This window comes from Sorangium sp. So ce363, assembly GCF_051520435.1.
Classification (GTDB): domain Bacteria; phylum Myxococcota_A; class Polyangia; order Polyangiales; family Polyangiaceae; genus Sorangium; species Sorangium cellulosum_B.
The window spans coordinates 7,337,816-7,395,486 of sequence record NZ_CP150333.1 but is presented as its reverse complement, the minus strand read 5'-3'; the positions used below and the strand labels follow the sequence as shown (position 1 = coordinate 7,395,486).

The following is a 57,671-nucleotide window of genomic DNA, read 5'->3' as shown; positions in this document are numbered from 1 at the left end:
AACCGTCCCATAGGATTCGCTCCGGATCTGTGGGCCTGATGAACGACAGGCCATGTCATGCCAGCGCGCGGCGCCGAGGCGCTCCGCCGCGCGTCGAGGAGGGCAGCGCCCGAGTCGAAACGCAGCGGATCGCCTGCGAACGCGACGTCCGTCAGCTTCGCGCGCAAGTGGGTCGAGGATGAGCCGAGGATGACGAGACCCGCGACCTCGGGACGGAGGATGTCCACCCTCCGCCGGCGCGGCTTGGGCGAAATTGACGAGACCCGCGCAGCGTGCGATCCACGGAAATGGGCCTGGCGCAGTGCGCGCTGGCTCACTAGGATCCGGAGCATGCCGAGCGCTTTGCCAGCCGGCGACCCGGACGATCCGCTGCGTATCGAGATCGTGCGACCGAAGGCGCTTTCCGGCGTGACCGTGGCCCGCTGCCGCAGCGATGCTCGGCGCCACCGTTCCGTGAAGGACCGCTTCGCCTCGGTCTCCTTCACGGCCGGCCAATGCGCGTGGTGGGCGCGCGGGCGCGCTTGGACGGCGACGCCGGGCGCGCTCGCGCTCATGCTCCCGGGTGAGGTGCATCGCGAGGAGAGCCGCGATGGGTCGGCGCGCTTCCAGGTGGTGCTCTTCGACGACGCGCTGGTCGACGAAGCGCGCCTCTCGCTCGGAGGCCGGCCCTTCGCGCCCCCGCCAGGCCTGTTTCTCGAACGCGGAGAGCCCGAGGGCGCGCCGCTCCTCACCCTGCACGCGCTCGTCCGCGAGGGCGACGCCGAGCCCCTCGCGCTCCAGACCGCGCTCGCCGAGTCGCTGCGCTCCGTCGTCGCGCTCACCCGTCCGGGTCACGCCGGGCGCGGGCGCCCGTACGCCTGGGGCGCCCCCCTGCGCCGCGCATTCGAGCTCATCCGCGAGCGCTTCGTCACCGCGATCTCTCTCGACGAGATCGCTCTGCACGTGGGGCTCGACAAGTTCCAGCTCATCCGCGCGTTTCGCGACCAGCTCGGCGTGACGCCGTATGCCTATGTGACGCAACTGCGAATCGGTCGCGCCCGAGCGCTCCTCACGCGGGGCGTGCCGCCGTCCGAGATCGCCGCGCGCGTCGGCCTCTACGACCAGAGCCAGCTCAACCGGCATTTCAAGCGCATCGTCGGCATCACGCCGGGACAGTTCGCGCGCGCCGTGCTGTGAGCGCGCCTCCGCCCGCGGGGAGAGGGACGTCAGCGCAGCTCAGTAGAATTCGCTGCGGCAGGAATCAACGGACGATCACGCGCACCGGAGCGCCGGGCATACCCTGCAGCCCCACCCGCACCGGCTTCTTGGACACGAGCTCGAAGCTGTAGCGCCGCAGCAGCGTGCCCAGGACCAGCTTCATCTCGTACAGCGCGAAGGCGGCCCCGATGCAGCGCCGATTCCCGCCGCCGAACGGCAGGAATTCGAAGGGAGAATAGGTTCGCTCCAGGAATCGCTCGGGACGAAACACCGCCGACTCCGGAAATACCGCGGGATCGTGGTGGGCCCAGATGATTTGCGCGAACACGCCTGCTCCGGCCGGCAACTCGTAGCCCGCGATCTGCATCGGCGCATTCAGCTTGCGTCCCACCCCCGGGCTGGGCGGGCGCAGGCGCAGCGTCTCGTTACATACCGCTTCCAGATACGGCGCCTTGGCCAGCGCCTCGGGCTCCGGATCCGCGCCCAGCGCCGACAGCTCGTCCTGCAGCCGGCGCAACACGGCTGGCGCGTGTCCGAGAAAGTAGAGCACCCAGGTGAGCGCGCCCGCGGTCGTGGTGTGCCCCGCGAAGAGCAGCGTGTGCAGCTGCTCGAAGATCTGAAGGTCGTTGAGCGCCGTCCCGTCTTCCTGGCGGGCTTCCAGGAGCAGACTCAGGACATCGGTGCGCTCGGCGGGGTCGGCGCGGCGGCGGGCGAGCTCCGGATCGAGGAAGCTGCGCAGGTTCCGGGTCGCGTGTTGCCTGCGCGCCCACGGGCCGAAGCCCCGGAACTCCCGGCGCAGCCACGGAATCATGAGGGTGACGGTCAGGCCGAGGGAGAAGCTCTTGCGCAGATCCTCGAGCAGCTTCTCGAGGCGCGCCGCTTCCGCAGGCGCAGTGACCCCGAACACGAGGTGGATGATCGTCTGCAGCGAGATCGTCTGCATGAGGTCCTGCGCCACCAGCTCCAGACCCGGCTTGAGGTCCCGGGAGTGCCGCAGGGCCAGGTCGCAGATCTGCTTCCCATACAGGCGCATGCGCTGCCCGTGAAACGGCGGCATGAGCAGCTTGCGCATGGCCGTGTGCCGCGCGCCCGAGAGCGCGAACAGCGACGACTCTCCCATCGCCGCGGTGAAGCTCTTGCCCAGCAGCTGGTCCAAGTTCTCCGGCGGCACCGCGAACAGGGCGCGCAGACCCTCCACGCTGCCGGTGGCCAGCACCGGTTTGCCGTCCATCTTCGGGAGCGACATCGGATCGCCGTAGCGCTCCCGCATGCGCAGCGTGTAGCCGATCGGGTCGAGGATCCCCTGTATGTTCATCAGGATGGGGTTGGTGGGGCCTTTGGGCAAAGTGGTCATGGGGCGCGTTCCTTCGATTCTACTGCCAGCTCAGGCTCTCTAAATTGGCATAGTTGTGTGGGGATAGGACATCCAAACGGCTTCGCAGCTGCCAAGTCTCTTGTGCCCCGTCCACTTCGAGTCGACGTGATCGGCGCGCCACGCAGGCGCAGGTGGCCGAGCGGCCAGGCGAGGATAACCCGCGCAAGGCCATTCGGACCTGTCAGGAATTTCCCGGCAACGACCGGCGGTTGACGTGACGTACAGAGTCCCTGTCCGGTTGCCGTCGCCGACGGTTGGCATCGCCGGTCTCCAGGACCGTATCTCGAGCCTCGCGGGCTGGCTGCAGGCGGGCCGTACGCTACAGAATGCCGCTTTACGCCGCGAGGAGCAATCTCACCTGATCCTCGGTCTGCCCGTTGCTCCACCTCTACCGGGGCACGTTGCTCAAGTTTGAGCACCACCGCGCCTTGTCCACCGGGAGATGGGGCGACCCATGTCCCGCGTGGACGAGCCAGCCCACCCGGATGGGTTCGCGGCGTCCCGCTCGCCCCTGCGCGGGGGCGAGCCAAACGACGCGGATCACGCTCACGCCGCGCGACGCGGAGCACAGCCGCGACGCACAAAATGGAGGACCGCCCCAGGCGAAGCTTCCACGAGCCACGATCGGCTGTATGCTCTCGGGCATGAAGGACCCGAAGCACCTGCCCCGACCCGAGGGCCAGGCTCATGGCTGGTGAATCCTGCGGCATCTGCGGCGGCGACGGCCGCATCGCCAACTCGTTCTCCGGCACCACCGCCACCTGTCCGGGCTGCCACGGCACCGGCCGGCGCTCGGACGACACCGGCTTCCGCGACGTCACCAAGACGAAGCCTTCCCACTTCCGGCAGCCGAACAAGCAGGCGGCTGTCGAGAAGCCGGAGGGACCTGCGTCGCTGGAAGGCATCCAACTCGCCAGGGAGGTGAACGCGGCTGCACATCTCTCCAGCGGGACGAAGGCCAAGCTCACGCTCGAGATCATGGAGCATGAGGCCACCCACGGAAAGTGCACCCAGACCTTCATCAAGAAGGTCCGCAAGCAGCTCCGTCCGCCCGGATCGTGATCGGCGAAGGGCAGCCGCGAGCGCCATGTCATGCATCTGGTGCCGCGATCATTCGGTAGGAGTTTTCCTTCTCGGGTGGTGGCTACGTCACGAAAACTCAAGGCGCCGGCGATAGAGAAGATTTCAGCCCTGCCGCCTTGAGGTACCCTCAGAAAATGCGTGGTTCCAGCTGGCCGATCTGGATCGCGCTCCTTGGCGTCTCCTTCGCTTTTCCCACGGCGTGCGGCAGGGCCGAGTACGTCGACGGCTCGGTTGCGAGCGGCGGGACATCGGGCGGCGGGACGTCGAACGGTGGGGTATCGGGCGGCGGGACATTTTCGCCGCTCGCCCTCGGACACCGACGGCCTCGCAGGCGCCGACGAGCACTGTCGTTCGCTTGCCGCCGCCGCGGTGCCCGCCTCGGGCTCCCGGCCGTGGCGCGCATACCTCAGCACCGACACCGTCAATGCCCGCGATCGGATCGGCGCCGGCCCGTGGTTCAATCGCAACGGCGTCATGATCGCCACCTCGGTCGAGGCGCTGCACGATCCGGCGCAGAACCTGATCAACAAGACCAACGGTCTCGACGAAAACGGCGCTCAGGTCCCCGGCCGCGGTGACATGCCGAACCAGCACGACATCCTCACCGGCTCCGACGTCAACGGCACGTCGATGGGGCTGCACTGCAACAACTGGACAAGCTCCACCGAGACCGGCGTGACCGCTCGGGTCGGCCACCACGACCGCATGGGCGGCGGCGAGATGCCGACCTCGTGGGTCTCGGCCCACACCACCAGCGGTTGCTCGGCCGAACGCCTCGTCCAGACCGGCGGCGCCGGCCGGATCTACTGCTTCGTGGCGCACTGAGCGCTCAGCAGCGAGTCCGTCGGCAAGCACCGCGCTGCTCGTCGTGCACGATCACGACGAGCCCGCAGGCTACGCTCAGAGGTCGAACAACGTCCCCTGCCGGCTCGGCCGCCTGAACGTCGACTCGCCCTCTCGCTCGATGTACTCGCCGCTGCCGCGCGCCACGTTGAGCCCGAGCCGCTGGCAGTGGACCTCGAAGAGCCGCTGGATCGCCGCCCAGCGCGGGCCCGCGCCCTGGAAGCGCGCCCCGAAGGCGGCCTCGTTCATCTTGCCGCCGCGCATCTCCTGGATGCCGCGGCGGACCTTGGCGGCGCGGTCCGGGAAGGCCTCCTCGAGGCGCTCGTCGAAGACCGGGAGCACCTCGCGCGGCAGGCGCAGCGGCATCATGAACGCGCTCTCCGCGCCAGCGGCCCGGGCGCGCTCCAGGAGCTCCGGGACATCGCTGTCGTTCAGGCCGGGGATCATCGGCGACAGCGAGATCCCCGTCGGCACCCCCGCGTCGGAGAGCGCCCGCATCGCCTCGAAGCGCAGCGACGAGCGGCTCGCATACGGCTCCATCTTGCGCGCCACCGCGTCGTCGGCGAACGGGATGCTGAAGTGGACCCGGGCGCGGGCCCGGCGCGCCAGCTCGCCGAGCAACGCGGCGTCGCGCCGCACGAGCGCGCCCTTCGTGATGAGTCCGACCGGGTTCCTGAACGCGAGGCACACCTCGAGGCAGCGGCGGGTGAGCTCATAGCTCGCCTCGAGCGGCTGGTAGCAATCGACATTGCCCGAGAACACGATCGTGTCTCCTTGCCAGCTCGGCTTGTTGAGCTCCTTCTCGAGCAGCTCGGGCGCATTCGACTTGACCACGATCTTGCGGTCGAAATCCGTCCCGGCGCCCCACCCGAGGTACTGGTGCGACGGCCGGGCATAGCAGTACGCGCACGCGTGGAGGCAGCCCCGGTACGGGTTGACGCTGAACCGGAATGGAAGATCGGGGCTGTCGTTCGCGGTCACGATGGAGCGGGCCTGCTCCTCGAAGATCTGCAGCGTCGCCGGGGGCGCCTCTTCGAGGTACTCGACCTGCGTCGACGACCATGGGTTCGGAGGGTTGTTCACGGGGCGCGGCATGGTGCGGAGTACTCCGGGCGAAGAGGCGAGCGCTGCGAGCGCTGCGAGCGCAGTCTAGCGCGTCCCGGTCAGGATGGGAGCGTTTGTTCAGTAGAGCCCGGCGGGCTCAGTCGGGCGCCTGGGACGCACCGGTCGTGCCGGCGGAGAGGCCCCGGCGGGAAGAGCGGATTGACGCGGTAGGGGAGCCCTGCTCGCATGGACGCCCTCAGTCGGGAGGGAAAGATGGCCGAGCCGAGACAGCCTGGGTTCGATCTCCGCAGCACCTACCTGCACCTCGCGGACGGGGGGGATGCCCGGCAGATCGATGTGACGCCGACGTTCTGGCAAGAGCTCATGTCCGACGAGCCGGCGGGCGCCGACATCCGGCGGGTCAAGCGCGTGGACGGCTGGCTCGTGGCGCGGTTTCACATGGCCGAGGACACGCCCCGGTGGGAGATGCACCCGGCCGGGGACGAGATCCTGTACCTCCTCTCGGGCGCGATCGACGTGGTGCTGCAGGACCAGGGCGGCGAGCGGGTCGTCGCGCTGCGCGCAGGGACGGCGTGCACGGTGCCGCAAGGGGTGTGGCACCGGATGATCGTCCACGAGCCGGGGGATTTCTTGGCGATCACGTTCGGCAAGGGGACGCAGCACCGAGCGGTGTAGTCGCCCCGCGGCGAGCCCGCCGTCCGACGCCTCAGCCCCGCCCTGCGTGGCGGCGGTGCTCCACCATCAGGCAGCGGTCCTGCACGACCAGGATGCCTGCCTCGACCAGCCGCTCGGCCACCTGGTCGTTCCGGATGCCGCTCTGCAGCCAGACGGCGCGCGGCCGGGCGGCGAGCAGGTCGTCGAGGTGCCCGGCGACGTCCTGGCCCCGCCGGAAGACATCGACGATGTCGATGCGGCCCGGGACGTCGGCCACCCGGCGATAGACCTGCTGCCCGAGGATGGTCTTCACGTCAGGGTAGTAGACAGGGACCGGGATCACCTCCACACCCGCGCCCTGCAGATAGCTGGCCACGTAGAACGCTGGCTGATCCGACTGCGCCTCGGTCTTGATGCCGAGCACGGCCACCCGCCGCGCCGAGCGCACCAGCTCCGCCACCCGGGCCTCGTCGTCGCTTATATCGCGAATGTCGTCCATGGAAGGAGTCTACGCCCCCGGGCGCGGCTCGGCGACGGATCCCCGCGCTCGGGCCGTGGCAGAGTTGTGGCAGACTCGGCCGCGTGAACCTCGACCGGCTCCTCGCGCTCTGGGCCGACCTCATCCGCTCTCCCGCCTCGCTGCCCGTCGCGCTGGCGCTCTCGGCCTCCGTCCTCGCGCTCGGCTTCTTCGCCTACCGCCTGGTCTTCGCCTCGCTCTCGCGCCTCGCGGGCGCCACGCAGACGTCGCTGGACGACCTCCTGGTCCGCCGCATGCGGCTGCCGGCGCGCATGCTCGTCGCGCTGCTCGCGCTGCACGCGTTCATCTCCCTTCGCGGGGGAGAGCTGCCCACGCTCCACAAGGGCGTGCTCCTCCTGGAGCTCACGCTCGCCGCGTACCTCGCCATCGAGATCGCCGAGACCCTGGTCATCGACTACTGGCTCGCCGAGCGCAGGAAGGTGCTGCTCCCGGCGCTGGTGCGGCACCTCCTGCTCACGATCCTCTACCTCGTCGCCGGCCTCTCGATCGTCGGCGCGGTCACCGGGGTCGACCTCGTGCCGCTGCTCGCGACCTCGACCGTCATCACGGTGGTCCTCGGCCTCGCGCTGCAGGACACCCTGGGCAACCTGTTCGCCGGGCTCGCCCTGCACTCCGAGCGCTCGTTCGGCGTCGGGGACTGGATCCTCGTCGACGGGGTCGAGGGGCAGGTGATCTACGTGGGATGGCGCTCCACGCGCCTCCGGACGTTCTCCGGGGACGTCGTGATCCTGCCGAACTCGATCATCGCCAAGGCGCGCGTCCAGAACTTCTGCGCGCCGGACCGGAACTGCGCGCGCAACATCGAGATGCTCGTCGCGCTCGCCGCCCCGCCCGAGGCGGTGGAGCGCGCCGCTCAGCGCGCCTGCAGCGAGGTGCCCGAGGTGCTGCGCGAGCCCGCGCCCAGGCTATGGCTCGCCGCCGTCACGCCGCTCTTCCAGCGCTACGTCATCAAGTTCTGGATCGCCGACTTCGAGCGCCACGATCTGCTGGAGTCCGAGGTCATGAAGGCGTTCTTCCGCGCGTGCCGCGACGAGGGCGTGGCGCTCAGCCCCGCGGTGGCGCAGCCGGCCCTCGCCGTCGAGATACGGCCTCCAGCTGGCGCCGCAGGGCCCGCCGAGGGTGCTGCAGGACCCGCCGGCGCCGCAGCACCCGCCGCCGACCCGAGGGCGGCGCCGGCGGTCCTGGCGGCGATCGTCGTGGCGCCGGCCGCCCCGCCGCCGGGCGGCCACGGCTGACCCCGCGCGGGCTCAGCGGCCCGATTTGCCTTGGTGCAGCCGTCCCGTCGCGGTACCCCGGCGGTATGCCTGATCACCAGACCATCTCTTCCAGCAAGGTCGCGATCGTGGGTGCTGGCAGCGTCGGCGCGACGATCGCCTATGCGAGCCTGCTCCGCGGCGTGGCGAAGCAGATCGCCCTGTTCGACACGAACCGGGCCAAGGTCGACGCCGAGGTGCTCGACCTCAACCATGGGCTGCAGTTCGTCCCGGTGGCCACGCTCGATGGCAGCGATGACGTCGAGGTCTGCCGCGGGGCGGACGTTGTCGTGATCACCGCCGGTGCGAAGCAGAAGCCCGGGCAGAGCAGGATGGACCTCGCCACCGCGAACGTCGCGATATGCCGCGAGCTCCTGCCGAGGCTCCAGGCCGTCGCGCCGGACGCGCTCTACCTGCTCGTCACCAACCCGGTCGACGTGATCACGTATGTCACGCTCAAGCTGACAGGCCTCCCGCCCGCCCGCGTGATCGGCAGCGGCACGGTGCTCGACAGCAGCCGGTTCAGGTTCCTCATCGCAAGGCGGCTCGACGTGGCCGTGCAGAACGTCCACGCGTACATCGCGGGAGAGCACGGGGACAGCGAGGTGCCGCTATGGAGCAGCGCGAACGTGGCGAACATCCCGCTCGACGCGTGGTCCGTGCCCGGCCACGGCGCGCTCGGCGCGAGCGACCGGGCGGCGATCTTCTCCAACGTGAAGAACGCCGCCGCCCAGGTGATCTCCGGCAAGGGCGCGACGAACTACGCTATCGGCCTCGCGACCGCCAAGATCCTGGAAGCCCTGCTTCGCGACGAGAGCCGCGTGCTGCCCGTCAGCAGCCTGCTGAGCGGCTATCGCGGGATCGACGATGTCTGCCTGAGCGTGCCGTGCATCGTGAACCGGTCGGGCGTCGAGTCACAGCTGCCCATACCGATGAGCCCCGAGGAGGAGGCCGGCGTCCGGGCCAGCGCGGACACGATCCGCAAGGCGATCCGATCGCTCGGATTCTGAGGCGATCCCGTGCGGCCGTTGCGAGCTTGCCGGAGGCGCCGCCGACGGAGGGGGCAGCAAGCCCGTCGGCGCAGGGCCGGGGGCCGCAACGGGCGCCGACGAGATGGGGACGACCCAGAACGCGGCCGACGTCGGTCTTCGAGACCCCGCCCATCTTCAAATAGGCCTTCCTCTGGGTGTGCTGCGTGGCGGCGGCCGCGGTTCACGGCGCGCAGCGTGTCCCTGTCTTGAAGCTCCAGCAGGCGGCGCTGATGCCGGCGTGGCCTGCGTTGGATGAAGACTCGAGTCCTCCCAGACCGCCTTCACCCGGCTCTCCAGGGATGAACTCCTTCAACGACGGCACGACAGCAGGGGCGGCGTCGTAGGCGATGCCGATCGCATGTCCGCCGCGCCCGCCGCCTCCGGGGCCGCCATCGCCGCCACGACCGCCCATCCCCCCAGCCCCGTTGTCGGGCGCATTCGCATCGTTCCGGGTCGTGCCGCCCGGTGCACCTCGCCCCCCTTCTCCGCCGCTCTGTCCTGCGGCGCCGATTCCTCCATGGCCGCCATGACCCACCGTGACGGTCACATCGGCCAGGCCCAGCTTCGTCCCGATGCTCACGATTCCGAGGCTGGACCCGCCGGCTCTCCCGCCTGCGCCGCCCTTGCCGCCGCATCCGCCTGCGCCTCCACCCCCACCTCCCGGGGCAGCGCCGTCTGCCGGACGTCCGTCGATGAAGGTACAAACGATGCCCAGCACGCGTGCGCCAGCTCCCCCTCCGCCTCCCTGGCCCGGCTTGCCGGGCTGGCCGGGGGCGCCGTCGCCGTCCGTGATGCCGGCGAGGGTCAGTCTCCCGTCATGGCCGCCTTCGCCAGGCGTCCCGCTGGCGCCAGTGGCACCGGCGATGCCGGCTTGGCGGGTTCCCGAGGCGTCGACCGTGCCTCCAAATCCGTCCGGGGGCGTGCTCGCGAGCGGCTTGCCGCCCTCACCGGGTTGCGCGGGCGTGGAGGGCAGACTCACGGAAAGGGGCGACGTCTCCCCGGTCCCGCCCGGGCCACCATCGGTGACCACGTCACCGCACGTCATCCGTCCGGACTCACCACCGCGCGCGGGAACTACGCAGGCATTCGTCGGTGCGTGCGCGCCCTCTGTCGGAGCGTCCCCCCCAGCGTCTGCCGCGGTCGCCTCCGGCTCACCGTCGGCGCCGGGCATGCCGTCGCCGGCCCGCACCTCGAGGTGGCTCAGCTCGGCCGCGATGTCCGCCACGACGACCGCGATGGACGACCCGCCAGGCTCCGTCGCGCTCGCCGCGGAGATCACGAATCCATGCACCTTCGCCCCGTCCGCGTCGCCCGTCAGGGTCAGCGCGACCTGCCCCGCCGGCCCCGCGATCGTGCTCTTCGCATCCGGGCTCTGCTTCCACTCTCCATTGCACGTGAAGTCGCCGCGCACCTCGATCCCCGCGGGCAGCGTCACGGCCTCGGCGAACGGCTGACCGGCGCATGCGCAAACCGTCCCGCCCTTCGCGTCGTCGATCGCCTCTTGCAGGCGCGCGTAGGGAGCGTCGCGCGTCCCGGCGCCTCCAGGCGCAGCGCTCGCGCTCGCGAACACGTCGCACCCGACGACCGGCCTCGGTCCTACAGGCTCCTCGTACATTCGCGCCCGCTGGCACGCGGTCGCGCACAATGCCGCAGCGAGCACAGCGGCGCACCGGAATCGATGAGCCTTCTCCAACGGATTGCATCGCATGAAGTCACTCCTCCGTGTCACTGTCCTATGCTCAGCGAACGACGTGCGCCGGGCTCATGTACAGCGGAGACCCGACCGCCCCGCCTGGCATGGTGTGGAGTCCGCCGTTGATCGAGAGGTTCCTGGCGACGCCGAAGTCGAGCACCTTGACGACCCACCCGTCCTGTTCAGCCTCGACATGCGCCCCTCTCGCGGCGGAGCCAGCGCGCCGTGAACGGACCGCATCGGGTAGGCCGCGCCGGACGCAGCTCGACGTCCAGCGGTGTCGCTCCCCTGCAGGTGTCTCGCGATCGATGGTGGTCCGGTGTCACGCTCGCCGCGGTGCAAACATGGCGCGTGCCACGAACGGCCGTGCATGGACATCGCACCTTCGTGAACGTCGAGGGCGTCTATCGTCCGTCGGCTGACCAGACCCAGCTCGTCTGCTCATCCGTGGCAACCAGCGCGTTCGCCCTCATTGGCAAGGCCGTAGGCCCGAGGCGAGGCAGCTCGTCGCGCGGTGTGGGGGACGGGCCGATGTTCGAGCCCAATAACCATCTTTCATCCGGCGAAGCCGGATGAAAGATGGCTCAGGCGAGTTCGGCGGGGCCCCCACACCGCGCGACGAGCTGCCTCGCCTCGGGCCGGTCAGTTCAGCAAAGCCCCCACACGCGCAACGAGCCGCCCCGCCTCTTCGTCAGCCCGGCAAAGCTCACCCGCCAGCCGTCCCCTGGTCCGACTCCCCCCACGCCACCATGACCGCGCTCGTGTTGTAGAACCCCTCGACGCTCCCCCCGAACTTCGCGATCTGCCCGTAACACGCCATCCCGAACATTGGATTCGACGCCGCGTTCGGCGAGAGGAACGCCCGCACCTCCTCGCGGTACCGCTCGCCCAGCATCCGGAACCGCGCAGCGCAGTCGAACACCAGCGAGCCGGCCACCCCGGGCAGCGGCCCCAGCACCTTCGTCGACAGGCTCTTCGCCGCCTGAAGCACCGCGTCGGTCGCCGCGTTCACGACGCGCACCACCTGCCCGCGCGCCAGCCCCCCGGTCAGCACCACCGCGCCGTCGCCGCGGATCGCGATCGGCGACCTGATCTTCAGCGACTCGCCGAACGGCGTCTTCGCCCCGAGCGCGTGCTTCGCCATCGTCTGGAGGAGCCCCTCGCCGCTCGACCGGAAGCCGAGCCGCGAGAGCTCCTCCTCGTACACACGCGCCGCAGGCTGCCCGTCCAGCGTCCTGAGCACGTTCCGCTCGATGTCCGTGATCGTGAAATCCCGCCCGCCCTCGGCGGCGCGGAACCCGTGCACCACGTCGATGTTCACCCGCTGCCGGTGCGTCAACCGCACGAGGACCGCCGCGTCCGTCAGCACCTTGCGGCCGAGGAAGACCCGCGCCCCCTCGAACGTCCACCCGTCGCCCGCCGTCCCGCCGAAGACGCGCGTGTGCGGCGGCACGCCCTGGCGGAGCGCGGCCACCAGATCGTCGCCGTCGCACGCGAACGCGTCCGCCAGCACCAGGATCGAGCTCGTCGCCCCGCTCCGCCCGCTGCCGCTCGAGACGGCCTCGTCCATGTCGCTCAGCGCCGCCCTGATGCTCTTGCCGTGATCCGAGCGCAGCTCGCGCGCCGCGGTGCACGCCACCTCGACGTTCGCTCCCCCGAGGAAGGCGCACGTCACCCCGCTCCTGCTGAAGCCGCGCTCCGTGAACGACACCCCGCCGGTGGTGGCTCCGACCACCGGAACGCCCGTCGCGTCCTCGACCGCGGCGAGGTACTCCTCGTGCTTCGTCCCGCTCGGCATGGCCACGATCGCGAGCCGCGCGGGCTCCTTCCACTCCGCGACCGTCCGCTCGATCTTCCGGCCGAGCAGCCACGCGTTCCCGTCAAAGGGTCCGAGGGTCATCATCTTCATGCGCTGAAGCTCCTGAGTGCCCGGCGCCGGAGCGCGGGCTTCGGATCCAGGCCATCGCCGACGAACCGCGTCATGACGGTGATATCACGCACGAGGGAGGCCGCTCTACTCCTCATGGAGGGGCGCGCGATAGAGGGGTGCGCGCGGCCGCTCGCTCGGGTGACGAGCATCGGGCAGCCTCGGCTCAGCTCGGATGCTGTGTTCGGGCCGCATACCTCCGCGCCGGAGCACCGCGCGATGCTCCGCCCTGCGCGCAAGCGCGGCGTCGCGCGGCGTCGACAGCAGAGCGCACGAGCGCCGTCTCTGCGGGCGCGCTCACATGCCGAGCAGCATCGGCTCCCGCTGCCGCACGAACCCCTCCACGAGCTCCCGCTGCTCGCCCGAGAGCCGCACGAAGCGCGCCCCGAACCCAGGCGGGCCCTCCTCCTCTGCCTCGCGCGTCCATTCGACCACCCCCACCGCGTCGATCTCGCCGCCCTCCGCGAACGGGATCTTGAGCGCCACCGTCGTCCCGCGCGCCGGCGGCGGCCGGAAGGTCGGCACGAAGATGCCGCCGTGGTCGACGACGTCGGCCGCGGGCGCCGTCCGGTAGAAGTTCGCCGGCGACGCCGCCCCGACCCGCGCCTCGAAGCGCGGCGGCGGCGGCTGGCTCTGCGGGCGCGCCGCCGCGCGGACCTTCTCCTCGAGCGACCGGAGCCCCTGTGCGAGCTCCGAGATCTGGGCCTCGATCGCCCGGATGCCGAACGCGCTCTGCGTCGTCGCCTTCGCGAGCGGCGCCACGATCCGCTCCACCAGCGACAGGTGGTGCCCCACGAACTCCGACACCGAGCGATCCGTCTCGACCTTCACGTCGACCCGCGGCTGCGCCACCCCCTTGAGCGCCGTGGAGAGCCGCTCCATCTCGGGCGCGAGCCACTGCTTCATCTCCCGCGCCCGCGCGTCCCCCGCCTGCGCCACCGCGGCCGCCTTCCCGATCGCCCCGCGGATGCCCTCCAGCTGCTCGCCCAGCATCGACAGCGTGCCGGTCACGCGCACGACCGGGTCGTCCTCCTTGCCGCCCATGCGCTTGATGCGCACGAAGCCCTTCTTGATCTCGTCCCACCGCGCCGCCTGCTCCGGCGTCATCCGGCCGCGCAGCTCGGCGAGCTTGAGGAGGTTCTGCTCGGCGCCCGTCGTCAGCGTCTGCGACTCGCTCACGTAGTGATCGTCGATGAGCCGGTCGACCTCCTCGGGCGTGTGCGCCGCCACGACCTTCTCGGCCAGCTTGTTCATGTTCCGGTAGCTGCCCTGCAGCTTGAACGGCGGCTCCGTCCGGAAGGCGTCGTCCTGCGACGCGCTCCGGATGTACTCGAGGTTCACGGACAGGAGCACCTTCTGCACCCGGAAGAGCCGCTCGAACACGGCGACCATCTCCGAGACCTCCGCGGCGGAGTAGGCGTGCTCGAGCTCCGTCGAGGCGATGGCCTCGCCCTGCGCCATCCGGATGAGCTTGTGCGTGTCGCCCGGCGCCCGCCCGGAGAGCGGCGCGAGCGTCGGGTTCGACGTGAGCGCGTTCTCCAGGTAGCTCAGCGCGAACAGCGCCTCCTTGCCGTCGAGGACGTCGCCGAGGTTGTACGTGTCGGCCCGGTTCGACAGCATGTCGGGGATCTGGAACCGCGCGCCCGACTCCGTGTACGGGTTGCCCGCCATCACCACGCAGAACTTCTTGCCGCGCAGGTCGTACGTCCTCGTCCGGCCCCGCCACACGCCCTCGATCCGGCGCTGCCCGTCGCAGAGCGAGATGAACTTCTGGAGCAGCTCCGTGTTCGTGTGCTGGATGTCGTCCAGGTACAGCATCACGTTGTTGCCCATCTCGAACGCCAGGTTGATCTTCTCGACCTCCTGGCGCGCCGTCGCGTTCGGCGCCTCGGCCGGGTCGAGCGACGTCACCTCGTGGCCGAGCGACGGCCCGTTCACCTTCATGAACACGAGGCCGAGCTTGCTCGCGACGTACTCCATGAGCGTCGTCTTGCCGTAGCCCGGCGGCGAGATGAGCAGCAGCATGCCCATCAGGTCGGTGCGCTTCACGTCGCCCGCGGCGCCGAGCTGCTTCGCCAGGTTCGCGCCGACGAGGGGCAGGTACACCTCGTCGATGAGCCGGTTGCGCACGAACGACGTGAGCACCCGCGGCGCGAACTCCTCGAGGCGCAGCCGCTTCCGCTCCCGCTCCGCGATCTCGCTCCTCACCTTCCTGTAGGCGCGGTAGCGCGGCGCCCTCTCGTGCAGGAAGTCCTCGATCCTGCTCAGGAATTCGTCGAGCCGGAGCGCTATCGCGCGCTCCTTGATGCGCGGGTGCTGCCCGAGCAGCCCCTCGACGCGGGCCTCGGTGACGGCCCCGCTCGGCTCCCGCTCGATGTGCCGCTCCGTCACGACGACGACCGCCGCCTCGAGGGCGAGGTGCCTGAGCGCAGGGTTGCTCGCGGCGAACCCCCTTAGCCACGCGAGCGCGAGCTCCAGCCGCTCGGCCGGGTGCTTCTCGAGCTGCCGCAGGTCCTCCTCGAACGCCGCGCGGCCCCCCGCGAGGTCGAGGCGCGCGAGCAGCGCGTCGCGCAGCGCGAGCGCCGCGTCGCTCGTCACGAACCGGGGGCGCTCCGCCGCCAGCTCCTCCACGAGGTACCGCGCCGCCACGCGCACGTCCGCCGCGCTCGCCTCGAGCCGATGCGCCGCCGCCGCCGCGGCCACGCCCTGCGCGAGCTCGGCCGCGAGCGCCGCCCGCGCCTCGCTCTCGCCGAGCTGCGCCGCGAGCCGGCCGAGGCTCCGCGACCGCCGGTGCGCGAGGTCCCGGGCGCGCGCGTCGAGCCCCGCCCAGGTCAGGCAGGCGAGGGCCCGCGGCGCGCTCCCGAAGCGCAGGAGCCCCGCCGTGGACCGCAGCGCGAGCACCTTCTCCAGGATCAGCGCCGCGTCCGTGTCGTGGACGCCGCGCTCGTAGCCCTCGTCGTGCCGGCCCTCCGCGTACGCGCGCACCGCGCCGAGCAGCCCGCCCGGGCCAAGGGACGCCTCGCGCAGCCGCTCGATCGACAGCCCGCCCCGCCCCGCCTCCGCGTCCGCGAGCATCGAGCCCGCGAGGAGCTCGCCCCGGTAGACCTCGGGGGTCTCGCTCGCGAGCTCCTGGCCCCAGAGATCGCGCGCGCTCTCGAGCGCCGGATCCTCGATCGGCTCGAAGAAATCGGTCCCGGTGAGGTGCAGCGCGAGCCCCTCGCCGCGCGGGACCAGCGTGAGCTCCAGGGCCTGCGTGCTCACGTTGAAGCGGTGGCGGCCCAGCTTGATGACGTCGCCGCCGCCCTCGAACAGGTCCTCGCGGTCGCGCAGCGCCCGGAGCGCGTCCTGCCGCGCCGACTTGAGCCGCGCCTCGACCTCGTCCCCCTTCACGCTGTCGCCGAGCGCGTGGAGATCGGCCGCGAGATCGCGGAGCTTCGCGACCATGGCGTCGGACGCGAAGTACGTGTTGAGCTCGTCCACGCCCGCGAAGGTGCGCGCCCGCCGCGCTACCCCCTGGACGATCCGGTCCGCCGCGGCGACGAGGTTCGAGACGCGCCGCTGCCGCTCGTCGAGCAGCGCCTGTCTGCGCGCCGCGATCGCGTCGTTCACCTCCTCGCGCTTGGCCGCGAGCTCGCCCAGAAACTCGTCGAACTCGCCGAACTTCCCCTCGAGCTCCTCGAGCTGGACGAGCAGCTTCGACAGCTCGGCGTCGCAGCGCTCGGGCGTGTCGCACACCGCGATCGCGCTCGAGACGCTCTGGCCGAACACCTTGAACTGCGCGCCGAACTCCGCGCGCCCCTCCGCGCCCCGCAGGTCCTTGCCGCGGGCGCTCAGCGTCGCGCGCGCGCGGTTCAGCTGCGCGTAGACCTCGCTGATCCCCTCCAGGATCCGGGTCCGCGCCGTGGGGTCGTCGACCTTGAGGCTCGCCACGATCTCGGCGAGGACCGAGAGCCCCTCGTTCACGGCGTCGAGATCCGCGGCGAACGGCGCGAGCTCGGGCGACTTCGCGACGGCCTCGATCTTCGCGATGAGGCCCGCGAGCCGGTCGGCCAGCGGGCGGAACGCCTGCTCGCCGAGGAGGAACGTCACGCACGCCTGGCTCACCTCGTCGGCGCGCGCGACGATCTCGGCCTCGAGCGCGTCGACGCGGCCGAGGTCCATGTACTTGAGCTCGCGGAGCGTGATGAGGTGCCCCCGCTGCCGCCGCAGCGCGGTCAGGGCCTTCAGGAACGCGTCGACGCTCGCCGCGTCCTCGGGCCGCACCCCGGAGAGCAGCTGCCGCTGCGCCGCCTCGGCCTCGGCCAGCGCGGCGGCGGCGCGCGCCTTGATGCCCTCGACCTTCTCGAACTCGTCGACGATGCTCTCGGAGACGCCCCGGAGCTCGTTCACGACGGACAGGAGATCGCCCGCCTCGGCGTGGCCGAGCCAGTAGTAGGCGTCGGCCATCCGCTCGGCGGTCTTGATGAGATCCTCGTACGTCTGCCGGGTCGGCGACCCGTCCAGCGCCGCGCGCCGCATGCTGAGCGCGTCGGAGATCCCCCGGACGAGGTCGGCGTTGCCCACCTTCGCGAGGTACGAGCCGTCGGTCGGCGCCGACGCCGCGAACTCCGCGGTCATGAACGGCGTCTGCCAGATCTGCATCGGGTGGACGCGGGTCGCCTCGTCGCTCGACGCCCGGAAGATCACCATCTTGCCGTCGTCGAAGAGGCTGTACCCGTGGCACTGGATCGGCGTCGCGATCTCCTTGCGGATCAGGTTGTACGGGAAGAGCACGTACCGCCCGTCCACGACCTGGTGGAACACGTAGAGCACGTCTTCCCCGTTCGGAGAGCGGATGACCCGCTCGAAGACGAGGCTCTCGGTGCTGCCCTCGAAGCGCTTCGTCTCGCCGGTGATGAGGTAGTAGCCGTTCGGGAAGACGATGCCCTGGTCCTCGGGGAGGCTCAGGCAGGCGAGGCCGATCGCGTCGATGCGCGTGACCTTCCGGGTGCGGCCGTTGTAGACGAGGTAGCGGTACGAGGGCTCCCGGAACGGCTTGATCTTGAGCAGGATGAGCGGCCCGAGCCGGGCGTACTGGATGTCGGCGTCGTCGAGCGCCTGACCCGCGTCGTCGACCGGCTCGCGGTAGATGCCGAGCCCCGTGGTCGTGTTGTTCTCGACCTTGACCGTGAGATCGCCGCCGACCGTCTCGACGAAGATCTCGCCGAGGATCGCGACGTGCGGGTGCTTGCCCTGCACGTGGTCGTCGCGGGTGGCCTGGGTCCAGGCGAAGTCGTGGGCGCGCGGCCGGACGTTGTCCTCGTCGCCGCGCGCGTCGAGGTACCGGATGCGCCCGGTCGCGTCGATGCTCCACCGGAACACCTTGGTGTCGCGCTCGGTCGCGCCGACCTGGAAGATGGCGAGCAGCCGCGTGTCGCCGCTGCGCCGCAGCTGGAGCAGCCGGGGCTCCTTGACGTAGCGGTGGAGGTCCTTGAACTCCTTGACGAAGTTGGGGTCGCCGAGGAACGCCTCGCCCTCGTCGAGCGGCACGTGGGACAGGTCGAACGCGCCGCCGTCCTTCGCGAAGCGGTGGAGGCTGAAGACGTCGCCGACGTTGACCTCCTTCAGCCCCATGAACACGAGGTAGCCGACGAGCAGCTTGCCCCGGATGCTCACGATGTCGCGCGGCACGCAGTTGTTCTCGGTCCTGACGCGGGCGTTCTCGAGGAGCGCGAGGTCCGTGCCGCCGAACACCTGTTTTCGCCGCGCGTTGAGCGCCTCGGCGCGGCGGGCGAGCTCCTCGGCGCGCTCGACGAGCCGCCTCCGGATGACCTCGTAATTGCCCCCATCCAGCGGCTCCGCCGCCTGCGGCGGGGACGCCCCCGCCGCTCGGGCCGCGCCGTCCAAGGCCCCTGTCGACACCATGCATGCTCCGTGTGGTCAGCCGAAAGGCCCGCCCCCGCGTCGAATCCGCGCGGGCCTCGGCCTGCCCGCGGCCAGGTTACAGCCGTTCGCCGCGTCCGGGGGGCGAGATGGCGACCGCGCGGCGGGCGGCGTGGCGGCGCGGCGGCGCGGCGCGGCGGCGCGGCGCGCGAGGCGGCGCCAGGACGTCTTCCAGGGATGTCAAGCCCGAGCGCCGCCGCCGTCGCGCCGCCATGCCGCCGCGCCGCCCGCGGATTCCGTCGCGTCCCGGCGGGCGGCGCGTCGGGAACCCGCTATACCGTGAAATCCGCTTGCTCCACGCGGGTGGCTGCGTTGCGATGAGGCGGGAACGAGGGCGACCCACATGTCGATGCGAGCGCGCGCCTGTGCGACGTGCGCTCACTTTGCCTCCAGCGGCGCACCTCGTCGTTCGAGGCGCCTCGCGGCGTGGCATGGACAGCGTGACGACCTTCTGAAGCAAGTTGGGATGGTGGCGTCGATGGGCTTGGGAAAGAGACTTACTTCCGTGCTCCTCGTCGTGCTCGCCGGTCCGCTCGTCGCCTGCGGTGGCGGCGGCGAGGGTGGCGGCGGCGAGGGCGGCACGGGCGGCGGCGAGGGCGGTGCGGGCGGCGGCGGGGCTTCAGGCACCGGCGGCGAGGACAGCAGCGGGAGCTTCGGCGGCTTCATGACGGTCGGATCGGGCGGGAGCGGGGGCGCCGGGGGCGATCCCTGCGAATCGCCGGATCCTCCGCCGGAGTGCGACGCGGTGGAGCCGGCGTGCGGCGACGGCGAGATCAACCAGGGGAGCGAGGCGTGCGACGACGGGAACAGCCTCCCCGGGGACTGCTGCTCTGGCGCCTGCAAGGTGGAGCCGTACTGCGTCTGCGAGCCCGGGGAGCTCTGTCACACGACGATCGCGTGCGGCAACGGGGCGGTGGAGCCCGGCGAGAGCTGCGAGGACAGCAACACCGCCTCGGGCGACGGCTGCGACGATCGCTGCCAGAGGGAGCCGGGCGACTGGATCTGCCGGACGCCGGGGGAGCCGTGTTACCGGCTCCACTCGTGCGGCGACGCGCGCGTCTCGGGCGGGGAGAGCTGCGACGACGGGAACACGGTGTCCGGAGACGGGTGCTCCGAGGTCTGCGCGCTGGAGGACCCCGGCAGCGTCACGTGCCCTGTCCCCGGGCAGCCTTGCAAGCCGGTCGAGCGCTGCGGCGACGGCCGCCTGCGGCCGACCGAGCGGTGCGATGACGGGAACACGGAGCCCGGCGACGGCTGCTCGCCGAGCTGCCTTGTCGAGGCCGGCTGGAAGTGCCCGGACGGCGTGCACTGCACGTTCACGGTCGTGTGCGGAGACGGCCAGATCGGCGTGGGCGAGGCGTGCGACGACCGCAACACGCTCTCGGGCGACGGCTGCTCGTCGACCTGCGGCCTCGAGGCCGGGTTCGACTGCGCGCGCGCGGGGAGCCGCTGCACGGCGGTCTGCGGTGACGGGCGCGTCGTCGCGGGCGAGGACTGCGACGACGGCGACACGACGAATGGCGACGGGTGCGACGCCACCTGCAAGTGGGAGCCTGGCCTCGTGTGCCAGTCCGCGCCCGGCGGCTACGTCTGCCGCGATACCCTCTGCAACGACGGGAAGAGGGAGGGCTCGGAGCCGTGTGACGACGGCAATGCCAACCTCGGCGACGGCTGCACGCCGTTCTGCCAGGTCGAGCCGGATTGCGGCGACAGCGGGTGCTCGTCGGCCTGCGGCGACGGGCTGCGGCTCGGCGACGAGGCGTGCGACGACGGCAACACGAGGAGCGGCGACGGCTGCTCGCGCGGGTGCACGATCGAGCCGGGGTACAGCTGCAGGAACGATTCGACCCTGGGCGACGAGCTCCGCGTGCCGATCGTGTACCGCGACTTCAAGCACGAGGCGCCGAACTTCGAGCCTGACTCCAACCCGCCGGACGCCATCGTCACGGGCATCGTGCAGAGCGCGCTCGGCGCCGACAACAAGCCCCAGTTCGCCGCGGCGCGACCGAATGCCTTCCTCACGAACGCCACCGATTTCAATCGCTGGTACAACGACTCGGACCTCTCGAAGACGGTCGTGGGCTGGCTCCCGCTCGCGCGTGTCGGGACGTCGGGCGTGTTCCTCTTCGAGGATCACCTGTTCTTCCCGCTCGACGGCAAGGGCTGGCAGGACCCGTCGGTGCCCGTGGAGCAGCGCGAGGCGAACCGCGAGGCCCGCGATCCGTTCAACGACTGGGCCGTGGCGGGCAATCACAACTTCTACTTCACGAGCGAGGTCCGCTATTGGTTCGAGTACCACGGCGGGGAGCGGCTCGATTTCTACGGGGACGACGACGTCTGGGTGTTCATCAACAACCGGCTCCGCATCGACCTCGGCGGCATCCACACCCCGATGGGGACCGGCGAGGTCGCCGGCGTCGAGGACGATCGCGGGACGGTGCGCATGGATGACCTCGGCCTCACGGAGGGGCGCGTCTACGAGGTCGTCGTGTTCCAGGCGGAGCGCCACACCACGGCATCCAGCTACAAGCTGACGCTCGGCGGCTTCAACGCGGCCTCGTCCGTCTGCGAGCCCGTGTGCGGCGATGGCATCGTCACGCCCGACGAGCAGTGCGACGACGAGGACGAGAACGGCCCGGGGTACGGGAAATGCTCGACGAGCTGCACGCTGGGGCTCTACTGCGGCGACGGGGTGACGACCTCGCCGTACGAGATCTGCGACGACGGCACCAACCTGGGCGGCTATGGCTCCGAGGCGTGCGCGCCGGGCTGCGTGGCGGCTCCCCGCTGCGGGGACGAGGAGATCGACAGCCAGTTCGGCGAGGAGTGCGACGACGGCGTGAACGACGGCCGCTACGGCGGGTGCACGGCGGAGTGCGTGATCGGGCCGCGGTGCGGCGACGCGGTCGTCCAGGAGCCCAACGAGACGTGCGACGACGGCGTGAACGACGGCCGCTACGGCGGGTGCACGCCGGAGTGCGGCGACGCGGCGAAGTGCGGCGACGGGGTCACCCAGGACGCGTGGGGCGAGGAGTGCGACGACGGCGTGAACGACGGCAGCATGGGCTGCCTCGGTTGCCGGATCGGCGCCGTCTGCGGCGACGGGAGCGTGCAGCGGGAGCTCGGCGAGGAGTGCGATGACGGCGAGAACGACGGCGGCTACGGCGAGTGCGCTCCGGGCTGCGTGTACGGCCCGCGCTGCGGCGACAGCGTGACCCAGGCGCCGCCCGAGCTGTGCGACGACGGCGAGAACGACGGCGGCTACGGCGAGTGCGCTCCGGGCTGCGTGTTCGGCCCGCACTGCGGCGACGGCGTGCGGCAGACGGCGTTCGAGGAGTGCGACGACGGCAACACCGCGAGCGGCGACGACTGCAGCGCCACGTGCCACAACGAGGTCCACTGATCCAGCGCGAGCCCTGACGGCGACGGGAGCGCGGCGGCTCGCCTGGGGCCGCCGCGCTGCCCTCTCGACGGCTCAGAACACGTACCACGCGGGCTATCGAAAAGGGGTACCATGCGAATTTCGACATCTGGCGCGCTCACGTTGCTTGCGCTCGTTCCGGGGTTCCTTCTCGGGTGCTCCGGCGAGGAAGCGCCGGGCTCCACGGCGGCGTCTCCGACGTTCCATCGAGACGTCGAGCCGCTGCTGCAGAAGCACTGCATGAGCTGCCATTCTCCCGGCAACATCGCCCCGTTCAGCCTGACGGCGTACGACTCCGCGCACGGCGTGGCCAGCCTGCTCGCGCGCTCGGCGCGGGAGCGCACGATGCCGCCGTGGGGTGCGATGGAGACGGACGAGTGCCAGCCTCCTCACGGCTGGAAGGACGATCTCCGGTTGACGGAGGAGGAGATAGCGGTCCTCGAGGCGTGGGCCGCCTCGGGGGCTCCCGAGGGGGATCCGGCGGACGCGCCGCCCCCGTTCGTGGCCGAGGCGCCGGGGCTGCCCGGCGTCGAGCTGGAGGTCGCGCCGAAGGAGCCGTTCGTCGCGAGCGGCGATGCCGACCAGTTCCGGTGTTTCGTGATGGATCCTGGGCTCACGGAGACGCGGTACATCAACGGCGTGCACCTCGTGCCGGGCAACAGCAAGGTCGTGCACCACGCGCTCGTGTTCATCGACAGGGATGGCGCGGCCGACGCGCTCGTGGATGAGCACGGCGGATACGACTGCTTTGGCGGCCCCGGGTTCTCGGGCGAGCTCGTCGCCGCGTGGGCGCCGGGGGGCGTCCCCATCGAGCTCGAACCGAACATCGGCGCTGAGCTGCCCGCGGGGGCGCGGCTGGTGATGCAGGTCCACTATCACCCGGCCGGGACGACCGCCGAGCCCGACGCGACGCGCCTCCAGCTGCGCTTCACCCAGGGCGTGCCGGAGTGGCTCATGGGCATCGCGCTGATCGGCAACTTCGAGTCTCCCTTCGCGCAGGGGCGCGGCCTCCTCCCCGGGCCGAACGACGCGGATGGCGTGGAGTTCCTGATCCCCGCCGGCGAGACGGATCATGTCGAGACCATGCAGTTCAGGATGCCCGCTGCGGTATCTCTCTCGGAGACGTACCTCTATGGCGCCGGCACGCACATGCACTATGTCGGCACGGACATGAAGGTCACCCTCGAGCGCGAGGAGGGCGCCGCCGACGCGCCTGCGGAGCAGTGCCTGGTGCAGACGCCGAGGTGGGATTTCTCGTGGCAGCGCGGGTTCTACTACGACGCTCCCATCGAGCAGCTCCCGCGCCTCCGCGGCGGCGACCTGCTGACGATGCGCTGCACGTACGACAACTCGAACAGCAATCCATTCCTCGCGAAGGCGCTCAAGGAGCAGCACCTCCCCGGCCCGGTGGACGTGCACCTCGGCGAGAGCACGCTCGACGAGATGTGCCTCGCCGCCGTGATCCACGTGACGAGGAACAAGTAGCGATCCGTGTCTTGATGGGTGTGGGAGGTCGGTAGCGATCGACGACTGCCGATCATCTCTCTCCCACCCGCACCGTCTCCGAGCGGTGCTCTCCCGCACAGGAGACGGGCCCAGATCGGCGTTTTCGGCGCGCAGGCGTACTTAAGTACGCCGAGCACCGAAAACGTCGAGGTGGGCCCGTATCCGAAGCGGGAGCGCCGCTCAGGCGCGCGGGGTGCGCAGCTTCGCGAGCTCGTCGATGCCGAGCTCACGCGCCTTCTGGGCCAGCGCCTCGATCTTCTTCTTCCCGTCGGCGTCGGCGCTCGGCAGGAGCGACGTCAGGAGCCCCGACAGCGTGCCCTCCGAGGGCTTTCCCCCGGGCGCGACGAGCTGCTTCAGGTCCTCCGTGACGCTCGCGTTGCCGTTCAGGTAGTCGCCGGCCAGGGCGCGCACCGTCGCGCTCTGGTCGACCAGCCCGTCGACCGACTGGCCCAGTGTGACCGCCTTGACGAAGCGATCGAAGAACGCCCCGTCGCCGCCGACGATGTTGATCTTCGCGTGCTCGAACGCCCCGTGCAGGATCTCGGCCTGCGCCTTGGCGATCTCGGCCCGGATGCGCAGCGACTCGAGCTCCACCGCCCGCTCCTTCTCGAGCCGGAGGCGGAACTCCTCGTGCTCGCGCCCGACGCCGTCGAGCGCCTTCATCGCCGCCGCCTTCTCCGCCGTGCCGGCCGCCTCGGCCAGGAGCCGCTGCTTGATCGCGGTCGCCTCGGCGAGGCCCGTCTTCTCCAGGGCGAGCGCCTCGGCCTCGCGCGTCCGCGCGGCCGCGAGCCCCTTCTGCTCGATGCCCGCCGCCTCGGCGAGGAGCCGCTCCTTCGCGACCGTCGCCTCGGCGCGCCCCTGCTTCTCGATCGCCATCGCCTCGGCCTCCTTGACCATCACCCGCGCGAGGCCCTGCTTCTCCTCGCCGGCGGCGGCGGCGTTCATCTTCTCGAGCGCCACGCGCGCCTCGGCGAACCCCTGCTTCTCGATCGCCTGCGCGTCGGCCTCCTTCACCCGGATGCGCGCCAGCCCCTCGGCCGCGGACTCGGCCTGCAGGCCCTCGGCGAGGCGGATCTTCGCGCGCGCGGCCTTGTCGCTCACCTCGAGCTCGGCGTCGGCCGTGATGAGCTTCTCGCGCGCCCGGAACTTCGCCGCCTCCTCGCTCGCCTCCGCGCCCTTGAGCTGCTTGACGAGCTGCTCCTGCGCCTCGGCCTCCGCGTTGATGCGCGTCACGTCCTTGAGGCGCGTCGCCTCGGCCACCGCGCGCACGTCCTTGATGCGCTCCTCCTCCTCGGCCACCGTCTTGTCGACCGCGATCCGCGCCCGGACCACGTCGGCGATGTCCTTCTTCTGGAGCTCGAGCTCCTTCTCGCGCGCGATCTGCTGGAGCGTCACGTCGCGCTCGCGGCTCACGATCTCGAGCTGACGCGCCTTCTCGACGCGCTCGGTCTCGACCGCGACCTCCCGCTCCTTGTTCTTCTGGGCGACCGAGACGCCGCGCTCCTTCGCCTCGCGGGCGACGAAGGCCTCCTCGTCGTTCTTCTCCTGGAGGAGCACCGTCTTCTTGCGCTCGTCGCTCACGATGCGCGCGGCCTCGTTCTGCTCGCGCGCCTGCGCCACCGCGATCTCCTTGGCCTTCTTCGCCTCGGCCTCGGCCCGGCGCTGCTCGAAGCGGAAGATGGCCTCGTCGGAGTTCAGGTTCTGGCTGCCGATCTCCATCCGCTCCTTCTGGCGGAGCTCGTTCGTCAGCACGTTCTGCGCGACCGTGAGCTCGGTGATCTTCCGGATGCCCTCGGCATCCATGATGTTGTCCTTGTCGAGCAGCTCGATGGGCGTCTGCTCCAGGTAGTCGATCGCCGCGTCGGCCAGCACGAACCCGCTCAGGTCCTTGCCGATGACGTCGATGATGTCGTCCTTGAACTTCTGCCGCTCCTTGTAGAGGTCCTCGAAGTTCAGCCGCTTGCCGACCGTCTTGAGCGCCTCGGAGAACTTCGCGGCGAAGAGCTGCTCGAGCGTCTCCGGGTTCGACGCGCGGACGCAGCCGATGGTCCGCGCGACCGTGCGCACGTCGTCCTGCGTCTTGTTCACCTGCACGAAGAAGGTGACCTTGATGTCCGCGCGGATGTTGTCCTTGCAGATGAGGCCTTCCTTGCCGCGCCGGTCGATCTCGATCGTCTTGACCGAGATATCCATGTACTCGGCGCGGTGGATGATCGGCAGCACCAGCGTCCCGGTGAAGGTGACGATGGGGTCCTGGCCTCTCGTGTTGATGATCAGCGCCTTGCCCTGATCCACCTGGCGGTAGAACTTGGCGTACATCACCAGCATCCCGAGGGCGACGAAGGCGAGGACGCCGACGAGGACGATGATTAAGGGGACGGTCACAGGGGGCACGCGGAGCTCCTTCGCGTTTCGGTGGAGGGGAGGGCGCCGGCCCCCGCGTTCACGTCGGTGAGGGTCGGACGGCCAGGCCCGCTCAGAGCCGGGTCGGGGGCCGAATGACGCCCCCTAGGGGATGAGCGTACACGAAACCGCCCGCCCGACAGCGGCGTTCAGCGGCGGCGCCCGCGCCGGCGTTCAGCCGCGGCGCTGCCGCTCGTCCGCTGCGCGCGCCGCGGGCGCGTCGTCCTCCTCGACGCCGGCCGGGCGTGCTTCCACGCGGGACGCACCCCGCTCGGCCAGGGGAGGGGGAGGGCCGAGGAGGGCGTCGAGCGGCTCGACGCTGAAGATCTCTCGGTCCGGGTCCCAGCTCACGAGCAGCGCGCGGTCGCCCCGGCGGAGCGCGCCGGGCGTGTCGCACCGGACGTCGAGGATGTGGCTCGCCCCGCCCTCGTCGATCGTCGCCTGACCGAAGCGCTCGTCGACGCGCCCGGTGGAGATGACGCACACGCGGCCCACGAGATCCTTCTTCGACTGGCCGTGCCGGGTCACGAACAGCGGGCCGAGCGGCCGCACCGCGAGCGAGGTCGAGAGCACGGCCGCGGCGAGCGAGCCGGCGAGCACCGCGACGCCGAGCGTCCAGCGAGGCAGCCCCCAGCCGAGCCAGAGCGGCTCGACGAGCACCGTCGACAGGGCGCTCGTGAACCAGCCGAACGCCGAGATCAGCGTGAGCGTCACGGTCGCCGGCACGCGGTGGAGCCGGAGCGCGGCGAGGAGCGAGCCGGCATCTTCCGCGCCGCCGGCCCCGTCCGCCGTGCCCGTCGCAGCGCCCTCGAGCGGGCCCTTGGCGGCGCCTTCGAGCGAGCCCTTGACGGCGCCTTCGAGGGCGCCCTTGGCGGCGCCTTCGAGCGAGCCCTTGGCGGCGCCTTCGAGCCCGCCGAGGTCGGGGGCGGCGTGGCCGTGGGCGCCGCCGAGCAGGTCGAGGTCGACCGCGCCCAGGAGGACGAACAGCCAGTAGATGAGCGCGAGCGCGAGCGCGACCGTGAAGATCACGGCAGGGAACGCGAGCGATGCGGCGAGCACCTCGGCCATAGGCAGACGCGAGCAGGGCGCAGGATGCGGCGCCCGCGACCAGCGTCGCCGATAGGATCACAAGGAGGGGAGGGATGGGGCCAAATTCGGTCGCCCAGCGTGCGGCCGAAAAGACTTGACAGGCATGGACAGGCGCCTGGCGCGAGCCGCCCTACAGGGAGCCTACAGGGATCGCACAACCAAGATGCGATCCGGCCCTCATGGAAAGGTGACGCCAACTCAACAAGTAGCCATGCACCGAGCGCCGTGGCTCAGCGAGCTTCCTGGCTTTCGAGGCTCGAGAGCACGCTGAGGTCCTCGGGCCCGCCGAAGACCGGCGCAGGCACGCCGAGGATCCCGAGCTCGAGCAGTTCCCCGAACGACCTCGCCGAGATAGCGAAGTAGCCGATGCACCGGGAAGCTTTCAGATCGGGCCTCGCGCTCGTCAGCGCGTCGAGCCTGCGCGCGCGCTCGCCCAGGATCGCGCCGACCTCCCGCGGGCGCGAGGCATGTTCGGTGAGCGCCGCGTACCCGATTCGGACCCGCGGCTCGTCCTTCGGCAGCTTCGCGAAGGCGTCTCGCGCCTCCTTCTGAAAACGCTCGGGCACGATGCAGAGCCCCGCGTGATCCGGGATCAGCCAGCCCTTCGACAGCGAGGCGAGGAGGATCGCGCTCTCGTCGTCGAGAAGCGCCCGTGCTTGCTCCGTCGGCGGCGTCGCATAGGCCGAATCGAGGATCAGCATCCGCCGCTCGTCCGCGCGCGCCCAGCGCCGGAGCTGGGCCGCTTCGAGCGGCGACAGGTGCGAGCCCCACGGCTTCAGGGGCTCGCAGATCAACACCGCGTCGAGCCCGTCGAGCGCAGGTAACCCGAGGCGCGCATTCCACGGGACGAGGGTCGCTCCCGCCTCGGCCGCGAGCTGCTGGTAGACGGGGTAGACGTCGGCGGGGACGCCGACGCGCGCTTCCCGCTTCGCGAGGAGCCCGAACAACGCGCGAAGCGAGCGACGGATACCGTGGCTGACCTGCGTGCGTGGCTTGAGCGCCTGCGGGAGATCGAGGTGCGCGAGGAACCGCTCCGCGAGGTGACAGCGATACGGCGCCTCCAGGTGGGTCGAGGGCGCGATGGCCGGGAAGAGACGCGCGAGGCTCCGGTAAACGTTGAGCTCCGAGAGATCGACGAGCGAAGGACGCGTGGCCCTGAGCTCCGCGCGGCGCGCGAGAAACGCTTCGTGCTTCATAACGTGGAGCTCGGATCTTCCAGGGAGGCGAGGCAGGACCCGTCCGCCATCACGTTCCACGAGCGGACGAGGCCATGTGTCCGTTCCCAGCCGACCGATGGCTCGGTGTAGGCCGCCACGCGGAGCACGCGGCCTCCCATGGTTCCTTCGAAGACCGGGCTCCCCCAGGGGAGCTCCGCGCATCTCTCGAAGCCGAGGCCCGCGAGCGTGTGGAGCACGAGCGAGAGAGGCACCTGGTTTGCCTCGCAATACCGGTTGGCCGCGCTCGGCGCCCACGGGTTCTCCGAGAGGCTCGAGATGTAGAGCTCCTTGAAGCACACCTCCTGAAACCCCTCTTCGGCGCTCCGTTCGAGGTAGGCGCGCACCTTCGCGGCGTCGTCGACGCCGCCGCGCTGGAGCACGCAAATGGCCCGCGTGCGGAGGCCCGGCGCGCTCCCCAGCGCGCCGGAGTCGACCTCGATCCCCATGATGCGCGCGTCGTCTTCGCGCGTCACGCCGTGCCGGCTCACCGCGAGGGTGGTGAGCCCTGCGTCCCGGAGCTCTTCGACCTGCGCGAGGTCGAGGCGCGCGCCGTTCGTGATGAGGAGGGTCTTCGGTAGTAGCTCGGAGAGGCCACGAACGAGCGCGCGGAGTCGTTCGGGATCGAGCAACGTCGGCTCGCCGCCGCCGGTGATGACGGCGCGCTCGGCGCCGCGCTCCTTCGCGCGCTTCGCCCAGTCGAGGTAGCGCTCCAGCGTGGCGCTCCGCTGGCGCGCGAGATCGGAGGCGCTCGCCTTCGAGAAGCAGAATGCGCAACGCGCCTGGCAAGCATTCGCGACGGGCAGCACCGAGATGCTCCGTGGCCGGCATCTCGCCCAGTCGATGAGGCCGGCGCCATCGAGGCGAAAGGCCTCCGCGGTGATCTCCTCGTGCCGGGTGGGCACGAGGGCGCCATGCGCATCGACCCACGCCACGCCGCTCAAGGGGATCTCGCTCGACGGCCAGCGCCAGCCGATGCCCGTGCCCGTCACGTCGTTCGGGCGCATCGCGTCGGGCCCGACGGGGAGCCGCGCCCGCAGCGCCACGACGCGATCCTTCGGCCGTCCGAGCCTCGTCACGAGCCTCCGCGCCTTCTGGAGCCCGGGCGCAAAGGGCTCGTCTTCCTTCAGCATGTAGAAAGCGTCGGGGAAGGTCGATTCGCGGATCAACGCCTTCGAGTAACGCATCCCGTAGCGATCGAAGCCCCGCAGCCAGTTCGACAGCGGAATGAAGGCAACGAAGGGGACCATGACGACATGGTCGATGAGTCACCGAGTCGAGTCAACCGGACTCGAGGGGGCGGACGCGAGGCTCACGCCGCTGCGGGCGCGCGCCCGACGTCGGCCATCGCCGTGCGCCTGGCTCTTGCGAGGACGAAATGAGCCACGGGAGTGGGGACGAGCCACGGTGCGATTTGCGCACGTGCTCTCGAGAGCTCAGGTGGCGCGGCGGGGCCTCACGAGGCGCCGGCGCAGCCGCGTGGCGGCGAGCGCCCCGAGGGCGAGCAGCCAGGCCGGTGCGTCCTGAGGGCCATTCGCCGTGCGGCAGCCGCCGCCCCCTCCTGCGCTCGGGAGATCACCTCCGCCGCCGCTGGTCTGCGTGCCCGTCGCGCTCGCGCCGGTGGTCGTGGGGTCATCGTTGCCAGCGCCGGTCGTGGTGGATGTGGCGCCTCCTTGATGGCTGGTGTCACCGCCTTGGCCGCCTGTGGCTGTGCCGCCAGCGCCACCTTCGCCGCCAGCGCTCCCGTCGCCCCCGCCGCTGGTTCCGCCGCCTGGGTTGCCACCGGTGCCACTGCCAACGTCGCCGCCGCCGGCGCCTGGATTGCCACCAACGCCACTGCTGCCATCGCCGCCGCCGCCGTCCGGATGACCACCGACGCCGCCGCCTGGATTGCCACCGACGCCGGCGCTGGCGTCGCCGCCGATGCCGCTGCTGGCGCTGCCACCGATACCACTGCTGGCATCGCCGCCGCCGCCGTCCGGATGACCACCGACACCGCTGCTGGCGCCGCCGCCGATGCCACTGCTGGTGTCGCCGCCGCCGCTGCCGCTGGTGTCGCCGCCGCCGCTGCCGCTGCTGGCGTCGCCGCCTCCGCCGTGGCCGCCCGCGGCCGTGCCGCCTGCACCGCCGCTGCCGCTCACGGCCCCGCCGCCTTCGCCCGTGGTGCTGCCGCCGGCGCCGTCGCTGCCGCCCCCCGCGCCAGCGCTCTCGCTCCCGGCTCCGCCCGGCACGCAGGCGCCGCTCTGGCACATCCCGGGCGACGCCGGCTGCGCTGGGACATAGAGCCACGCATTGTCGAGACGTTGATACGTCGTACCGCCGCCGGCGATCAGGATACGGCCGTCGTGGAGCCGCTCCATCACGGCACTTTGATGCCTCACGTCCAGCGCCGGCGCGAGCGTCCAGGTGTCGCTCGCTGGGTCGTAGAGCTCGGCGGCGAAGGCACCGTCGTTGGCTCCGGATGGGGACGGGAGGCCCATCACCAGGACCCTGCCATCGGCGAGGAGCGCCGCGCTGGGGTACTCCCGTAGCTCGACCATCTCTCCCGTCGAGGTCCAGGTGTCGCTCGCCGGATCGTAGATCTCGCCCGCCTTCATGTCGTCTCCGCCGCTTCCTCGTCCCCCGAGGACGAGCACCCGGCCGTCCAGGAGCAGCGTCGCCTCGTGCGAGCTGCGACTCCAGCGCATCGAGGCGACGCGCGTCCACGTGTTGGTCGCCGCGTCGTAGATCTCCGCGCTCATCCTCTGGGACTGCCTGTCACCGCCGGTGACGAGGACCCTGCCGTCCTGCAGCAACGTCGCTTTGGCGTGGCTTCGCGGAACGTTCATGGGCGCTGCCAGGGTCCACGTGTCCGTGACGGAGTCGTAGATCTCGACCTTTTCTCCGCCGCCGTCGACGTTGCCGTCGCCGCTGGCGACGAGCACCCGGCCGTCCGCAAGCGGCGTGACCGTCGCGGTGTTCATCTGACGCGACACGATGGTGGGCGCGCCCGGCGCCCACACGCGCGTCGCAGGGTCGAATCGCACCGTCTGCGCGGGGCGCTGAAGCACGCTGTTGGCGATCCCCAGGACCGTCCCGTCCGGAAGCGATACGAGCCTCGTCGGGCGCCTCGACACGTTCATCTTTTCGGGGGGCTGCCACGAGCCCGTGCTCGGGTCGTAGCGGAGCCAGACATCGTTCCACCGCAGCGGATTGCCTGTCTGGCCGTACCCGATCATGAGGAGCGTCCCATCCTGGAGCAGCGTGGCGACAGGCCCGTTGAGGAGGACGCCCATCCGCCCCGTCGCCTGCCAGCCCTCGGCGGAGCCCGGGAAATCGCAGGGCGCACCTTCCGGCTTCGCGGACGCGGGCGCCGCGCACCCGGCCGCGGGGTCGCACACCGGCGCTTCATGACAGTCGTCGACGGGCAGGCACACCGCGAGGCTCGACCCCACGCAGGCCCCGCCCACGCAAGCGCTCGCCGCGGAGCACACGTCGCCGTCGCTGCACGGCGTCCCGTCCGGCGCGGCCGCGCCGCCGACGCACGCGCCCGCCTCGCAAACACCCCCGACGACGCACGCGTCCGTGTCGTCGCAGGTGACGCCCGTGAGGGGGGTGCAGACGCCGTCCTGCGATGCGCCCGAGGCCGTCGCGCAGGCGTCGCAGGGGCCGTCGCAGGCCGCGTCGCAGCAGACCGAGTCCGCGCAGAAGCCGCTCCCGCAGTCGCTGTCCGTCTCGCAGGCCTCGCCGAGCGGCGAGCGCTCGCGGAAGAGCACGGCAGACGCCGTGGCGGTCGTGGCGTCGACGTAGCCGCCGGCGATCAGCACGCTGCCGTCGTTGAGCCGCGTCGAGGAATGGTAGGCGCGCGCCATGGTCACAGGCGGCGCCAGGTCGAGGCTCGACCAGGAGAGGGCCGCCTCATCGAAGAGCGCCTGGGTCGCATAGAAGGGAAAGACGGACGCTGACGAGCCCGCGGGCCTGCAGGGCTCCACGCCTCCGGTCAACAGCACCTTTCCGCTCGGGAGCACCGAGGTGCGCATCCCCTGGATACCCGAGGAGTTCCCCCCGCATGGGCTCGATGCCGGAGCGTACGGTCCGGGGGTCGGCTCCCAGCGCTCGTCCTGCGGCAAGTAGAGCTGCGAGAAGGCGTGAATCTCCGGGTCCGGGCCGGCGGGGAAGGTGCCTCCGACGACGAGGACCCCGCCGCCCGGGAGCGTCGTCGCGCCGGGATACGCATATTCGGTCGTCGGCTTCACGGCGCCCTGCTCCCAGGTCCAGAGCTGGGTCTCCAGGTCATAGAGGCTGCAGCCGCCTCCGGCCACCATCACGCGGCCGTCGTGGAGCAGGGTCGCGCTCACAGGCTGGGGCCTGTAAGGCAGCCTCACCCACCGGTCCACGGCGTCGCAGTGCGGAAGGTCCGTCCAGCCGCGCGACCCCGGGTCGTAGATGGCTGCGTTCTGGTAATAGTGCAGCACGAACTGGCCATCGAACTCGTCATAGACGTCTTGCCAGGCCAGCCCGACGAGCACCGGCCTGCCGCCGGCGAGCATCATCGACGGCGCGGGGTGGGCTATCGACAGCGGTCCTGCGGGCGTCCAGGTGTCGCTCATCGGGTCGTAGATCTCGGCCGAAGACAGGGAGGTCCCCTGCGCCTGTGCGTTCATCATCCTGCCGCCGGCCACGAGGACATGGCCGTCTGGCAGAAGGATGGCCGCGTGTCCGCTGCGGGCCTGGAGGAGCGGCGCCGCGGGCGACCATGTCCCGGTCGCCGGGTCATAGATCTCGACCGCCTTGAGGCTCATCGCCTCTCTCGTCGTGTAGGGCGGTCCGTCCAGCTCCGGGTATCCACCCGCGATGAGCACCCTGCCGTCCTGGAGCACCGTGGCCGTGTGCTCGCCCCGCGGGGTGATCATCGGCGGCAGGCTCTCCCAGGACGGCGCGCTGGCCGCCGACGCGACGCCCGCGCACAGCATGACGAACCCGCAGGCCGCGGCGCCCCCGAGCCTTCCGATCGATCGCATTCCTGATGCCCTCCGCTGCCTTCTGTTGCTCGCGGTGGCGCGAAGATTCAGGGCGTGGAGGACGCGCTCCTGGAGCGGAATGGCGGGCGGCGAGCCAGCACCGTCGTCGCCGCCAGCGCCCGAGGAGGTGGCACCGCCGCCGCCGTGACACGACCCGACGTCGCCAGGCACGCCGCCCGATGTGCCGTCGATACGGCAGCAAACGGCTCACCCTGGCGCAATCTCATCGTCTCACGCTTGGAAATCCGCGATTTGCGCTGGCACATCAGTTGCTGAGGGGGCGGCATGAAGACCTTTATCCGATGGCTCATTCCCGTCGCGCTCCTTCCTGTGTTCGCTTGCTCCGACGCGGTCGAGCAGCCTTCCGGCGGCGGTTCGGGGGGCGGCACGCCCGACGAGACCCTGTCCTCCAGCGTATCGAGCGGCGCCGGCGGCACGCCCGAGGACACCACGTCGTCCAGCGCCTCGACCAGCGCCTCGACCGGTGGCGACACCCCCGTCGAGTGTGATTTCTCAGGAGGGGGCGCTCCGCCGGGAGCGCGCTGCGCAGTCGAGGGCCAGCTTTGCGACTACGCCTGCTCCCCCTGCAGCGTCACCTGCACCGACGGCGTGTGGGTCGAGCACTGCACCGCGTGTCCCAGTCTAGAGCCTGAGAACGGAACGGACTGCAGTGCCTATTACAGCGTGGGGCCGTGCAGTTATAAGCGCGCGTGTGGCACAGTGAGTGCCACTTGCGACGGACCGACCGGGTTGTGGGTGGTCAGCTGCAGTGACCAGAGCGACGGGAGCGGCGGGGGCAATGAAGGCGGCGGGGGCGCCGGCGGCGGCGAGGACACCGAAGGCGGCTGCGGCTAGTTCCGCGTGTCAGACTGGCCCGGTTCAGCGACCGATCGTCGCGTGCATCGCCGTCGGCTCCGCCTGCGTGGCAGCGAGAGCGCTGAGCGTGGTCGGCGGCGTGCGGCGTACAAGCGGCCCGCGGGGGCCGCATTCGCCTCCAGCGCTCGTCGCGGCGCCGGTTCCCTCCTCACCCGGGCTCGCCGGGGAGGACGATGTGCTTCTCGCGGAACGCCGCGAGCACCCGCTCTGTCAGGGTGGTCGCGTACTCCGCCTCGTACTTCACGTCGAGCACGTAGGCCTTGGCGACCAGGCGCACCGTGGCGACCTCGCTCAGGATCTGGCTCGTGACCACGCACCATGGCTTGCCGAGGAACACGTAGCGGTTGCTGGTGATGCACTCCTCGACGATGCGCCTGGCGATCGCGATGTCCTGCGCGGAGCTGATGAAGAACTCCACCGGGATCAGCATGTCGAGCCGCCCGTGGTTGGCCGACGCGACCGCCTCGGTCAGGAACTTGTTGTTCGGTATCGTGACGACGTGGTTGTCGAGGGTGATGATGCGCACGGAGCGCAGACCCATCGACGTGACCTCGCCATAGAACGCGTCGAACTTGACCCGATCGCCGACCTGGAAGGGGCGATCGACGATGAGCGTCACGCCGGCGAGGACCGACGCAGCGAGATCCTTCAGCGCGAAGCCGATGGTGACCGCAACCGTCCCGGTCAGGGCCAGGATCACCTCCCGGGAGAGGTTGATCGAGGCGCCGATGGCGATCGCGATACCACCGATGTAAAGGAAGAACCGGAGGAGGGTCGCGATCTGGTTGAGCAGCAGCCGCCGGTGCGCGAAGCGGGTGCCGCTGCGCTCGAGCGCGGCCGTGATCAGCCGGACCGCGAACCACGTGATGCTGAGGATGACGAGGCCAGTGATGACGCCGCTGACCTGGATGGTCTCGATGAGCTTGGCACCGTCGGGCACGTCCACGTCCGAATCCACGGTGGTCGTCCTTTCTCACGGTCTCACGGCTGAATCAGGTGCTTCCGCACGAGATAGTTGCTGACGGCGCGCTGCCATCGGGTCGTGACGCGGTGCCGGCCGCGCAGATCGTCGATGATGCCGAGCTCGACCATCTTCGCCAGCGCGTCCTGGCACGGGAGCGCGTCGACGCCGAGCGAGCGCGCTGCCTCGTCGGTCGTGAGGCTGTCGTGCCAGACCACGCTCGCGAGCACGAAGCGCTCCACCTCGCTGAGCGACTCCAGCTCGTCCTCGTCCGGCGTGCGGAAGAGGCGGACGCGGAGGCGCCGCTCGCCGTGCGCGTCGTCGACCAGCAGCGATCGCTGCCAGAAGTGGAGCGCGACCCGCGGACAACCCTTCGCGTAGTCCCAGAGCAGCCGCGCGAAATCGCGCTCGGTCCTGAGCTCGCGCTGCACGCGATCCGTGGACTCGTCGTCGTCCATCACGAGGTCCTCGTACGAGACGCTGTAGCCGCTCGCCCGGGTGCGGGCGGTGAGGAGCTCGGCGAGCCGCTGCTCGGACCAGGGCGCGAGGTGCACGATCGTCCGGAAGACCGTGGCTCCGCCGCGCGCGAAGACGAGGTAGCGGTAGGGGTGCTCGGCGATCGCGCACAGCCAGAAGATGCTGGGCGCCGAGCGCTCGACGATCTCCAGGAACGCCTCCCAGGCGCCCCACGCCTCCAGCCCGCGGAGGAACAGGTGCTCCAGGTCGTCGAGGACGAGCAGCCGGCGCTGCTGGAGGCGGAGCCACGCGGTGAACGCCTCGACGCCGGTGCGCGCCTCGGGGGGCGCGTCGAGCGCATTCCCGAGCGTGGCGATGACGTCGGCGGCGGTGAGCTGCCGCCTGTCGAGCGCGACGCGGACGACCGGGACCGGCGCCTCGCGCTCGGCCGCCACGAGCCACGTCGTCTTCCCCGAGCCGGCGCCGCCGACCAGCAGCAGCGAGCCGATGCGGCGGCTGTCCTTCCACGCGGCGAGCGACGCCTTGAAGCGATCGAGGCCGGCGTAGTGATCGAGCCCTGTCGTCGGATCCAGGAGAGGCTCTTCGGACAGGTGCGCTAGCACATCCCGCGGGAGCTCCCGGGCGAGGCCGTCCGGGTGCGCGGAGTCGGTGCGGCGCTCGAGGCGCTTGCGGAAGATGAACGCGAGGACCCGGTGCGTCAGGTCGAAGCCGAGCAAGACGCGGCGGGCGGCGCGGCCCATCCTCGCGAGCACGAGGGCCAGGAGCGCCACGACGGCGACGAAGAAGCCATACCACCGGACGCGCGTCTTCCGTACGGCGCTGGCGAGCGTTCCCTCGTCGTGCCGGCGGAGGTACGCGTCGCTGATGTCGTCGCGCCACCAGCGGATCAGGACCCAGCCGAGGAGGAGCGCCCCGAGCGAGGCGGCGCGGAGGGCGGCGTTGTAGAGGTAGCCCCTCCCGGTCGCCGCCTCGACGGCGCCGACGAGGAGGCCGACCGCCAGCGCGAACCGCCCGACCGCCCGGAGCGAGCGGAGGACCTTGCGGCTCGTCGCCTCATGAATCGTCGCTCCGAGATCGCTCGGTCGCCGCTCGATCCAGCCGTGCATCCCCGCCAGCGCGAGACGGTAGAGCGCGTACCAGAGCAATATCCCGTAGGCGAGCTCGACCTCCCGGACGGCGGCGGCGTCCGACCCGAGCGCCCGGTGTACCCCCCAGATCGTGGCGAGCAGGAGGAGCGAGCCGGAGAACATCGCGAGGATCGAGCGCGCTCTCTCGAGGGCGCGCTGCGCGCGCGCCCTGCGGACCACGCGCAGGATCACGGGCCAGGCGGCGTCCATCCAGCGGCGCCTTCGCCGGGTCACGATCACGGCGAGCGCGATCACCGCGACGACGAGGGCGGCGCGGTACGCGAGCGCGGTGACGACGAACGGGTCGCGGAGCGCCGCGCGGCTCTCCTCGACGGCGCTGTCGCGGTGGAGCCGGTACCACCGCGCCCGCGCGCCGATGCGAAAGAGCTCCGCGCGGAGCTGATCGACGCCGGCGCGGCCCGGGCCGAGCGCCTCCTCGCGCATGCCATCGGGCAGCCGCGACAGGAGCAGCACCCGCGCGGCATCGAGCTGCTCCTCGTCCGCGAGCGCGCAGGTGAGCCGCTCGACGCCGGGCGGCGTGGCCGCCTCGCGGAAGTCCGCCTCGATGTCCGGCTGCAGCGCGCGCAGCTCGCCCATCACCTGCCCGAGCTGCGCGCCGGCCTCCGCGCTCTTGTGCGGGCTCAGCCGCGCCGCGACGACGAGCTGCTCGACCCGCCCCCGCCGCGCGCCGGCGGCGGCGTCTCGGCACGGCGCGCCCCCGTCCGCCGCCGCGGCAGCCGCCGCGTCAGGCGTGACGGCGGCCGCCGGGGTGCCGCCCGGCGGATAGCCCAGGGCCACAGCGAGGAGCGCGGCCGCGGCGGCGCCCCGCGCCCTGCGCGTGATCCCTTCGCGCTCGCGCGCCAGCGTGGGAAAGACCATATCGAGACCGCTCGGCTTATCGGATCTCCGCGAGGCGCCCCGTGTGCTGCGACCGCCAGCGATAAAACGTGCTCGCCGAGATGCCGAGCTCATCACACATGTTGTGCACGCTCTTGCCCTTGCTCGCCTGCGCGAGGATCTCGTGGATCTCGCGCTCGGTGAACCGCGGCCTCCGCGCCGCTCGGGTCGCGGTCGTCCGAGGCGACACGGCGACGGCATTGCGCTCCGAGCGCCGCTGCATCTCGCGGAGGAGGTCCACGTCGTGCCGCACATCCTGGGCGAGCTGGGAGGCGACCTTCACGAGGTCCGAGGGGGCGGCTCTCTGCGCCTCGCCCCTGCCGGAGAGCCCCAGCAGGCGCGTGCCCGCCCCGACGAGCCAGCGAGACAGCTCGTCGATGTGCCCTTCGATCCATGAGAGAGCCTTCATGACGGCGCCCTTCACCACCTCGAGCGGGGGGCGCTCCTGGGTCATTCGTTCGGCCTCCAGGCGGGCGAGCGCGCTCACGATCGCCTGCTCGACCTGGGCCGCACACGCGGCGATGTGGCTCTCGCTCTCCGGGCCCGCGCCCTGCGGCGCCCACACCATCGGCTCCAGGATCTCGATGAGGATCTTGGAAGGCCACGGGATGTAGGGCGGGATGAACGGCCCGAGCGTCAGGCCCCAGGGGATGCTCAGCATGAGGGGCCACGCGTTGATGCCGAGCTTGCTCTTGGCCCCGATCGCGTCCGCCAGCCAGGGCAGATCGTCGAGGATCATGGCCGTCGAATGGCTGCCGACGGACACCACAGGCACGATCGGCACGCCGTACTTCATGGCCAGCCGGATATGAGAGGTGCGCCCGTTGAAGCGAAGGCGCGTCCTCTCCCGGTGCGGGCGCATGAGCTCCACCTCGGCGCCCGGATACAAGAGCAGCGGGTGCCCACGCTCCAGCACGCGCGCCGCGCATTGCCCGGACGCGCGGACGCAGCCGTACTTGGTGAAGATCTGGTTCAACAGCGGCAGCCTGATCGTCAGCTTGTGCGCGAGCACGTACGGGAACCGGCTTATCCCGTATTCATTGAAGAGCGCGGCCGTGAACAGCCAGAAGTCGGACATGTACGGATAGCCGTTGTGATTGCCGACGTAGATGAGCCCGTCCTGGCGGGGGATCCGCGAGAGCCCGCGGACCTCGGTCCGATGATAAGGCGCTATCGTGCTGTCGAGGAGGCTCGTCATCCTCTTGATGAACCGGGGATCGCGGTTCTCGAGGGAATCGGGATCGTTCAGCATGGCGGCTCCAGGGCCGAAGGACCCCTCGGGGCCCACTTCAAGAAAATGTCAGCTGGCGGTGGAGATGAGCTTCGACTTCGACTTCCCGTTCTTGAGCGGCGAGGTCTTGCTCGCGCGCGCCGGCGCTCCGAGGGGGGGCGCCGCCCGCCGCTTCACCGGAATGTTGCCCGCGATCTCGCGGGCGACCAGGGACCACACGCGACGGAACTGCTCCTCGTCGAAACCCGCGCCGCACGGGAGCCAGTCGGCGTGGCGATCACCGCCCGAGTACGGAAAGTGCCCGACGACGTCGAGGTGGTCGCCGAGCACGATGTCCAGCACCTTTCCATAAGCCTGGCTCTGGCACGGGACCACGCCGTCGTTCGATGTCTTCGTGATCTCGATGGGGGCGGAGTGCTCGTTGAGGTTGAGCGTCTCGATGTCCAGCGCAGTGCAGGGGTATTGTCTGGGGACCGCCGAGGTGACGCGGTACAGGGCCCAGAACGCGAAGATGGAGACGGCCCGCACCGGCGAGAAGAAATCGGCCGGACGGAACGGGAACGAGCTCGGCGGCGGCGCCACGCAGATGATCGAGCTGTAGTGCGTTTCCGGGCGGTCCGCGACGGCGGCGTTGAACAGGTGCATGGCCTCCATCGTGAGCTGGATGGACGCGCCCTGATCATTCGAGAGCTCGCTCAGGAATTTGAACATCAGATCATCGGCGTTCTTGCCGGTCCGCTTCAGCATCTTGTGGACGATGGTGTCGAGGAACGTATCGGTCCGGCCCGTCCAGTCGTCGGCGCGCGCCACCAGCTCGATGACGCGCGCCAGCGCCCGGAAGCCCTTCCTGCCATGGGGCTTGCCGAGGAGCCCGAGCATCTCGAACGCCCTCCGGAACGGCAGGCTCCCGAGCAGGTACGCTATCGGGCTCCCGTAATGGGGCGTCGACATCGTGACGATGGAGCTGATGCGCCGGCCAATCCGCTCCTCGAGGCGACCCGGCACGAGCCTCGCGCCCGGCGTCGCGAGGAGCCGCGCGTCGAGCCCACCGGTCGAGTGGCCGACGATGTGGATGCTCTCGGCCTGTTCCCCGCCGTGCGCCGCGATGAACTCGAGCGCTTGCTGCGCCCTGCGAGCGATGGATCCGGTCGGGATCGTGGGGCACTCGTGGACTTCAATCCTGTCGTGGCCGAGCTCCCCCAGGAGCTCCACGAGCATCTTCGGCACACGCCTGAAATAGGCGAGCTCGCCGAACGACTGAAAACCCATGAAGCCTGGCAGAAGATAGATCTGGGTCATCGTGTTCCTGCTGTCATCAGGCCCGAGTGCCGAACTCCGGATACCCGCGTTCTTATAATGCTGCAATCGTCATCACAGACGCGGCGCATCATCGTTGCGCTTTTCGATCAGCTTGCGTTTTTTGATCAGCGCGCGCCGCCGCGTCGTCGTCCGGTCGGCCGGCGGCGCGAGAGCGTCTCGGATGGGCTCTCGCGGAAGTGCTTCCTGTAGTCGACGCTGAACCGCCCCGCGCTGCGGAAGCCCATCGCGCCGGCGACGTCGGCCACGGTCGTCTCGGGCAGGGCGGCGAGGAGCATCTGTCGCGCAAGCTCGAGCCGCCGGATCTTCAGGAACCCCATCGGCGTGACGCCGCGCGCCGCGCGGAACGCCGCCTGGAGCGAGCGGGCCGGCGCCCCCGCGGCGGCGGCGACGTCCGCCAGCGTGACCGCTTCGCCCGCGTGCATGGCGATGTACTCCTCGGCCCGACGCACGACCGCCGGAGCGACACGCGGGGGCGCGAGCTCGAGCAGATGGGAGCCCGCGTGGCGCGGGATGGTCACGAGCGCGGTGAGCAGCACATCGCAGAACTGGGAGCGAACGAAGGGCGAGAGCGCCGGGCGCTCGAGCTCCTCCCGGAGCAAGCGCACGATCCCCTGGAGCGTCGCGCCGCCGCCGCCGGTGAGATCCAGGTCGGGCTCGAACAGGATCGCCTCGCGCGGCGCGTGGCCCGTGAGCATGGCGAAGTGCGCCTCGAGCGCAGATCGCAGGACGGTGAGGCTTCGCCCGCTTCCGCCCGCCGGTATCTGGATCTTCACGGGCCATTCTGGGACGAGCAGGATGGCCCGCTTGCCATGGGCCATCGAGAGGCGCTGGCGCCTGACCTCCACCTCGGTGTCGCGGCTGCCCTCCCCGGCGAGCCCCAGCGCGTAACGATCGTGCAGGGTGGCCGCGTCCATCCGACCGCCGAGGGTCCAGTCTGTCGTCACGAAGCTCACGGGACCGACCGTGGCGATACCGATCTCGCACCTGAAAGCGCTTCCTTTCAGAGGCCGGAGCGCCACTCCCGGGCAGAGGCGGGCGAGGGCGGGGGACATTTCGTCGGGATCGGAGGTGCTGAGATGGATTCGCGAGACCGAGAGGGGCGGCGCCGCCGCGTGATCGGCCCCCCGAGCAGGCTCCGGATCGCGGTGGATCGTTGGTTGTTGGTCGAGACCCGGATTGAATTTGGTGCGAGTCATAGCCGCCGAATCTCGCGTGGAACGGCGCTCGACGACAATTGCGAAGCTCAGCCCCCCGCCGTGCAGCGGGTGGTTTCCCCGGCACCCTTGACCGGGTAACATCAGGTCTCGCCATGCGAGGTGCACACATGGAACTGAGGATCCAGGACGTTTCGAGGACGTACCCGAACGGTGTGAAGGCGCTCTCTTCCGATCCGCCGAGATCTGAAGCGAACTGGCTCTCGGGGGCAGCGCGCTCGCAGGAGCGTCGGCGTCGGCGCGACGCAAAAAAGAGGGGCCCCGGTCATGTACGCGCATGGTAATCGGGATTATTTGGTAAGCTGACGGGAGGGGATGATCGCGACCGCCGCGGGGCGGCGCAGCCGGTAATGGGACACATCCAGCTGATTTGGCCGAGACGGCCCCGCCCGGATTGGCGATCAGCAATGGCGAAACCACTTCATCCCCGTCTTTCGGGCGTGGGGAGACAAGGTGGAGTGGATCTACGCCGCAGCTGAGAATGTGACCGAGCGGGCGAAGCAAGGGGCTTGTCTCGGGGATACGTCCGAGCGTGGCGAAGATAATGGTCGAGCTCGGTATCGAGCTCTCGACCCTGGTCACGTATCCGACGCTCGCCGAGGCGCTGCGGAGATGGAACAACCGGCGCGCGCCCTCGTCCTCGTTGCTCTAGAGCGGTGAGCTCGGGTCGGTGCTGGTGACGTAGTCGCCGGCGTGGCCGCACCAACCGCCGCCCGCTGCTGCTGCCTGCAGGCCTCAACTGCGGAGCGCGAGCCTCGACCTCGTGAAGGCGCGCCCGACGTCGTGAACAAGGCGGCGAGGGCGCCGCAGCCGGCCGAGCTGCTGAGCCCCCGCACCATCGAGCTCGTGCAGTGTCCTGGTCGGCGTCCGCGACCTCCCACGCGGACGGCCCGCCATTTGCGAGCGGCAGGAGCACGCACGCCCGATCCGGAGCGCGAGACGAGGATCCCAGCCTCGGAGGGGGGCGCGTGTGAGGTGCGGTCTCTTGATCCGCTATGCTGAATCCGTTTCTCCCCTTACAGCCTGCCCGAGACCTCCATGCATAACCGATCCGCTCGCCAGGGGCTCGAACGCCACCCGCTCATCCATACGCGCGATCTGGAGGCGGCCCGCGTGCTCCTCGCGACGATCTACGGCGACCTCACCGCCGACACCGTCGGCCGCGGTCACCGTTTCGAGTGGCGTGCCACCCCCGTCGACATGGGGCCTGTCGCCCTCTTCTCGGGCGTCTTCGCCTCCGGCATGTGCCTGCGCGGCGTGAGCTCGGGCTACACAGTCAGCCTGGCGACCGGCGGCTCGGTACGTGCGGCCTCGTCGGGGGACGCGGCGGAGATCGCCCCTGGCCGGAGCGCCGCCGTCTTCTCGCCGGGGGCCCGGTCCGAGTGGAGCGCGGAGGGCCCGGCCCGCCCCATGAACCTCCGCGTCGACGCCCGCTATCTCGAGGCGCAGCTCGAGGCGCTCACCGGCGTGGCCATCCGCGGGCCCCTTGCTTTCTCGCTGTCGATGCCCACCACCGACGGCCCCGGGACCTTCCTGGCACGACTCTGCCGCTTCCTTTCCACGGAGACCGAGCGGGCAGGGCGAGCCCTCGGCCACCCCGTGGTGATGGCCAGCCTCGGCGAGGCGGTGGCGCGCGCGCTGCTCTTCGGGCAGCCCCACGATCACGCCCACCTCCTGGAGAAGGCAGCGCCGCCGTCGAGCCGGAGCGTGGTGCGGCTCGTCGAGGAGTACCTCGACGCCCACGCGGAGGGCCCGATCGGCACCGCCGATCTGACAACGCTCGCGGGCGCGAGCATGGCCTCGATCGACGGGGCCTTCTTTGCCTATCGGGGCGCGACCCCGTGGGGCTTCCTCCGCAAGAGGCGCCTGCTCCTGGCGCGGGATCGCCTGCTCCTGGCCGAGCCGGGCGAGACGGCGGCGAGCGTGGCCCACGCTGCCGGCTACCTGCGCGTGGAGCGCTTCGGCGCCGCCTATGCAACGGAGTTCGGCGAGACCCCGGCCGAGACGAGGCGGCGCGGGCTCCTCGCGGCCGAGGCGCCGCCGAGCCCGCGGCCCGGGGCGACGAGGCCGTCCCCGCGAGGAGCGGAGGCGGCGACCGTCTTCCTGGTGCACCGGGATCCCTGCTGGCGCGGGGCCGCGGCCGGGCTGCTCCAGGAGGCGGGGCACGCGGTGCAGGCGTTCGCGTCGTCGCTCGCCTTGCTGGAGGCCGCGCGCGCGGCGGGGGCGGGCTGCGTGGTGATCGACGTCCAGCTCCCCGATCCGAACGGCCTGGAGGTGAGGGCCCTCCTGCGCGAGGAAGGGTGCGCGCTCCCCGTGGTCTTCACGAGCGACGACGGAGACGTGAGCGTGGCCGTGGAGGCGATGAAGGCGGGCGCCGTGGACTTCCTCGCCGAGCCCCTCGACGCGGAGGCGCTGCTCGCCGCCGTGGCGCGCGCCCTGGCCCGCGACGCGGAGGCGCGGGCGGCGCGGGCCGAGGTGGAGGCGCTCGCCGCCCGGCTCGCGGCGCTCTCGCCGCGCCAGCGCGAGGTGTGCGAGCGGGTGGCGAGGGGGATGCTGAACAAGCAGATCGCGACGGAGCTCGGGATCTCCATGTCGGCCGTGCGGCTCTACCGGTCGGAGGGGATGGAGAAGCTCGGGGTGGCGTCTGCCGCCGAGCTGGCGAGCCTGTTCGCGAGGCATGAGCGGGGCACGGGGGAAGGCGGGGGGTAGGCGAGCCTCTCTTCCCGCGCGCGCCGCCCGGGGAGGGCGGCGCGCCTTTCGCGTGGGCGCTGGAGGCTCAGTTGCGGGTGGTGACGCCCTGGTCCGCCGCGAAGCTCGGGATCTCGGCCTTACGCGCTGAGGCCGCCGCCGCGGTGAGCGGTTTCGATCGCTAGTTGCAGAGCGGCCCGCCGATCTGCAGAATGAGCTGCGCGCAGGCGTGCAACTGGTCATCGGTGATTCCGCTGACGACCTGGACGCCGGAGATCACCGACACGGCTGCGCACTCATTCGGGGTTCCCATCATCTCATTCGGGAGCGAGGCAGCGATACCCGTCCGAATGGAGTACCCGTCGGGGTGGCTATACTGCGAGTTACCCCTCAGGTAGACGTCGTCCGGCTCGAAGTGGAAGCAGGTGTCGTAGCTCATCTCCGTGATGAACTCCTGCCAGGCGGGCAGCGCCTCACACGGGCACGCCGTCGTCGCGGGCACGCACGTCCCGTCCTCGCAGGTCGAGCCCGACGCGCACGAGCCGCAGTCGAGCGTCTCGCCGCAGCCGTCGGGGAGGGTGCCGCAGGTCGCTCCCTCAGCGGCGCAGGTGGTCGGGACGCAGGCGGGCGTCTCGCAGTTCGGCCCCGTGAAGCCCGCCGGGCAGGTGCAGGTGTAGGGCTCCGCGGAGTCGCAGGTGCCGCCGTTCTGGCACGGATTGCTGCTGCCGGTGCAGGTCCCGGCGACGCAGGTATCCGTGAGGGTGCAGCCGTTGCCGTCGTCGCAGGCCGTGCCGTTGGCGGCGACGGGGTTCGAGCAGAGCCCGGTGGCCGGGTCGCAGGTCCCGGCGGCGTGACACGCGTCGGAGGCGGTGCACGTCACGCCGGCGCAGAGGTCGGTGCACGTGCCGTTCTGGCAGGTGAGCCCATCGCAGCACGGCACGTTGGCGTCGCAGGGCGCGCTCACCGGCAGACAGCCGCCGCCCTGACAGGTCGGGTCGCCCACGGCGATGTAGTCGTTGGCGTGGCCGGAGTGACCGTTGATGCAGCCCTGCACGTTGGTCTTGATGATGGTGTAGGGGTGGCTGGCCGAGCCGGTATAGTGGCAGATCTGGGTCTTGCCATTGACCTCGAAGAACGCGCACTGCGCGTCGATGAGGTGCTGGTCCGCCGCGCCGACGTGCTCGGCGTCCGAGCCGTCCGGCGTGTCCGTGCTGGAGCACCCGATACCGAGGAACGTGAAGCAGCTCAGCCCGAGCAGCGCGACCATCGCGCCGAGCCTGCGAAGAGAGGTGACATGCGTCATGACGCTTCTCCTTCTGGCGGGACGCGCGGTGGAATCCGCTGGTCGCCCGCCGGGAGCGGCACCCTGCGTCGGCACGTCCAAGGTCGCGACCTGGATCGTGATCCAGCTTTCTGAAGTACAGGCTCTCGTGGTAACGTAAAGGTCTGCCGGCGACCTGCTCCAGCGAGCCCGCCGTTGCCTGGAACAAGGAGGTCGCTCGGATGAGGTGCAGGGTTCAGCTTCGGATCGTGCTCATCGCTTCTTTCTCTCTCTTGCTCTCGTTCGCCGGTATCCGCCCGAGCGCCGCTCAGTCGAGCTTGCCCTATTGGACCGAGATTCCGCAGGGCGGCGCAGTCCCCGACGCCATCTGGGACGGCGCGAGCGCCTATCACCAGGGCATCTTCTACATCTTCGGCGGGTTGAACGGGACCTACCCGGATGACGAGCCCGTGGCCGATTTCAGCGCCTTCGACGTCGACACGCAGACCTGGTACGACCTCGGCCAGTACCCGGGCGGGCCGTCCGCCAGGGCCGAGTCGATGATGTGGTGCGTCGCCGAGGAGGACGCGCTGATCGTCTCCGGCGGGAGAGGTCCTTTCCGGCGCGGGCTCGACCTCACGCACCAGGACACGTTCCGGTTCGATCCGGTGCAGGGGTGGACGCAGATCTCGCAGAGCGCGGCCGAGATCGGGCGCGCCAACCGCTCCACGGAGGCGGTCGCCGTGCGCAAGAAAGGGAAGCACAAGACCGTCGCGTACGCCTTCTCGGGCTCGTCGTCGACGCTGCCGGCCTTCATCAATCGTCCTGACGGCCTCCAGCACAACCTGGTCCGCTACAAGAAGGGCTGGAAGCAGGTCGCGACCGGCTCGCCGGCCCCGCGCGCTCGCGCCCACCATCCGCTCATCTACGCCGAGGGCTGGAACGCCCTGCTCGTCTACGGCGGATACACGAACGACGCGGTGAACGGGACCGGCCTGTTCACGCCGGAGAACTACCTCGGCGACCTCTGGATGTTCGACCTCGACACGGAGACCTGGGATCAGCTCGTCTTCGACGAGGCCGCCGGGCCGGGCCACCGCGACAACGCGAAGCTGATCGCCGATGAGCACAAGGGCCGCATCTGGCTCTTCGGAGGCAGCCAGTTCGACGGTACAACCCTGTCCGATCTCTGGTACTTCGATCTCCACACAGGGACCTGGACGCGCGTGGACACCGCGATGACGGGGACGGCGCCGGCGCCGAGGTTCGGCCAGTTCTACTTCACTCGCAGGACCGCAACGGCCTACGAGCTCTACCTCTTCGGGGGAGCGACAGCGGAGTTCGCGCCGGTGCTGCTCAACGACATGTGGAGATTGACGATCCCCCTCGACTGCGGCGGCTGATCGCGAGCGAGCCCGGTGGGCTCACGCGTGGACGAGCCGCGCCGGAAGGAGGGAAAAATGAGGCGGTGCCTCAGGGAGACCTCCTCAGGTTACCACGAGAGCCTGCATCTCCGAAAGCTGGATCACGATCCAGGTCGCTATCTTGAGCGTGCTGATGCAGGGTGCCGCTCCCGGCGGGCGACCCGCGGATCACGACCGCGCGTCCCGCCAAAGGAGAAGCGTCATGACGCATGTCACCTCTCTTCGCAGGCTCGGCGCGATGGTCGCGCTGCTCGGCCTGAGCTGCTTCACGTTCCTCGGTATCGGGTGCTCCAGCACGGACATACCCGACGAATCGGACTCCGAGCACGTCGGCGCGGCGGAGCAGCCCCTCGTCGGCTTGCTGTGCACGCTCTTGGCAGTCAACGGCAAGGTCCAGATTTGCCACCATGCCGGCTCGGGGAGCCACCCCTACACCATCCTCCAGGCCAGCAAGGACGCCTGCATCCTCGAACACGTAGGCCACCTCCACGACTACATCGCCGTGGGCAACCCGAGCTGTAGCGGCGACGGCTGCCTGCCCGCGAACGCGTCCTGCGACGGGACGATCCCTTGCTGCGGCAACTCGTCGTGCACGAACGGCGTCTGCGGGTGTGACGCGGGCTGGGGCGGCGAGCGCTGCGAGACCCAGTGCCCGCCGGGGTTCACAGGCGCCGACTGCGATAGCCCTTCGCTCCCCTGCGAGCCCAGCCCCTGCCAGAACGGCGGCGTCTGCACGCCGGGCGCGCCCCCCAGCTCCACGTACACGTGCTCCTGCGCGCACGGGTACACGGGCGTGAACTGCGAGATCGACGCCTTCGCCGTCAAGCACTGCGATTCGAACCCCTGCGTGGGGGAGGGCAGCACCTGCGTCGACGACGCGCAAGGCTACACCTGCCTCTGCGCCGCGCCCTGCCCCACCAGCACGAACGAGTGCGAGCCAGGGGGCTGCGATTCGAGGACCGGTGTGTGCGTGATCCCCGCGGCGGTGCCGGACGGCGCCGCCTGCGCCGACGACGGGAACCCTTGCACGGTGGACACCTGCCAGGGCGGCGCGTGCGAGCACGTCGTCGGCCCTGATGTCTGCGGCGGCACGAGCTGCAACGGCACGCCGCTGGTCTGCGACCAGCACATGGGCGACTGCGCCACGGGCTCCTGCTTCGTCGCGCAAGACGCCGTCCCGGGCGCGTTCGTCGCGCAGACGATCACGCTCGGCGGCGCGGTCCTCCAGATCGCCCCCGAGACAGCTATCCAGGTCGGCGGCGCCACATCGGCGGCTCCCGTCACCATCACGCTCCAGGCGCTCAGCGATCCGTCGCTGCTCCCCTCGTCGCTGCCCACCGCGGATCCGGTGCTCTTCCCGATCTACCAGTTCGGCCCCTCGGGCACGCGGTTCTCGCCGGGGCTCCTGTTCACGATCCCCGTACCGCTCACGGCGACCACGCCGAGCGCGTGGCTCTGCGACGACTCGGGCCTGAACTGCGAGCGACGCAACGGGTTCCTCACCCTCGACAGCTCGGTCTCTCCCCCGCGGCAGACGCTCACGGTCGCGATCGACCACTTCAGCACGCTCGTTGTCACGCAGTCGCCGACCGCTGTCGCACAGGCGTCGTGCGTCACCGTCCAGCGGGGGTTTTCAGGCAACGTCATCGACGCCACCGCCCGGTACCAGATCCCCCACGACCCCCCCACCCAGCTCGTCGCCGGCATCGCGGCCCAGAGCAACCTCTATGGACCGGGAGGTACGGGGGGCACTTCGAGGTACTTGCCGCACGTGCAGTGGGACCTGAGCTCGATCCCGACGTACGCGAACGTCACGTCCGCGTTCATCCAACTCTTCGTCGAAAACAACTTGAGCCCCTACGAGGCGAGCACGTTCTACGCGGCGGCCGGACCGTGGGACGAGGCGACGATTACCTTCGGCAACAGGCCTGAGCTCTACCGCCAGCCCAGCGCGACGCTGCAGTACGGTAAAGGCTTTGCGCGCGCCGACGTCACGCTGATGACGCAGCTTTGGACGATCGGGGACACCCCGAACTATGGCGTCGCGCTCTACGCGGACATCCTCGACACGTCCGCCACCTATATGAACTACGGCGCCACGTCGTTCTGGAGCAGCGAGGCGCCCACCGTGAGCGTACGGCCCAGGCTGGACGTCTGCTACACGGTGGCCTGCCCCGGGCCGGGCTGCGTGGTGCAGGCGGGCCCCGGTCCCGTGACCCAGGTCAGCGCGGGTAACGACTTCACGTGCGTCGTGAAGAACGACGCCAGCCTCTCTTGCTGGGGCGACAACACCTTCGGCCAGCTCGGCGCGCCGGCCGGCACCTTCACCCAGATCAGCTCGGGAGGCTGGCATAGCTGCGCCATCGGCACGAGCGGCCAGGTCAGCTGCTGGGGCGACAACTCCTATGGCCAGGCCAGCCCGCCGTCGGGCACCTTCTCGTATGTCGCGTCGGGCGAGCTGTATACCTGCGGTGTGCGGACGAACGGCGACCTCGCTTGCTGGGGGCTCCAGAACGACGGCCTCCAGTTCGATTACGGCCAGGCCAGCCCGCCGCCGGGCACCTTCACGCAGGTCTCGGTGGGCGTTTACCGGGCTTGCGGCCTGCGAGCGGACCAGACGCCCGTCTGCTGGGGGAACAGCCCCACAACCTTCTCCCAGACCTACACGCAGGTCGCCACGAGCTCCGGGCAGACCACGTGTACCCTCTTCGCGGGCCAGCTCACTTGCACCGGCAACAACGACGCGGACGCGGCCACCCCGCCCACCCTCGACTCTTTTGGCCAGCTCAGCCTGGGATACCTTTACGGATGTGCTCTGAGGACCACCGGCACCCTCCACTGCTGGGGGGACAACAGCCATGGTCAGGCGACTCCGCCCCCTACCACGTTCGTCCAGGCCGCGACGGGCCGACAGCACGCGTGCGGCGTGACCTCGACTGGCACCGTCGCTTGCTGGGGGCGCGGCAGCTCCGGTGAGACCGCTGTCCCGGCCGCCTTCGCCGGCTTGACGCCGACGTGCACGGACGGGACGAAGAACGGCGCCGAGACGGGCAACGACTGCGGCGGCGGCACGTGCCCGCAATGCGTCGTCGGAGGCGGCTGCAGCACGAACTCGGACTGCGTTACCGGCAACTGCGCGGGCGGGGTTTGCAACGCCAACCCGTGCACCGCGGCGCCCTGCCAGAACGGCGGCACCTGCGCCTCGAGCGGGAGCAGCTACACCTGCGCCTGCCCGGCCGGCTACACGGGGACGAACTGCCAGACCCCTCCCGCCGGCCTGTGCAGCGGCGTGGTCTGCGCGCCCTCCGACGCGTGCCATGACGCGGGCACCTGCAACCCGATGACCGGGGTGTGCTCCAATCCCTCGTCGACCGCTTGCGCCACGGGGATGTTCAGCGACGGCGGCGGCCCGGGCGACCACCGGACCGATGGCCCGTACACCATCGGCACGCAGTTCCAGGTGGGGAGCAGCGCCGTGACGATCGGCGCCCTCGGGGCGCAGGATGACAGCCTCTCCGGACCGGCCGCCGACGGCTTCGTCGGCGGCGGCGTCCAGGTGGGACTGTGGGACGCGACGGGCACCACGCTCCTCGCGTCGACCACGGTGCTGAGCGCCGACCCGCTCGTCGGTACGTACCGCTACCGCGCTCTCGCGAGCCCCATCACGCTCCAGCCGAACACCAGCTATCTCATCGGCGCGCTGGTGGGTGGCGCCTTCGAGCCGTTCGAGGACAACATCGGAGCCGCGAAGTTCAGCGCCCACGGCGTGACGATCGTCGGCAATCGGTTCGCCTCGGGCGGCTCGCTGACCGCGCCGACCATCGATGGCACCGGGACGCTCGGGCGCTGGGCGCCGGCCAGCGCGCTGTTCGGGTGCTCCGGCGCGGGTTGCCAGGCCGGGATGTTCAGCGACGGCGGCGGCCCGGGCGACCACCGGACCGATGGCCCGTACACCATCGGCACGCAGTTCCAGGTGGGGAGCAGCGCCGTGACGATCGGCGCCCTCGGGGCGCAGGACGACAGCCTCTCCGGACCGGCCGCCGACGGCTTCGCCGGCGGCGGCGTCCAGGTGGGACTGTGGGACGCGACGGGCACCACGCTCCTCGCGTCGACCACGGTGCTGAGCGCCGATCCGCTCGTCGGTACGTACCGCTACCACGCTCTCGCGAGCCCCATCACGCTCCAGCCGAACACCAGCTATCTCATCGGTGCGCTGGTGGGGGGCGCCTACGAGCCGTTCGAGGACAACATCGGAGCCGCGAAGTTCAGCGCCCACGGCGTGACGATCGTCGGCAATCGGTTCGCCGTTGGCAATTCGCTGACCGCGCCGACCATCGATGGCACCGGCACGCTCGGACGCTGGGCGCCGGCCAGCGCGCTGTTCGGGTGCTTCGGTGCGGGCTGCCAGACCGCGCTCTTCAGCGACAGCGGCGCCCCGGCCAGCCACCGGACCGATGGCCCGTACACCCAGGGCGTCCTGTTCCAGGTGGGGAGCAGCGCCATGACGGTGAGCGCCCTCGGGGGACAGGATGGCAGCCTCTCCGGACCGGCCACCGACGGCTTCGTCGGCGGCGGTCTCCAGGTCGGGTTGTGGGACGCGACGGGCACCACGCTCCTCGCGTCCACCACGGTGCTGAGCACCGATCCGCTCGTCGAGACGTATCGCTACCACACGCTCGCGAGCCCGGTCACGCTGCAAGCCAACACGAGCTATCTGATCGGCGCGCTGGTGGGGGGCGGGGTCTTCGAGCCGTTCGAGGATAACGCCGGAGCCGCGAAGTTCAGCGCCCACGGCGCGACGATCGTCGGCAATCGGTTCGCCATCGGTGACTCGCTGACCGCGCCGACCCTCGATGGACTCGAGACGCTCGGGCGCTGGGCGCCGGCCTCCCTGCTTTTCTCGAGCCCGTAACCAGTGCTTCCGAGCACTTCCTGATCCTCGACCACCCCGCCACCCGAAGGCCCCGCGATCTCGCGATTGCGGGGCCCTCGTCGAACGAATCTCAGGGGACGAGCGCGCGGCGCTCCCCGCCGGGCAGCTCGCCCGCGACGACAATCCCTGTGCGGTAGAGGTCTTCGCCGTGGAGGTCGACGAAAGGCGCGTCATCAGCGGCAGTTCTCGGTCCCGCGAGGCCCTCGCACGCCTCCAGGATCGAACGCCGGGTGATGCGCTATTGGCCTCAAGTCTCATAGACACACGGCATCTCCGCTGCCATACTGGCGCTCGCAGTGCTCTTGCATCGATAATCAAATGCCCAGCCGGGTGGACCTCGACGATTACCCACCCGGCCGGCCGCCCATCGAGGAGATCTTCATGCGCACATTGCTCCGCGGCGCCGCCGCTTTCATTGCTGTCTTGATCACCGCCGGGCCCCTGTCCGCGGCGGGCAGCTCGATCCAGTTCGCGCGGGCGCAGCCCGAGGGAACGGTCGTCACTGTCAACGGCGTCGTGTCTGTCCCCTCGGGCGCGTTCGCGCCCAACGACCAGGGGTTCGCCATCCAGGCTGGGTCCTCGGGGCTCTATATCCACGACGCGCTGGGCGGGAGCTATGCGCTCGGCCAGGAGGTCGTGGTGACCGGCGCGGTGGCGAACAGCTACGGCCAGGTCCTCGGCGTCCAGCCCACGGACATCGCCGTCTCCGGCTCCCATCCAGTCCACCCGGCCGAGCCGATCGACACGGGCGACGTGGGCGAGGATTCCGAGGGGACCCTCGTCCGCATCGGAGGCACGGTGGTGGACGAGGTCTTCGACGACGGGGAGTATGGCTACCGGTTCCACGTCGACGACGGCTCGGGCGAGGTCACTGTGTTCGTCTATGCCGGGACCGGGATCGACGTGAGCGGCATCGCCTTGGGGGACGACGTGGAGATCACCGGGTTCAGCGGCCAGTTCCTCGATCACTACGAGGTGAACCCGCGGGTGCCCTCGGACATCGAGGAGCTCCCCTGAGCCTCGGGACGAAGGGGTCTGACGGCCTCTCTCGTCCCCTCGGCGCACGACCGGGTACCGTGTCGCCCAAGGACACGAAATTGCGGTGGCAAACCGTCGCGTTCCGTCGCTTCCGCCGCAATTTCGGGGGGATGTGACGACGGATCGCACCCCCTCGGAAGCTGTCGGCCCAACGTGGGCCCAACCGCCAAAGCTCGGGCAAAGAGCGGCGAGGGGCCTGGTCGCGTAAGCCGGGCGCCCGGCGCCTTTGTTGTCCGGCTGCGATGTCTGGTACTTCGATCTCCACACCGGGGCCTGGACGCGCGTGGACACCGCGATGACAGGGCCGGGGCCGAGGTTCGGCCAGTTCTACTTCACTCGCAAGACCGCCACGGCCTACGAGCTCTACATCTTCGGGGGAGCGACAGCGGAGTTCGCGCGCGTCTTTGGGTCGGCGTGCGACTTCAGATTGCGATGAGCCCCGTTGACGTGGAGCTCGGTGGAACTCTCAGGAGGCGTTCCGGCGCGACTCGTTGTTCTTCGTCTCCGGGGGCGACGTCGCGCCGATGGAGGTCGCGGAGCCCGCGGTGACGCCGCTCGTGCTCGCAGCCGCGCGCTCGCTCGACGACAACCCCGCGCTCGTCCTCACCTCGCCCTGCTGCTGCTCGCGGTAGAGCCGGATCTCGTTCCGCACGTCGACCACGCCCGAGATCCGCTCGGCGAGCGCCTCCAGCTGGTGCTTGAAGCGACGCTCGCGGACGGTCCCGGAGAGGACGACCTCGCCGTTCTGCACCTTCACCTCGACGTCGCTCGCGTCGAGGTCCGGCTGATCGGAGATCTGGTCGCAGATATCCTCGCGGATCCGCTCGTCCGAGCGCTTGTACCCCTTGGGCGGGCGACCACGCGAACCGCCGAGCCCGCCGCCCTGTCGAACGGTCTGGAGGAAGCTGCGGCCGCCTGGGGCCTGTCCGCCGGATCCCTGTCCGCCGTAGGGCTGAGGGGAAGGGCCTTGATCGCCGCCGAAGGACGACTCGTGGCCTTCGTACCCGCGCTGCTGTCCTGGCCGCTCGTTCCAGCCGCGCTCGTCGTCGGCCCACTGCCGGAGGCCGCCGCGGGCTCCGTATCCTTCGTGCTGGACTCCGCCCAGGCCTCCCTGGCGACCGAAGCCGCCCTGGCCGCCACCAGATCCACCCTGGCCACCGAATCCACCCTGGCCTCCGAGGCCGCCCTCACTGCCCTGGCCGCCGCCGAAGTGGCCCTGTCCGCCGAAGCCGCCCTGGCCAACCTGGCCGCCGAATCCACCCTGGCCACCGAAGTGGCCCTGACCGGCGCCATAACCGCCCTGGCTGCCGCCGAAGCCACCCTGTCCGCCGAAGTGGCCCTGTCCGCCGAAGCCACCCTGTTCGCCCAAGCGGCCCTGTCCGCCGAAGCGGCCCTGTCCGCCCTCATCGCCATAGACGCCCTGGCCACCGGCGAATCCGCCCTGGCCGCGGCCGAATCCCTCTCCGCCATAGCCGCCGAAGTGGCCCTGTCCACCGAAGCCGCCCTGGCCGCCACCGAGGCCGCCCTGGCCGCCGCTGAATCCGCCCTGGCCGCCGCCGTAACCGCCTTGGCCGCCGCCGAAGCCGCCTTGGCCGCCGTAGCCGCCCTGGCCGCCGCCGAAGTGACCTTGGCCGCCGTGACCGCCCTGGCCGCCACCGAAGCTGCCCTGGCCGCCGCCGAAGCCGCCCTGGCCGCCGCCGTAGCCGCGCCTGGCGTCAAGATCGTCGCGACCTCCTCGCTGGAAGTCATCACGCTGGCCGCCCCAGTCCTTACGCTGGGCGTCCTCGCGCTGCCCCCAGCCGCGATCCTGTCGGCCCTCCCAGGCGCGTTCGCCGCCGTGGCCGCGCCAGCTCGGGTCGCCCTCGCCGCCGCGCTCGCCCTCGTAGCCGCGTCCGACAGACTCTCGCTGATCGGAGCGACCGCGGAGATCATCGTGACCTCCGCGGGAAGGGCGCCGATCGTCTCGCTGGAGGACTTGCTCGTAGTTGCCACGATGCCCGTAACTAGCATCCCCGCTGGCTCCGCGCTCGCCACGATATCGCTCGTCTCCTCGCTGACCCTGGGTTGGCCCAAACCGCTCGTCGTCGCGCCCCGGCCCATCGTTATGTTCCTCGTCGATCCATCCCTGACGATTCGGCATGACTCCTCCGCCTTTCTTGCGAGAAGAGCGACACGGCAGCGAAACTGGGCCGCTCCTCTCCGGTGATCCAGCCGACGCTCGGTCCACATTGGGGCGACGCACGAGCGTGCGGGAGGACAGCCGTATCGGGCCGCCTGTCGTGCGTGCCTGTCCGGCGCCGCGTGGCCTGAAGATCCAGGGCCCCGACGCCCCGGCGCGATCCGACATCGCAAGGGGTGTTCCAGGACGGCGAGGGCGGTATTTCGCTCCGTTTTCAGGAAGATTTCGCCCCGTCAGGCCCCGCTGCGAGGTGCAATGCGCCCCATGCCGGAGCGACCAAAGCGTCTCACAGAGACGTTGTGCCACAGTGACGACATCATGAATTAGGGCCTCCCCTGAGCGTGGCTCGGGAGCCGACGGACGATGTCACATGACTTTCCGTGTTGCGCGGCGGCGTTTCTCACCGAGATGTTGATTTCCGAGCACCCGAGCTCGACCATGGCTCTGCGGATGAGCCCGCCTTATGGCGCCACGGACGAGCCCGCCTCATCGATTGCCGATGAGCTTCCTCGAACGCCGCACGCGCGCGGGCGCTCCCACGAAAGGCGCGAGAGACGAAGAGCGAGGACCGAAAAGCGGAGCGACGAGGGGCGAGCCGCGACACGAGCCGGGAGAAGAAAGAGCAGGGCGGAAGGCGAAAAATGTGACCATCGCGGCATGCCGGGCGGACGCTCGGCAGGCCACGGCGAGATCCGCGGTTCGCGTGTTCGTGTGCGGGCGGGAGCCCGGCCCGCTCCTCACCGAAAATCCATGCGCGCGCCGCGCGGCCGCGATTACCCTCGCGCCTTCCTCGGAGCTCCCATGCCGGCCCAGCGAAGCGTGACGAAATGGCTCGAGCGAGCCCCTGCGCCGGTGTTCACGGCCTTCGCCGTGATCGCCGCGTTCGCGACCTACTTCTGCATGTACGCCTTCCGCAAGCCGTTCGCGGTCGGCTCCTACAAGGGGATGGTCGCGCTGCCGCTGCTCCCGGCGCTCGATCTGAAGAGCCTCTACATCATCGCCCAGGTGCTCGGGTACTGCGCCTCCAAGTTCCTTGGCATCAAGGTCGTCTCCGAGATGCCGCCCGAGCGGCGCGCGCTCGCCATCCTCGCGTGCATCGGGGTGAGCGAGGTCGCGCTCGTCCTGTTCGGGCTCGCGCCGGCCCCGTACGCCGCCGCCTTCCTGGTGCTGAACGGCCTGCCCCTCGGCATGGTCTGGGGGCTCGTCTTCGGCTTCCTCGAGGGGCGCCGCGTGAGCGATCTGCTCGGCGCCGGCCTCTGCGCCAGCTTCATCGTCGCGAGCGGCTTCGTAAAGACCGTTGGCAAAATCACGCTCGGCTGGGGGGTCCCGGAGGTCTGGATGCCCGCGGTGACGGGGGCCCTCTTCTTCCCGCCGCTGCTCCTCTCGGTGTGGATGCTCGCGCAGATCCCGCCGCCCTCGGTGGACGACGAGGCGCTCCGGACCCGGCGCGCGCCCATGGACCGCGCCGCGCGGCGCGCGTTCGTCCTCGCGAACGCCGGCGGGCTCGCGACCCTCGTCCTCGGCTACGTCGTCCTCACCGCCTACCGCGATTTCCGGGACAACTTCGCCCGCGAGATCTGGGACGCCCTCGGCTACACCGACCAGCCGGCCATCCTGACGACGGCCGAGATCCCCGTGGCGATCGGCGCGCTCCTCTCGGTCGCGGTGATGATCGGCATCCGCAACAACCGCGCGGCGCTCGTCGCGATCCACGGCGTCATGGTCGCCGGGGCGGCGCTCGCGGGGCTGAGCACCGCGCTCTACCAGGCGGGCGTCATCGGCCCCGTCGCCTGGATGATCAGCGTCGGGCTCGGGCTCTACGTGGGGTACGTCCCCTACAACTGCGTCCTCTTCGACCGGCTCATCGCGGCCGTGGGCTCGGTGGCGACGGCGGGATTTCTGATCACCGCGGCCGACGCCTTCGGCTACCTCGGGAGCGTGGCGCTCCTGCTCTACAAGAGCTTTGGCCAGGCGAAGCGCTCGTGGCTCGAGTTCTTCCTCGGCTTCAGCTACGCGACCGCGTTCCTCTGCGGGGCCCTGTTCGCCGCATCCGCGGCGTACTTCTGGCTGCGCACCCACGGCCCGTCCGCCACGGTGCGGCCCGCGGCGCTCGACGCATGAGCGCGCCGCCCGCTGCCGGTCGCGCAGGCGAGCGGCGCGGGCGAGCGTGGGGGGAAGGGCTCAGTTGATCGGCGGGATCTCGGTCTTGCAGCCGACCTGGAGCTGGACCTGCCCGCCCGCCTGGAAGTGGGTGCAGGTCGCGGGGCACATCACGATCTTCGTCGGCGTGCCGCCGGTCGTGGGGTCGACGTCGTAGTACCAGCCGCCGGCGGTCGCGTCGCAGCGCGCCTCGCTGGCCACGTAGAAGATGGTCGACGGGTCGGCGCCCTCCGGCGGCGTGTGCTGGACGTTGAGCGTCCCGTAATCGAGCGTCTGCCCGGCGGACGGCGCCGGGACCTGGTACTCGCACGCGAGGCTCGTCCCGCGGATCTCGCTGAGCGCGTCGAGGAACGCCTGCGTGACGTCGGAGCTCGTGTCGATGAAGTAGGCCGACGTCGTCCCGCCGCCCTCGGCGATGCGGTTCATCGTGGCCTGGGCGCCGTCGTCGTCCCTGCCGAAGACACCGATGACGAAGGTCGAGATGCTCGGCGAGCCGCCCAGCCCCTCGGCCGCGATCTCCGCGATGCCGTCGGCGGACGTGGGATTGCACTCGGTGGGCATCCCGTCGGTGGCCAGCACGGTAACGACCCTGTGGGTCGGGTTCGCCTGGGCGTGGGCCCGGGCCTGGGCGATCGCGCCGGACAGGGCGCCGGCGGTGGGCGTGCCCCCGT

The 57,671-nt window shown here is 70.6% G+C and carries 36 protein-coding genes (2 of these 36 running past the window's edge); 16 read left to right on the top strand and 20 right to left on the bottom strand.

The genetic code is table 11. From position 1 onward, the window contains the following. On the bottom strand, positions 1 to 11 hold the 5' end (the start) of the coding sequence (locus WMF12_RS27690) for an SDR family oxidoreductase (RefSeq protein WP_437850230.1). It extends 745 nt beyond the left edge of the window; 11 of the gene's 756 nt are visible here — the first part of the coding sequence; its start codon is at positions 9 to 11; the stop codon falls past the left edge of the window. 208 nt (positions 12 to 219) lie between these two features. Here WMF12_RS27690 and WMF12_RS27685 point away from each other — a divergent pair, with 208 nt between their 5' ends. Then, positions 220 to 1,176, top strand: coding sequence for a helix-turn-helix domain-containing protein (locus WMF12_RS27685; RefSeq protein ID WP_437850229.1), 957 nt, complete (start codon positions 220 to 222; stop codon positions 1,174 to 1,176). A gap of 64 nt (positions 1,177 to 1,240) precedes the next feature. Here WMF12_RS27685 and WMF12_RS27680 read toward each other — a convergent pair whose 3' ends face one another. Next, positions 1,241 to 2,551: a cytochrome P450 gene (locus WMF12_RS27680; protein ID WP_437850228.1), complete on the bottom strand. Its 1,311-nt coding sequence runs from the start codon at positions 2,549 to 2,551 to the stop codon at positions 1,241 to 1,243. A 708-nt stretch (positions 2,552 to 3,259) separates the two neighbouring features. On the opposite strand from WMF12_RS27680, the gene WMF12_RS27675 reads away from it, so the two are divergent. Together WMF12_RS27675 and WMF12_RS27670 are read left to right on the top strand one after the other, a co-directional pair. Further along, positions 3,260 to 3,634, top strand: a complete 375-nt coding sequence (locus WMF12_RS27675) for a molecular chaperone DnaJ (RefSeq protein WP_437850227.1) — start codon at positions 3,260 to 3,262, stop codon at positions 3,632 to 3,634. A 291-nt stretch (positions 3,635 to 3,925) separates the two neighbouring features. Then, complete coding sequence (locus WMF12_RS27670; protein ID WP_437850226.1) at positions 3,926 to 4,480, top strand: hypothetical protein; 555 nt, start codon at positions 3,926 to 3,928, stop codon at positions 4,478 to 4,480. Positions 4,481 to 4,555: 75 nt separating this feature from the next. Here the strand turns inward: WMF12_RS27670 and WMF12_RS27665 are convergent, their stop codons facing one another. Next, on the bottom strand, positions 4,556 to 5,593 hold the full coding sequence (locus tag WMF12_RS27665; protein ID WP_437850225.1) for a PA0069 family radical SAM protein: 1,038 nt from the start codon (positions 5,591 to 5,593) through the stop codon (positions 4,556 to 4,558). Between the two features lie 222 nt (positions 5,594 to 5,815). Here WMF12_RS27665 and WMF12_RS27660 point away from each other — a divergent pair, with 222 nt between their 5' ends. Further along, the gene (locus WMF12_RS27660; RefSeq protein WP_437850224.1) at positions 5,816 to 6,238 is read left to right on the top strand and encodes a cupin domain-containing protein; all 423 of its coding nucleotides are present in this window, start codon (positions 5,816 to 5,818) and stop codon (positions 6,236 to 6,238) included. A gap of 31 nt (positions 6,239 to 6,269) precedes the next feature. Here WMF12_RS27660 and WMF12_RS27655 read toward each other — a convergent pair whose 3' ends face one another. Next, positions 6,270 to 6,716: a CoA-binding protein gene (locus WMF12_RS27655; protein ID WP_437850223.1), complete on the bottom strand. Its 447-nt coding sequence runs from the start codon at positions 6,714 to 6,716 to the stop codon at positions 6,270 to 6,272. Positions 6,717 to 6,799: 83 nt separating this feature from the next. On the opposite strand from WMF12_RS27655, the gene WMF12_RS27650 reads away from it, so the two are divergent. Both WMF12_RS27650 and WMF12_RS27645 read left to right on the top strand, forming a co-directional pair. Continuing rightward, positions 6,800 to 7,990, top strand: a complete 1,191-nt coding sequence (locus WMF12_RS27650) for a mechanosensitive ion channel family protein (RefSeq protein WP_437850222.1) — start codon at positions 6,800 to 6,802, stop codon at positions 7,988 to 7,990. A 65-nt stretch (positions 7,991 to 8,055) separates the two neighbouring features. Then, positions 8,056 to 9,018 carry an L-lactate dehydrogenase gene (locus tag WMF12_RS27645; protein ID WP_437850221.1) on the top strand — a complete coding sequence of 321 codons (963 nt, stop codon included), beginning with the start codon at positions 8,056 to 8,058 and terminating at the stop codon, positions 9,016 to 9,018. Positions 9,019 to 9,220: 202 nt separating this feature from the next. On the opposite strand, the gene WMF12_RS27640 is transcribed toward WMF12_RS27645, so the two are convergent. The 3 genes from WMF12_RS27640 to WMF12_RS27630 all read right to left on the bottom strand — a co-directional run bounded on the left by WMF12_RS27640 (position 9,221) and on the right by WMF12_RS27630 (position 18,563). After that, the gene (locus tag WMF12_RS27640) at positions 9,221 to 10,654 is read right to left on the bottom strand and encodes a hypothetical protein (RefSeq protein ID WP_437850220.1); all 1,434 of its coding nucleotides are present in this window, start codon (positions 10,652 to 10,654) and stop codon (positions 9,221 to 9,223) included. Positions 10,655 to 11,438: 784 nt separating this feature from the next. Next, positions 11,439 to 12,641 carry an FIST signal transduction protein gene (locus WMF12_RS27635; protein ID WP_437850219.1) on the bottom strand — a complete coding sequence of 401 codons (1,203 nt, stop codon included), beginning with the start codon at positions 12,639 to 12,641 and terminating at the stop codon, positions 11,439 to 11,441. Between the two features lie 315 nt (positions 12,642 to 12,956). Then, the gene (locus tag WMF12_RS27630; RefSeq protein ID WP_437850218.1) at positions 12,957 to 18,563 is read right to left on the bottom strand and encodes a DNA repair ATPase; all 5,607 of its coding nucleotides are present in this window, start codon (positions 18,561 to 18,563) and stop codon (positions 12,957 to 12,959) included. A 496-nt stretch (positions 18,564 to 19,059) separates the two neighbouring features. Here WMF12_RS27630 and WMF12_RS27625 point away from each other — a divergent pair, with 496 nt between their 5' ends. Further along, positions 19,060 to 21,984 (top strand): DUF4215 domain-containing protein, encoded by a 2,925-nt coding sequence (locus WMF12_RS27625; RefSeq protein ID WP_437850217.1) that lies wholly within the window; start codon positions 19,060 to 19,062, stop codon positions 21,982 to 21,984. A 111-nt stretch (positions 21,985 to 22,095) separates the two neighbouring features. Next, positions 22,096 to 23,487, top strand: coding sequence for a hypothetical protein (locus WMF12_RS27620; protein ID WP_437850216.1), 1,392 nt, complete (start codon positions 22,096 to 22,098; stop codon positions 23,485 to 23,487). Positions 23,488 to 23,688: 201 nt separating this feature from the next. Here the strand turns inward: WMF12_RS27620 and WMF12_RS27615 are convergent, their stop codons facing one another. The 5 genes from WMF12_RS27615 to WMF12_RS27595 form a co-directional block, all read right to left on the bottom strand. After that, positions 23,689 to 25,902 (bottom strand): hypothetical protein, encoded by a 2,214-nt coding sequence (locus WMF12_RS27615; RefSeq protein WP_437850215.1) that lies wholly within the window; start codon positions 25,900 to 25,902, stop codon positions 23,689 to 23,691. A gap of 183 nt (positions 25,903 to 26,085) precedes the next feature. Beyond that, positions 26,086 to 26,979 (bottom strand): glycine zipper family protein, encoded by an 894-nt coding sequence (locus WMF12_RS27610; RefSeq protein ID WP_437850214.1) that lies wholly within the window; start codon positions 26,977 to 26,979, stop codon positions 26,086 to 26,088. A 251-nt stretch (positions 26,980 to 27,230) separates the two neighbouring features. Further along, positions 27,231 to 28,196 (bottom strand): hypothetical protein, encoded by a 966-nt coding sequence (locus tag WMF12_RS27605; RefSeq protein ID WP_437850213.1) that lies wholly within the window; start codon positions 28,194 to 28,196, stop codon positions 27,231 to 27,233. Further along, entirely contained in the window at positions 28,193 to 29,464 is a 1,272-nt protein-coding gene (locus WMF12_RS27600) for a radical SAM protein (protein ID WP_437850212.1), read from the bottom strand. Before WMF12_RS27600 ends, WMF12_RS27605 begins: the two co-directional genes overlap by 4 nt. A 186-nt stretch (positions 29,465 to 29,650) precedes the next feature. Next, positions 29,651 to 33,214 (bottom strand): kelch repeat-containing protein, encoded by a 3,564-nt coding sequence (locus WMF12_RS27595; protein ID WP_437850211.1) that lies wholly within the window; start codon positions 33,212 to 33,214, stop codon positions 29,651 to 29,653. 285 nt (positions 33,215 to 33,499) lie between these two features. Between WMF12_RS27595 and WMF12_RS27590 the strand changes: the two genes are divergently transcribed. Further along, positions 33,500 to 34,069 (top strand): hypothetical protein, encoded by a 570-nt coding sequence (locus tag WMF12_RS27590; protein WP_437850210.1) that lies wholly within the window; start codon positions 33,500 to 33,502, stop codon positions 34,067 to 34,069. A 169-nt stretch (positions 34,070 to 34,238) separates the two neighbouring features. On the opposite strand, the gene WMF12_RS27585 is transcribed toward WMF12_RS27590, so the two are convergent. The 5 genes from WMF12_RS27585 to WMF12_RS27565 form a co-directional block, all read right to left on the bottom strand. Continuing rightward, positions 34,239 to 35,048 (bottom strand): mechanosensitive ion channel family protein, encoded by an 810-nt coding sequence (locus WMF12_RS27585; protein ID WP_437739675.1) that lies wholly within the window; start codon positions 35,046 to 35,048, stop codon positions 34,239 to 34,241. A gap of 23 nt (positions 35,049 to 35,071) precedes the next feature. Next, complete coding sequence (locus tag WMF12_RS27580) at positions 35,072 to 37,534, bottom strand: AAA family ATPase (protein WP_437850209.1); 2,463 nt, start codon at positions 37,532 to 37,534, stop codon at positions 35,072 to 35,074. Positions 37,535 to 37,550: 16 nt separating this feature from the next. After that, positions 37,551 to 38,804, bottom strand: a complete 1,254-nt coding sequence (locus WMF12_RS27575) for a 1-acyl-sn-glycerol-3-phosphate acyltransferase (RefSeq protein WP_437850208.1) — start codon at positions 38,802 to 38,804, stop codon at positions 37,551 to 37,553. A 48-nt stretch (positions 38,805 to 38,852) separates the two neighbouring features. Continuing rightward, the gene (locus tag WMF12_RS27570) at positions 38,853 to 40,082 is read right to left on the bottom strand and encodes an esterase/lipase family protein (protein WP_437739672.1); all 1,230 of its coding nucleotides are present in this window, start codon (positions 40,080 to 40,082) and stop codon (positions 38,853 to 38,855) included. 125 nt (positions 40,083 to 40,207) lie between these two features. Then, the gene (locus tag WMF12_RS27565) at positions 40,208 to 41,155 is read right to left on the bottom strand and encodes an AraC family transcriptional regulator (protein ID WP_437850207.1); all 948 of its coding nucleotides are present in this window, start codon (positions 41,153 to 41,155) and stop codon (positions 40,208 to 40,210) included. A 1,200-nt stretch (positions 41,156 to 42,355) separates the two neighbouring features. On the opposite strand from WMF12_RS27565, the gene WMF12_RS27560 reads away from it, so the two are divergent. After that, on the top strand, positions 42,356 to 44,026 hold the full coding sequence (locus WMF12_RS27560) for a response regulator (RefSeq protein ID WP_437850206.1): 1,671 nt from the start codon (positions 42,356 to 42,358) through the stop codon (positions 44,024 to 44,026). A gap of 160 nt (positions 44,027 to 44,186) precedes the next feature. Here the strand turns inward: WMF12_RS27560 and WMF12_RS27555 are convergent, their stop codons facing one another. Continuing rightward, positions 44,187 to 45,308: a calcium-binding EGF-like domain-containing protein gene (locus tag WMF12_RS27555; protein WP_437850205.1), complete on the bottom strand. Its 1,122-nt coding sequence runs from the start codon at positions 45,306 to 45,308 to the stop codon at positions 44,187 to 44,189. Between the two features lie 227 nt (positions 45,309 to 45,535). On the opposite strand from WMF12_RS27555, the gene WMF12_RS27550 reads away from it, so the two are divergent. From WMF12_RS27550 to WMF12_RS27535, 4 genes are all read left to right on the top strand, one after another. Next, a complete protein-coding gene (locus WMF12_RS27550; protein ID WP_437850204.1) occupies positions 45,536 to 46,669 on the top strand; it encodes a Kelch repeat-containing protein in 1,134 nt (377 codons plus the stop codon). A gap of 223 nt (positions 46,670 to 46,892) precedes the next feature. Further along, the gene (locus WMF12_RS27545) at positions 46,893 to 51,602 is read left to right on the top strand and encodes a DNRLRE domain-containing protein (protein WP_437850203.1); all 4,710 of its coding nucleotides are present in this window, start codon (positions 46,893 to 46,895) and stop codon (positions 51,600 to 51,602) included. A gap of 339 nt (positions 51,603 to 51,941) precedes the next feature. Further along, positions 51,942 to 52,640, top strand: coding sequence for a hypothetical protein (locus WMF12_RS27540; protein ID WP_437850202.1), 699 nt, complete (start codon positions 51,942 to 51,944; stop codon positions 52,638 to 52,640). A 250-nt stretch (positions 52,641 to 52,890) separates the two neighbouring features. Further along, on the top strand, positions 52,891 to 53,097 hold the full coding sequence (locus WMF12_RS27535) for a hypothetical protein (RefSeq protein WP_437850201.1): 207 nt from the start codon (positions 52,891 to 52,893) through the stop codon (positions 53,095 to 53,097). 30 nt (positions 53,098 to 53,127) lie between these two features. Here WMF12_RS27535 and WMF12_RS27530 read toward each other — a convergent pair whose 3' ends face one another. Continuing rightward, complete coding sequence (locus WMF12_RS27530) at positions 53,128 to 53,481, bottom strand: BON domain-containing protein (RefSeq protein ID WP_437873903.1); 354 nt, start codon at positions 53,479 to 53,481, stop codon at positions 53,128 to 53,130. A gap of 147 nt (positions 53,482 to 53,628) precedes the next feature. On the opposite strand from WMF12_RS27530, the gene WMF12_RS27525 reads away from it, so the two are divergent. Next, a complete protein-coding gene (locus WMF12_RS27525) occupies positions 53,629 to 54,867 on the top strand; it encodes a hypothetical protein (protein WP_437873974.1) in 1,239 nt (412 codons plus the stop codon). Positions 54,868 to 55,641: 774 nt separating this feature from the next. After that, on the top strand, positions 55,642 to 56,961 hold the full coding sequence (locus tag WMF12_RS27520; RefSeq protein WP_437850200.1) for a DUF5690 family protein: 1,320 nt from the start codon (positions 55,642 to 55,644) through the stop codon (positions 56,959 to 56,961). A 60-nt stretch (positions 56,962 to 57,021) separates the two neighbouring features. Here WMF12_RS27520 and WMF12_RS27515 read toward each other — a convergent pair whose 3' ends face one another. Then, on the bottom strand, positions 57,022 to 57,671 hold the final stretch of the coding sequence (locus WMF12_RS27515; protein WP_437850199.1) for a hypothetical protein. 838 nt of this gene lie beyond the right edge of the window; the window shows 650 of its 1,488 coding nt (coding positions 839-1,488); its start codon lies off the right edge, out of view; the stop codon is at positions 57,022 to 57,024.

What these genes read in the sequence shown, in the direction of transcription:
- WMF12_RS27620 (WP_437850216.1), top strand. Translation starts at nt 22,096, where the DNA reads ATGCGAATTTCGACATCTGGCGCGCTCACGTTGCTTGCGCTCGTTCCG.
- WMF12_RS27575 (WP_437850208.1), bottom strand. Translation starts at nt 38,804, where the DNA reads ATGCTGAACGATCCCGATTCCCTCGAGAACCGCGATCCCCGGTTCATC.
- WMF12_RS27600 (WP_437850212.1), bottom strand. Translation starts at nt 29,464, where the DNA reads ATGGTCCCCTTCGTTGCCTTCATTCCGCTGTCGAACTGGCTGCGGGGC.
- WMF12_RS27635 (WP_437850219.1), bottom strand. Translation starts at nt 12,641, where the DNA reads ATGAAGATGATGACCCTCGGACCCTTTGACGGGAACGCGTGGCTGCTC.
- WMF12_RS27685 (WP_437850229.1), top strand. Translation starts at nt 220, where the DNA reads ATGTCCACCCTCCGCCGGCGCGGCTTGGGCGAAATTGACGAGACCCGC.
- WMF12_RS27645 (WP_437850221.1), top strand. Translation starts at nt 8,056, where the DNA reads ATGCCTGATCACCAGACCATCTCTTCCAGCAAGGTCGCGATCGTGGGT.
- WMF12_RS27660 (WP_437850224.1), top strand. Translation starts at nt 5,816, where the DNA reads ATGGCCGAGCCGAGACAGCCTGGGTTCGATCTCCGCAGCACCTACCTG.
- WMF12_RS27595 (WP_437850211.1), bottom strand. Translation starts at nt 33,214, where the DNA reads ATGCGATCGATCGGAAGGCTCGGGGGCGCCGCGGCCTGCGGGTTCGTC.
- WMF12_RS27605 (WP_437850213.1), bottom strand. Translation starts at nt 28,196, where the DNA reads ATGAAGCACGAAGCGTTTCTCGCGCGCCGCGCGGAGCTCAGGGCCACG.
- WMF12_RS27540 (WP_437850202.1), top strand. Translation starts at nt 51,942, where the DNA reads ATGCCCAGCCGGGTGGACCTCGACGATTACCCACCCGGCCGGCCGCCC.
- WMF12_RS27560 (WP_437850206.1), top strand. Translation starts at nt 42,356, where the DNA reads ATGCATAACCGATCCGCTCGCCAGGGGCTCGAACGCCACCCGCTCATC.
- WMF12_RS27680 (WP_437850228.1), bottom strand. Translation starts at nt 2,551, where the DNA reads ATGACCACTTTGCCCAAAGGCCCCACCAACCCCATCCTGATGAACATA.
- WMF12_RS27570 (WP_437739672.1), bottom strand. Translation starts at nt 40,082, where the DNA reads ATGACCCAGATCTATCTTCTGCCAGGCTTCATGGGTTTTCAGTCGTTC.
- WMF12_RS27630 (WP_437850218.1), bottom strand. Translation starts at nt 18,563, where the DNA reads ATGGTGTCGACAGGGGCCTTGGACGGCGCGGCCCGAGCGGCGGGGGCG.
- WMF12_RS27675 (WP_437850227.1), top strand. Translation starts at nt 3,260, where the DNA reads ATGGCTGGTGAATCCTGCGGCATCTGCGGCGGCGACGGCCGCATCGCC.
- WMF12_RS27665 (WP_437850225.1), bottom strand. Translation starts at nt 5,593, where the DNA reads ATGCCGCGCCCCGTGAACAACCCTCCGAACCCATGGTCGTCGACGCAG.
- WMF12_RS27640 (WP_437850220.1), bottom strand. Translation starts at nt 10,654, where the DNA reads ATGTACGAGGAGCCTGTAGGACCGAGGCCGGTCGTCGGGTGCGACGTG.
- WMF12_RS27565 (WP_437850207.1), bottom strand. Translation starts at nt 41,155, where the DNA reads ATGTCCCCCGCCCTCGCCCGCCTCTGCCCGGGAGTGGCGCTCCGGCCT.
- WMF12_RS27625 (WP_437850217.1), top strand. Translation starts at nt 19,060, where the DNA reads ATGGGCTTGGGAAAGAGACTTACTTCCGTGCTCCTCGTCGTGCTCGCC.
- WMF12_RS27590 (WP_437850210.1), top strand. Translation starts at nt 33,500, where the DNA reads ATGAAGACCTTTATCCGATGGCTCATTCCCGTCGCGCTCCTTCCTGTG.
- WMF12_RS27545 (WP_437850203.1), top strand. Translation starts at nt 46,893, where the DNA reads ATGACGCATGTCACCTCTCTTCGCAGGCTCGGCGCGATGGTCGCGCTG.
- WMF12_RS27610 (WP_437850214.1), bottom strand. Translation starts at nt 26,979, where the DNA reads ATGGCCGAGGTGCTCGCCGCATCGCTCGCGTTCCCTGCCGTGATCTTC.
- WMF12_RS27520 (WP_437850200.1), top strand. Translation starts at nt 55,642, where the DNA reads ATGCCGGCCCAGCGAAGCGTGACGAAATGGCTCGAGCGAGCCCCTGCG.
- WMF12_RS27655 (WP_437850223.1), bottom strand. Translation starts at nt 6,716, where the DNA reads ATGGACGACATTCGCGATATAAGCGACGACGAGGCCCGGGTGGCGGAG.
- WMF12_RS27555 (WP_437850205.1), bottom strand. Translation starts at nt 45,308, where the DNA reads ATGACGCATGTCACCTCTCTTCGCAGGCTCGGCGCGATGGTCGCGCTG.
- WMF12_RS27580 (WP_437850209.1), bottom strand. Translation starts at nt 37,534, where the DNA reads ATGGTCTTTCCCACGCTGGCGCGCGAGCGCGAAGGGATCACGCGCAGG.